Genomic DNA, 57,547 nt, shown 5'->3' on the forward strand with positions numbered 1-57,547 from the left:
GGTGATCTTGCACGGTTGAGCTCTCAACCGTGCAAGATCACCGCGGGGATGGGGGCGAGCGAGGCGGGGGTGTTGACAGGCGGGGCGGGCGCAGGCCACTCTGAGGGCATTCCGTGAGAGCGCTCTCAGCGCAACGCGGCTCTTCTTGAGAGCGCTCTCACGCTGCGAGTGCCGATCACCGTCGATCTGCCGCCCCCGGCGGCCCCTCTCGAGGAGTTCCCATGCCCAGTGCCCGGAAGACGACCCTGGCCGCCGCGGCGGCGGCGGTCAGCGGCGCCCTGCTGCTCACCTCCTGCAGCACCACCGACGCGGGTTCCGCCGACGCGGCGGCTGCCGACGGCAAGACCCCGATCACCGTCAGCCTGTTCGGGACCTTCGGGTTCGAGGAGGCCGGTCTGTTCGAGGAGTACGAGCAGCTCAACCCCAACGTGACGATCCAGTACGAGTCCACCCAGGGCGAGAACAACTACTGGCCCGCGCTGCAGACCAAGCTCGCCTCCGGCAACGGTGCCGCGGACGTCCAGGGCATCGAGGTGGGCCGCATCGCCGACGTCGTCGCCAACCAGGCCGACAAGTGGACCGACCTGTCCACGACTCCGGCGGGGGAGCAGGTCGCGAACTACCCGGAGTGGAAGTCGGCCGCCGCCACCACCGAGGACGGCGAGGTCCTGGCGCTGGGCACCGACATCGGCCCCATGGGCCTGTGCTACCGCAGCGACCTCCTGCAGCAGGCCGGTCTGCCCACCGACCCCGCCGAACTCTCCGCCCGGCTGGGCTCCTGGGACGACTACGTGGCGCTGGGCCGGGAGTTCAAGGCGAAGGCGCCCGCGGGCACCGCCTGGATGGACTCCGCCGGCGGCTTCTACAACGCCATCATCTCCACCGAGGAGGAGATCTACTACGACTCCTCCGGCGAGCTGGTCTGGGACAGCAACCCCGCCGTCAAGGACGCCTTCGACACGGCTGCGGCCGCCGCGCAGGAGGACCTGACCGCCGACCTGGAGCAGTTCGAGGACCCCGCCTGGGACACCGGCTTCGGCAGCGGGTCCTTCGCCACCATCGCCTGCCCCGCCTGGATGGTCGGCTACATCAAGGGCAAGGCCGGTGACGCCGGCGCCGGCAAGTGGAACGTCACCTCCCTGCCCGGTGGTGCCGGGGGCAACTGGGGCGGCTCGTACCTGGGCATCCCCGCCTCCAGCGACAACAAGGACGAGGCCGCGAAGCTCGTGAAGTGGCTCACCGACCCGGAGCAGCAGGCGAAGGTCTTCGAGACCGGCGGGAACTTCCCCTCCAACACCGGCGCGTTCGACCTGGTCGCCGGCTCCACCGACGAGTACTTCCAGGGCGCACCCATCGGGAAGATCTTCTCCGACGCCGCCGAGGCAGCCCCCACCCAGATCCTCGGTGAGGAGGACGCGGTCGTGAAGTCGGCGCTGGTGCAGGCGCTGTTGTCCGTCGAGGTCAACGGCGTCGACCCCGCCGCCGCCTGGGAGAGCGCCTCCGGCGACCTCGCCAACCAGATCGGCTGATCTCCGCAGGACCCGGGGTGGCCGCCACGCACGGCGGCCACCCCGTTCCCGCAGACCCCGACCCCGACCCGCGAGGAGACGCCGTGAGCGCTCAGAGCACGACCGCACCACCGGCCCCGCCCGGCCCTGGCGCGAAGGCCACCGCACCGGAGCTGTCGCTGCGCTCGCGGCTGTTCCGGTTCGAGGGACTGGCCGCGCCGTACGCCTACATCGCCCCGTTCTTCCTGCTGTTCTTCGCCTTCGGGCTGTTCCCGCTCGTCTACACGATGTGGATCAGCTTCCAGTCCTACGAGCTCGGCTCGGAGCCGGAGTGGACCGGGTGGGAGAACTACACCTGGCTGTTCACCAACGAGAAGTTCTACAACGCGCTGTGGAACACGTTCACGCTGGGCGTGCTGTCCACCGTCCCGCAGCTGCTGATGGCCTTGGGGCTGGCCCACCTGCTGAACTACCGGATGCGCGGGCGGAACTTCTTCCGCGTGTCGATGATGATGCCGTACGCCACGTCGGTGGCCGCGTCCACCCTCGTCTTCGCGCAGATCTTCGGCCGGGACAACGGGCTGGCCAATTGGATGCTCTCCCTCGTCGGGATGGCCGGCCTGGACTGGCGCAACGGCGACCTCAGCGCGCAGATCGCCATCTCGATCATCGTCATCTGGCGCTGGACCGGCTACAACGCCCTCATCTACCTGGCCGGCATGCAGTCCATCCCGCAGGACCTCTACGAGGCGGCGGCCCTGGACGGCGCGAACCGCTGGCAGCAGTTCCTGCACGTCACGCTGCCGGGCCTGCGACCCACGATCCTGTTCACCGTGGTGGTCTCCACCATCGGCGCGACCCAGCTGTTCGGGGAGCCGCTGCTGTTCGGCGGCGTCGACGGCGGGGCGCTGAACCAGTACCAGACGCTCGGGCTGTTCATGTACCAGCAGGGGTGGGCGTTCGGCGCCCTGGGACGCGCGGCCACCATCGCCTGGGTGACGTTCCTGCTCATCATCGTCCTGGTCCTGATCAACACCGCGCTGGCCCGGTGGCGGGACCGCGACACGCAAGGAGCCCGGCGATGACCACGACCACCGTCCGTGAGGCCGCACTGGCCGCACCCACCCCGTCGCGCGAGGGGCGCAGGAAGCGCTACCGCGCCCCCGACGCCGCCGGCTGGCTCACCTACGTGCTGCTGGGCATCACCGCGTTCGTCTTCCTCGTGCCGTTCTACTACATGATCGTCGCGGCGAGCCGGCCGATGTCGGAGATGACCCAGTCGCCGCCGCCGTTCCTGCCGGGGCCGTACCTGTGGCAGAACATCAGCACCGCCCTGGAGCAGCAGGCCATCGGCCTGGCCATCGTGAACTCGCTGATCGTCTCCGGCGTCACGACCATCGGGACCCTGCTGTTCTGCACGCTGGCGGGTTTCGCCTTCGCCAAGCTGCGCTTCCGCGGCAAGAACGCGCTGTTCGCCGTGACGATCGGCACGCTGATGATTCCCCCGACGCTCGGGGTGGTGCCGCTCTACAAGATCATGTCCGACTGGAACCTGGCCGGACGGCTGGAATCGGTCATCCTGCCCTCCCTGGTGACCGCGTTCGGCGTGTTCTTCATGCGCCAGTACCTCGTGCAGACGCTGCCCGACGAACTGCTGGAGGCGGCCAAGATGGACGGCGCCTCGGCCACCCGGACCGTCGTGGCGATCGTGCTGCCCATCGCCCGCCCCGGCATGGCGGTGCTGGGGATGCTCACCTTCATGACGGCGTGGAACGACTTCTTCTGGCCCGTCATCGCGCTGAACTCCTCGATGCCCACCGTGCAGGTGGCGCTGAACAACCTCGGCAGCGGTTACGTGCCCGACACCTCGATCATCATGGCGGGCACCCTCGTCGGCACCCTGCCGGTCATCGTGGTGTTCGTGCTGCTCGGCAAGCAGATCGTCAGCGGCATCATGGCCGGCGCTGTCAAGGGCTGACCGCCACCCCCGCTCACCCCAGCCCGTCCCCGAAGACCCACCGAGAGGAGGCGGCGCCGCGCGCCCCGGCCGCGGCACCGACCCGCATGACCACCACCGAGGAACGCCCCACCACCGCCGACGCCGGCACCACCGCCGAGCGCGCCTTCCCGCCCGGTTTCGTCTGGGGGACCGCGACCGCGTCCTACCAGATCGAGGGCGCCGCGACCGAGGACGGCCGCACCCCCTCCATCTGGGACACCTTCGCCCGCACCCCGGGCAAGGTGGCCGGTGGCGACACCGGCGACGTCGCCGACGACCACTACCACCGCTTCCGCGAGGACATCGCCATCATGAAGCGGCTCGGGATGGCCTCCTACCGCTTCTCCGTGGCGTGGCCGCGCATCACCCCGCAGGTGAGCGCCGACTCGCTCGGTCCCGTCAACGAGGCCGGTCTGGCGTTCTACTCCACCCTCGTGGACGAGCTCATCGCCGCGGGCATCGAGCCCGCCGTGACCCTCTACCACTGGGACCTGCCGCAGGCCCTGGAGGACGCGGGCGGCTGGACCTCGCGGGCCACCGCGGAGCGCTTCGCCGAGTACGCCGAGGTCGTCGCCGGTGCGCTGGGCGACCGGGTGGGCACCTTCATCACCCTCAACGAGCCGTGGTGCTCGGCCTACCTGGGCTACGCCTCCGGCGTGCACGCCCCGGGGCGCACCGAGCCGGCGGCCGCGCTGGCCGCGGTGCACCACCTCAACCTCGCCCACGGCCTGGGTGCCGCGGCCGTGCGCCGCGCCGCGCCGGGCGCCCGCGTCGCCCTCACCCTGAACCTGGCGTGGGTGCGCACCGACGGCACCAGCGAGGCCGACGCCGACGCCGTGCGCCGCGTCGACGGGCTGCAGAACCGCGTCTTCCTCGACCCGGTGCTGCGCGGCTCCTACCCGGCGGACGTGCAGGCCGACACCGCCGGTGTCAGCGACTGGTCCTTCGTGCTCGACGGCGACCTGCAGCTGATCCACCAGCCCCTGGACGTGCTGGGCGTGAACTACTACAGCCCGACCGTCGTGCGCGCCTGGGACGGCTCGGGGCCGCGCGCCGAGGCCGACGGCCACGGCGCCAGCGAGCACAGCCCGTGGGTCGCCTGCGCCGACCTGGTCGAGTTCCCCGAGCAGCCCGGCCACAAGACGGCCATGGGCTGGAGCGTCGACGCCCGCGGCATGACGGAACTGCTGCTGCGGATCCACCGCGAGCACCCCGGCCTGGAGCTGCTCGTCACCGAGAACGGCGCCGCCTACCCGGACGTCGTGGTCGGCGGCCGGGTCCACGACGTCGAGCGCGTGCGCTACCTGCGCGACCACCTCGCCGCGGTGCTCGACGCGGTCGAGGCCGGTGCGCCGGTCACCGGCTACTTCCTGTGGTCCTTCCTGGACAACTTCGAGTGGGGCTACGGCTTCTCGAAGCGGTTCGGCATCGTCCACGTCGACTACGCCACCCAGGAGCGCACCCTCAAGGACAGCGCCCTGTGGTACTCCTCGGTGGTCTCGCGCAACGCGGTGCCCGCAGCGGTGGAGAGCTGAACCACCCCCTTGCGGTCGGCGCCCGGGACCTGTGGGATGGGGTCTCGGGCGCCGACACCGAGGTCGGCGCCTCCGTGAGAGGAGCTGCCTCCGTGACGACCACCGCGTCCAGCACCGGCAACCGCGCCGTCGCCTACCTCGAGCCGGGCAAGGTGGAGGTGCAGGACATCGACTACCCGACCTTCGAGCTGCGCGACGGGCCCGGCGTCCACCCCGACAACGTCGGCCGGCGCGTCGACCACGGGGTGATCCTCAAGCTCGTCGCCACGAACATCTGCGGCTCCGACCAGCACATGGTGCGCGGGCGCACCACCGCTCCGCCGAACCTCGTCCTGGGCCACGAGATCACCGGCGAGGTCGTGGAGAAGGGCCGGGACGTGGAGTTCCTCGAGGTCGGCGACCTCGTCTCCGTCCCCTTCAACATCGCCTGCGGCCGGTGCCGCAACTGCAAGGAGCGCAAGACCGGCATCTGCCTGAACGTCAACCCCGAACGCCCCGGCTCTGCCTACGGCTACGTGGACATGGGCGGCTGGGTGGGCGGCCAAGCCGAGTACGTCCTCGTCCCGTACGCGGACTTCAACTGCCTGAAGTTCCCCGACAAGGACCGGGCGATGGAGAAGATCCTCGACCTCACCATGCTGTCGGACATCTTCCCCACGGGTTTCCACGGCTGCGTCAGCGCCGGTGTCGGCGTCGGCTCCACCGTGTACGTGGCCGGGGCGGGGCCGGTGGGCCTGGCCGCGGCCGTGGGCGCGCAGCTGCTCGGTGCCGCCGTCGTCATCGTCGGCGACCTGAACCCCGAGCGGCTGGCGCGGGCGCGCGAGAACGGCTGCGAGACCGTCGACGTGTCCAAGGGCGACCCGAAGGACCAGATCGAGCAGATCCTCGGCGTGCCGGAGGTGGACTGCGGCGTCGACGCCGTCGGGTTCGAGGCCCGCGGGCACGGCGCCGGCTCGGGGACCGAGGCCCCGGCCACGGTCCTGAACTCCCTCATGCAGATCACCACCGCCGGCGGTGCGCTGGGCATCCCCGGCCTGTACGTCACCGGCGACCCCGGCGGCATCGACGAGGCCGCGAAGAAGGGCTCGCTGTCCCTGGACCTGGGCACCGGCTGGGCGAAGTCGCTGTCGTTCACCACCGGCCAGTGCCCCGTGATGAAGTACCACCGCGGCCTGATGATGGCGATCCTGCACGACAAGGTGCAGATCGCGAAGGCCGTGGGCGCCACCCCCATCTCGCTGGACGAGGCGCCCGACGCCTACGCGAAGTTCGACGCCGGCGCCCCGCAGAAGTTCGTCATCGACCCGCACGGGGTGATCCCGCGCTGAGGCGGACGCTCCCACCGGCACCCGGGGTGGTGCCGGCGGGAGCGGCTCTCGCCGCTCAGGTCCGGCGCCGGCGCCCGCGCGCGGTCCAGCCCAGGTAGGCGGTCAGCGAGCCGACCGCCGCGGCGCCCAGCGCGGCCACCTTCGTCTCGTGCGGCTTCAGCCGCTCCGGGTCCGAGGAGGCCAGCAGCGCCAGCGCCTCGATGCCCGCCGCGGTCACCAGGGCCACCACCAGCCGGTTGCCGATGCGCTCCACGCGCTCCACCAGGGGGTCCAGCTCGTCGGTGCGCACCGACACCGAGATCCCGTCGCGGTCCAGGACGTCCAGCACGCGGCCCAGCTGACCGGGCAGCTCCACGCCCAGCGCGGCGGCGTCCAGGCCCGCCTGCCGCAGCCGCCGTGCGATCGTCACCGGGTCCAGGTGCCCGGTCACCAGGCGCCGCGCGTAGGGGCCCAGGACCGTGCCGATCTGGAAGCCGGGGTCCAGGGTGGAGCCCAGCCCCTCGGTCATCACGATCATCTTCACGACCAGGGCCAGGTTGCGCGGCAGCGCCAGGTGGTGCCGGCGCAGCACCTCCAGCACGTCGCGGACGATGTCGCCGATGCGGACCTTGCCCAGCGGCAGGCCCTCGTAGCGGCTGAGCAGGTACGCGGCGTCGGCGGTGAGCCGGACGCGGTCCACCCGGTGCTTGGTGACGCCGATGTCGGCGAAGGCGGCCGCGATCCGCGCGGGGTCGCGGCGCTCGAAGGCCGCCAGCAGCGCCGCCAGGTGCCGGCGGGTGCGCTCGTCGACCTCCCCGACCATCCCGTAGTCCAGCAGGCCGATGCGCCCGCTCGGCTCGATGAGGAAGTTGCCCGGGTGCGGGTCGGCGTGGAAGAAGCCGTGCTCGAAGACCATGTCCGCCAGCAGCCGGGTGGCGCGCTCCGCCAGGGCCCGGCGGTCGATGCCCGCCTCGTCCAGCGTGTGCACGTCGCTGATCTTCGTGCCGTGCAGCCGCTCCAGGGTGATGACGCGCGAGGTCGTGGTGTCCCAGTGGACCTCCGGCACGTGGATGTCGGGGTCGCCGCGGAAGTTGCGGGCGAACCGCTCGGCGTTCTGCCCCTCCTGCAGGTAGTCCAGCTCCGCGCGCAGGGTGTCCGCGAAGTCGCCGGTCAGCCCCACCAGGTCGTAGTCGGCGGCCGCCGACCAGCGGTGTGAGGCCCGCGCGGCCAGCGCCCGCAGGATCTCCAGGTCGGCCTCGACCTCTTCCACGACACCGGGCCGGCGCACCTTGACCACCACCTCGCTGCCGTCGGCGAGGGTCGCCGCGTGCGCCTGGCCGATGGAGGCGCTGGCCAGCGGGACGGGGTCGAAGCGCGCGAAGACCCGCTCGGGGTCGGCGCCCAGCTCCTCGCGCACCGCCGCGCGCACCGTCTCCACCGGCACGGCGGAGGCGCGGTCCTGCAGCTTCTCCAGCTCCCGCTGGAACGCCGGGCTCAGCAGGTCCGGGCGGGTCGACAGGATCTGCCCCAGCTTCACCGCCGTGGGGCCCAGCTCCTCCAGGACGAGGCGCACGTGCACCGCCACGGAGTGCGGCTCGTCCGGGCGGGACCGCGCCACCACCCGCTCGGCGCGCACCCAGCGCTCCAGCCCGAGGGCGTGGACGAAGTAGCCCAGCCCGTGCCGGTACAGGACACGGCTGATCTGCAGGTAACGGTCCTGGTGGCGCACGTGCCCCATCCTCACCCCTTCAGGGCGAACGCGCGAAGGCCCGCCCCGCTGCACCAGCGGGACGGGCCTTCACGACGGGGGCGCCGGGCGGGCGCCCGCCTCAGAGCTTGCGGGAGATGAGGGCCTGCTTGACCTCGGCGATCGCCTTGGTCACCTGGATGCCGCGCGGGCACGCCTCGGAGCAGTTGAAGGTCGTGCGGCAGCGCCACACGCCCTCCTTGTCGTTGAGGATCTCCAGGCGCAGGTCGGAGCCGGCGTCGCGGCTGTCGAAGATGAACCGGTGCGCGTTGACGATGGCGGCCGGGCCGAAGTACTGCCCGTCGTTCCAGAACACCGGGCAGCTGGAGGTGCAGGCCGCGCACAGGATGCACTTGGTGGTGTCGTCGAAGCGCTCGCGGTCGGCCTGGGACTGCAGGCGCTCACGGGTCGGCTCAGCGCCCTTGGCGATGAGGAAGGGCATCACCTCGCGGTAGGAGGCGAAGAACGGCTCCATGTCGACGATGAGGTCCTTCTCCACCGGCAGGCCCTTGATGGGCTCGACGGTGATGGGCTTGTCGAGGTTGAGGTCCTTGAGCAGGACCTTGCACGCGAGCCGGTTGACGCCGTTGATGCGCATGGCGTCGGAGCCGCAGACGCCGTGCGCGCACGAGCGGCGGAACGTCAGGGAGCCGTCCTTCTCCCACTTCACCTTGTGCAGGGCGTCCAGCACGCGGTCCGTGCCGTACATGGTGAGGCGGTGCTCCTCCCACCGCGGCTCGGAGTCGCGCTCCGGGTCGTAGCGGCGGATCTTCAGCGTCACGTCGAAGCTGGGCACCTCGCCGGTGCCGCCGATGTTGCCGCCCTCGCGGGGCTTCGCGCCGCCGTCGCGCTCGGACGCCGCCTGGGCGGACTTGGCGGAACCGGCCTCGCCGCTGGTCTCGCGCGGGGTGGTCTCGAAGTCGGACATCAGTACTTGCGCTCCATCGGCTGGTAGCGCGTCTGGACGACGGGCTTGAAGTCCAGGCGCATCGTGGGCTGACCGTCGGCGCCGGCCTCGCGGTACACCATCGTGTGCCGCATGAAGTTGACGTCGTCGCGGTTGGGGTAGTCCTCGCGGAAGTGCCCGCCGCGGGACTCCTTGCGCTCCAGGGCGCCCAGGCACATGACCTCGGCGAGGTCCAGCAGGAACCCGAGCTCCAGCGCCTCGAGCAGGTCGAGGTTGAAGCGCTTGCCCTTGTCCTGGACCGCGGCGCGCGCGTAGCGCTCCCTGAGGCGCTCGATGTCGGTGAGGGCCTGCTTGAGGGTGGCCTCGGTCCGGAACACCTGGGCGTTGGCGTCCATCGTCTCCTGCAGCTCCGCGCGGATCGCGGCGACCCGCTCGCTGCCGGCCGGGCGGTCGCGCAGCTCGGTGAGCTGGGCCACGACCGCGGCCTCGGGAGCCTCGGGCAGGGCGACCCACTGGGCCTTCTTCGCGTACTCCGCGGCGGCGATGCCGGCGCGGCGGCCGAAGACGTTGATGTCCAGCAGGGAGTTGGTGCCCAGGCGGTTGGAGCCGTGCACGGACACGCACGCCACCTCGCCGGCGGCGTACAGGCCCGGCACGACGTGCGTGTTGTCGGAGAGGACCTCGGCCTCGACGTTGGTGGGCACGCCGCCCATCGCGTAGTGCGCGGTGGGGTAGACGGGCACCGGCTCGGTGTACGGCTCGACGCCGAGGTAGGTGCGCGCGAACTCCGTGATGTCCGGCAGCTTGGCGTCGATGTGCGCCGGTTCCAGGTGGGTCAGGTCGAGCAGGACGTAGTCCTTGTTCGGCCCGGCGCCGCGGCCCTCGCGCACCTCGTTGGCCATCGAGCGGGCGACGATGTCGCGCGGCGCGAGGTCCTTGATGGTGGGCGCGTAGCGCTCCATGAACCGCTCGCCGTCGGCGTTGCGCAGGATGCCGCCCTCGCCGCGGGCGGCCTCGGACAGCAGGATGCCCAGGCCCGCCAGGCCGGTCGGGTGGAACTGGAAGAACTCCATGTCCTCCAGCGGGATGCCGCGGCGGTAGGCGATGCCCATGCCGTCGCCGGTCAGGGTGTGGGCGTTGGAGGTCGTCTTGAAGACCTTGCCCGCCCCACCGGTGGCCAGCACCACGGACTTGGCCTGGAAGACGTGGATCTCACCCGTGGCGAGCTCGTACGCCACGACGCCGGCGACGCGCTTGTCACCGGGCACGCCGATGGACGGCGGCGTCTGCGCGGCGGGCTGCCCGACGGCGCCCTCGATCTCGTCCCCGGTGAGGGCCTCGCCGGCCGGCACCATCAGCAGGTCGAGCACGTAGAACTCGTTGAAGAACTCCACCTCGTGCTTGACGCACTGCTGGTAGAGGGTCTGCAGGATCATGTGGCCGGTGCGGTCCGCGGCGAAGCAGGAGCGGCGCACCGGTGCCTTGCCGTGGTCGCGGGTGTGCCCGCCGAAGCGGCGCTGGTCGATGCGGCCCTCGGGCGTGCGGTTGAACGGCAGGCCCATCTTCTCCAGGTCCAGGACCGCGTCGATGGCCTCCTTGCACATCACCTCGGCGGCGTCCTGGTCGACGAGGTAGTCACCGCCCTTGACGGTGTCGAAGGTGTGCCACTCCCAGTTGTCCTCCTCGACGTTCGCCAGCGCGGCGCACATGCCGCCCTGGGCCGCACCGGTGTGCGAGCGCGTCGGGTAGAGCTTGGTGAGCACGGCCGTGCGGGCCCGCTGGCCGGACTCGAGGGCCGCACGCATCCCCGCGCCGCCGGCGCCGACGATGACCACGTCGAACTGGTGCGTCTGCATGGTTCTCTCCTCGCTCGGTCGCCGGTCAGGTGCCGGGGCTGGTGACGGTCGGGACGTCCTGCACGGCCGGGCAGAAGTCGAAGCCCTGGCTGGGGTCCGCGCACGGGTCGAAGGTGAAGATGACGAGCGTGCCCACCACGATCACCACGAGGGTGGCCAGGTAGAGCGCCATCTTCAGCCAGAACCGGGTGCCGTCGCGCTCGGCGTAGTCGTTGATGACCGTGCGCACGCCGTTGGCGCCGTGCAGCATGGCCAGCCAGAGCATCAGCAGGTCCCAGGTCTGCCAGAACGGGCTGGCCCACTTGCCGGCGACGAAACCCCAGTCGACCTGGTGGATGCCGTCGCCGGTCATCAGGTTCACGAACAGGTGGCCGAACACCAGGACGATCAGGGCCAGGCCCGACATCCGCATGAACAGCCAGCCGTACAGCTCCCAGTTCGTGCGCGTGGCCCGGCTGCGCTTGTAGGGGGACCGGGGGGTCTCCAGCGCGGGCGCGTAGGCGCCGCCGGGGGTCTGCTCGGGTGCACTCATCAGCGGGCCCCTCAGTGGGAGAAGACGATGGAGAGGTGGCGCACGAGGAACGGCACCATCAGCGCGGTCCACAGGACGACCACGCCCCAGAAGAGCTTGCGCTGGTGCTGGGTGCCCTTGTGCCAGAAGTCGACGAGGATGATCCGCACGCCGTTGAGCGCGTGGAAGACCACCGCGCCCACCAGGCCCGACTCGCCCAGGCCCATGACGGGGTTCTTGTACTGCGCGATCACGCCGTCGTAGACCTCGGGGGAGATGCGCACCGTGGCCGTGTCGAGCACGTGCACCAGGAGGAAGAAGAAGATCAGCACCCCCGAGATGCGGTGCATCACCCACGACCACATGCCTTCGCGTCCGCGGTACAGCGTGCCTGCGGGCTTGAGCCCGCTCTTCTTCCCCTGCTGCGGCGGGGTGAGGCTCGTGGCCACCGGCGTCCTCCTCGAGTTCGTCCGACGCCGCCGCCCCCGGCTCCGGCGCACGGGTGGCGGCGTCCGGCCTCCATCGTAGGCGCGCGGGGTCGGACCACCGCGCCCCGGAGGCCGGTGCGGAGGTTTTGTGACGAAGGACTCACGGGGGCGGGACCTCTGACCCGATCGAGTGAGGTTCCCCTCACCTTACCCCTGCTCGGGGGCCGACCGGCGGCACGCCCGCCTCCCCGGCGCCCCCGCCGGTAGGTTCGCCGCACCGGTGCAGGACGAGGGGCAGGGGCGGGGCGTGCAGGAGCGGGACGGGTCGGGGGCGGACGTGGCGGTGCCGGGGGCACCGGGAGGGCAGGCGTGGTCGCCGGCGTGGTCGGTGGACGACCTCGAGGACGCGCAGATCGACCTGTCCGACTTCCACGCGGTCGTGCCCGCCGGCGGCGCCGGCACCCGGCTGTGGCCGCTCTCGCGCAGCCACCGGCCCAAGTTCCTGCTGGACCTCACCGGCCGGGGCCGCACCCTGCTGCAGTCCACCTGGGACCGGCTGCTGCCGCTGACCGAGGCGGAGCGGACCTGGGTGGTGACCGGCCGCTCGCACGCCGACGCCGTCGCCGCGCAGCTGCCCCGGCTGCCGGCGGAGAACATCCTGCGCGAGCCGTGCCAGCGCGACTCCGCCGCCGCGATCGGCCTGGCGGCGGCGGTCCTGGTGCGCCGCGACCCCGACGCCGTGCTGGGCTCGTTCGCCGCCGACCACAACATCTCCGGCCGCGACGACTTCGAGTCCTCCGTGGAGGAGGCGGTCGTCACCGCCCGCCGCGGCTTCGTGGTGACCATCGGCATCGCCCCCTCCCACCCGGCCACCGGCTTCGGCTACATCCGCCTGGGCAGGCGGCTGCGCCTGCAGGGCGCGCCCAACGCCCGCCGCGTGCTGCAGTTCAAGGAGAAGCCGGACGCGCGCACCGCCTCGGCGTACCTGTCCACCGGCGACTACCGCTGGAACGGCGGCATGTTCGTCGCGCGCGCCGACGTGCTGCTCGAGCTGCTGGCCGAGAACGTCCCCGCCCTGCACGCGGGCCTGCAGCGCATCGCCGACGCCTGGGACACCCCGCAGCGGGAGGCGGTGCTGGCCGAGCAGTGGCCCGCGCTGCCGTCCATCGCCATCGACCACGCGGTGGCCGAGCCGGCCGCCGAGGCCGGGCGCGTGGCCGTCGTGCCGGCCACCTTCGGCTGGGACGACGTCGGCGACTTCTCCTCCCTGGCCGAGCTGCTGCCCGCCGAGGTCGACGAGCCGCGCGTGCTGGGCGACGCCGGGCTGGTCATCACCGAGCAGGTCGCCGGCGGGCTGGTGGTGCCGGCCAACGGCCGCGTCGTGGCCCTGCTGGGCGTGGACGACCTGGTCGTCGTGGACACCCCCGACGCGCTGCTGGTCACCACCCGCGCCCGAGCCCAGGAGGTCAAGAAGCTCGTGGCCCGCGCCAAGGAGGCCGGGCTGGACTCGGTGCTCTGACCGGGCGCCCGCCGGGGGTGGCGGCCGGGCGGCGGCGGTAGCGTCACGGGTCCATGAGCAGCGACACGGGGGACCGCACCGCCACCGCGCACCCGGCGGCGGCCGGCGGGCCCTCCCCGCAGCTCGTCGCGCCCCTCGCCGCGGCGCACCTGCCGGCCGTGGTGGCGCTGCGCCGCGACGTGCACGCCCACCCGGAGCTGGCGCGCGCCGAGCACCGCACGACCGCGGCCGTGGCCGAGCTGCTCACGGGGGCCGGCCTGTCGGTGCGGCTGCTGCCGGGCACCGGGCTGGTCGCCGAGGTCGGCCCGCAGGGTGGCCCGGCGGTGGCCGTGCGCGCCGACCTGGACGCGCTGCCGCTGGAGGAGACCACCGGCCTGCCCTTCGCCTCCACCGCCCCCGGCGCCGCGCACGCCTGCGGCCACGACGTGCACACCGCCGTCGTCGCCGGCGCCGGTCTGGTGCTGGCCGACCTGCACCGGGCGGGCGCCCTGGCGCACCGGGTGCGGCTGCTGTTCCAGCCCGCCGAGGAGGTCATGCCCGGCGGGGCGCTGGACCTGGTCGGCGCCGGGGTGCTGGAGGGCGTCGCAGCCCTCTACGGACTGCACTGCGACCCGAGCCTGGACGCGGGCACCGTGGGGCTGAAGGCCGGGCCGATCACCTCCGCCTCCGACCACGTCACCGTGCGGCTGTCCGGCACCGGCGGGCACACCTCCCGCCCGCACCTGGCCGGCGACCTGGTCTTCGCCCTCGGGCAGGTGGTGACCCAGCTGCCGGCGGTGCTGACCCGGCGCGTGGACCCGCGCTCGGGCGTGAACCTCACCTGGGGCGCCGTCCACGCCGGGGACGCCGCCAACGCGGTGCCCTCGGAGGGGTACGCGCAGGGCACCCTGCGCTGCATGGAGACCGAGGCGTGGCAGCACGCCGGTGAGCTGGTGGAGGGCGTCGTGGCCGACCTGGTGCGCCCCTACGACGTGCGGGCGGAGGTCGTGCTGGTGCGCGGGGTGCCGCCGGTGGACAACGACGTGCGCGCCACCGCCGTGCTGGAGGAGGCCGCGCGCACCGCGCTGGGTGCCGAGGCGGTGCTGCCCACCCGGCAGTCGCTGGGCGGGGAGGACTTCGCCTGGTACCTGCACCACGTGCCCGGGGCGATGGTCCGGCTGGGCACCCACACCCCGGGCGGGGACCGCCACGACCTGCACCGGGGTGACTACGCCCCCGACGAGGCGGCGCTGGGGGTGGGGGTGCGGGTGCTCGCGGCCGCCGCCGCCGCTCCGCGCGCACTGCTCCGTTGAGGTGCGGCCCGGGTCACGATCGGGCAGGTTGCCCGCCGAACGGGCCGGGGAGGGTCAGGTTGCGCACTACGATGACCGCGCGCTCGTCGAACTGGCTTCGGCGTCCCGCGCCCGCACTGCCGGACGAACCGCCGGACGATCTGCCGGACGACCTGGAGGACCACCCGTGAAGACCCTCTCCCGCCTCGCCCCGGCCGCGGCCGTCGGTGCCGCCGTCCTCATGCTCGCCTCCTGCGGCGAGCGTCCCGCCGACACCGCCGCCGAGGGCGGCACCTCCGGCGGCGAGGCGTTCAAGGCCTGCATGGTCCTGGACACCGGCGGTGTGGACGACCGCTCCTTCAACCAGTCCTCCTGGGCCGGCATGGAGGCCGCCGCGGCCGAGAACCCGGACATCGAGGTCTCCTACGTGCCGTCGGCCGACGACACGCAGTACGTGCCGAACCTCCAGGCGCAGGTGCAGCAGGGCTGCGACACGATCATCGGCGTCGGCGGCCTGATGGCCGACGCGATGAAGGAGGTCGCCTCGGCCAACCCCGAGCAGGCGTTCGCGGAGATCGACTCCGCCTCGGAGCTGGAGAACGTCTACGGCCTGCAGTACAACACCGCCGAGGCCGCGTTCCTGGGCGGGTACCTGGCCGCCGGCATGACGAAGACGGGTGTCGTCGGCACCTGGGGCGGCCTGCCCATCCCGCCGGTCACCATCTTCATGGACGGCTTCTGGGAGGGCGTGCAGCACTACAACCAGCAGAACGGCACGAACGTGCGCGTGATCGGCTGGGACGAGAACAACCCCGACGGCGGCACCTTCGCCAACAGCTTCACCGACCAGGCCGCGGGCCGCTCGATCACCGAGACCCTCGCCGCCCAGGGCGCCGACATCGTCATGCCGGTGGCCGGCCAGGCCGGCCTGGGCGCCGGCGCCGCCGCCGAGGCCGCCGGCGGGAACCTCAACCTCGTCTGGGTGGACACCGACGGCTGCGAGAGCGCGGCGCAGTACTGCGACTACTTCATCTCCTCGGTGACGAAGAACCTCACCGACTCGGTGAAGGAGTACGTGCTGGCCGCCGCCGACGGCGAGGCGCCCACCGGTTCCTACGTCGGCACCCTGGAGAACGAGGGCGTCGGCCTGGCGCCCTTCAACCGGTTCGAGGACCAGGTGCCGCAGGAGCTGAAGGACCAGCTGGAGACGGTGCGCGAGGGCATCGTGGACGGCAGCATCGAGATCACCTCCCCGAACGCCATCACCGCCGGCTGAGCGCCGGCACGGCAGCGGGTTCGACGGCGACGAGAGGGACGACGCGCACGTGGAGCTGGAACTCCGAGGGATCACCAAGCGCTTCGGGCCTCTCGTCGCCAACGACGGGATCGACCTGACGATCCGCGAGGGTGAGATCCACGCCCTCCTGGGGGAGAACGGCGCCGGCAAGAGCACGCTGATGAACGTGCTGTACGGGCTGTACACGCCCGACGAGGGGCAGATCCTCGTCGACGGCCGGCCGGTGGAGTTCTCCTCCCCGGGCGACGCGATGGCCGCGGGCATCGGCATGGTGCACCAGCACTTCATGCTGGTCCCCGGCTTCACCGCCGCGGAGAACATCGTGCTGGGCGCGGAGCTGACCCGCGGCGGTGGCCTGCTGGACCGCCGCCGGGCGCGCGAGCGCGTGGTGGAGACCTCCGAGCGCTTCGGCCTGGCCGTGCCGCCGGACGCCCTGGTGGGCGACCTCGCCGTCGGTGTGCAGCAGCGCGTGGAGATCCTCAAGGCGCTGCTGCGCGAGGCGAAGGTCCTCGTCCTGGACGAGCCCACCGCGGTGCTCACGCCCGCCGAGACCGACGACCTCATGCGGGTCATGCGCGAGCTGGCCGACTCCGGCACTTCCATCGTCTTCATCACCCACAAGCTGCGGGAGGTGAAGGCGGTCGCCGACCGCATCACCGTCATCCGCCGCGGCCGCGTCGTGGGCTCGGCCGAGCCGAGCGCCTCCCAGGAGGAGCTGGCCGCCCTCATGGTCGGCCGCGACGTGCGCCTGGTCGTCGACAAGGCCCCGGCCGCCCCGGGCGAGCCGGTCCTGGAGGTGAGCGGCCTGCGCGTGGCCGCCCCGGGCGGCGCGGTCCTGCTGGACGGCGTCAGCCTCACGGTGCGCGCCGGGGAGGTGCTGGCCGTCGCCGGCGTCGACGGCAACGGCCAGAGCGAGCTGACGCGCAGCGTCGTCGGCCTGCAGGCCGTGGACGCCGGCAGCGTGCGCCTGGCCGGCGAGGACGTCACCGGCCTGGACGTGCGCCGGCTGCTGCAGCGCGGGGTGGGCTACGTGCCCGAGGACCGCCTGCACGACGGGCTCGTCGCCTCCTTCAGCATCGCCGAGAACCTCGTCCTGGACCTGGTCGACACCCCCACCTTCTCCGCCGGCCCGGCCGTGGACCGCGCGGCGGTGGAGCGCAACGCCGCCGAGCGGGTGGCGGAGTTCGACATCCGCACCCCCAGCGCGCAGGCGCCCGTGGCCACCCTCTCCGGCGGCAACCAGCAGAAGGTCGTGCTGGCCCGGGAGATGTCCCGGCCGCTGCGGCTGCTCGTGGTCGCCCAGCCGACCCGCGGCGTCGACGTCGGCAGCCAGGAGTTCGTGCACCAGCGGATCGTCGCCGAGCGCGACCGCGGCGCCGCCGTCCTGCTCGTGTCCACCGAACTGGACGAGGTGCGCGCCCTCGCGGACCGCATCGTCGTCATGTACCGCGGGCGCATCGCCGGGGAGGTCGGCCCGGACGCCGACCCCGAGCAGCTGGGGCTGCTCATGGCCGGTGCGCAGCCGCAGGGAGGAACCGCGTGAGCACCCAAGCCCCGGCCCGGCCGGGTCCGTCCCCGGCGTCGGGCCCCGTCGGCCGCCGGCGGGCCGTCGCCGGTGGCGAGTGGCTCGTCACCGTCTTCGCCGTCGTCGGCGCGCTGCTGGTGGGGGCGGTGCTCATCGCCGTCGGCGACGCCGGCACCCGCGCCGCCGCGAGCTACTTCTTCACCTACCCGTGGGACACGTTCTCCAACGCCTGGTACGCGGTGCGCGACGCCTACCTCGCGCTGCTGGAGGGCGCGCTCTACAGCCCGGACCTGTCCGGCAAGGGTGCCCTGGGCCCGATCTCCGAGACCCTCGTCAACGCCACCCCGCTGATCCTCGGCGGCCTCGCTGTCGCCCTGGCGTTCCGGGTCGGGTTGTTCAACATCGGCGCGCAGGGCCAGGTGATCCTCGGTGCGATCACCGCCGCCTGGCTCGGGTTCACCTGGGACCTGCCCGTGGTGCTGCACCTGCTCGTCGCCCTGGCCGGCGGCCTGCTCGGCGGCGCCCTGTGGGGCGGGATCGTCGGCTGGCTGAAGGCCCGCACCGGCGCCCACGAGGTCATCACCACGATCATGCTCAACTACGTGGCGATCAACCTGCTGAACTTCCTGCTCACCACCCGCGGGTTCCAGCGCCCCCCGTACGGGCAGGCCATCTCCGAGCAGGTCGACGCCGACGCCACCCTGCCGCTGCTGCTGGGCAGCCCGCTGCGCGTGCACGCCGGACTGCTGCTGGCGGTGCTCGCCGCGGTCGCGGTGCACTGGCTGTTCACCCGCTCCCGGCTCGGTTTCCGGCTGCGCGCCGTGGGCGCCAACGCCGACGCCGCCCGCACCGCGGGCATGTCCGTGGGACGGCTGCAGGTCGTGGCCATGGGCCTGTCGGGGGGGCTGGCCGGGCTGGCCGGCGCCTCGCAGGTCCTCGGCGTCAGCAGCAGCGTCACCGGCAGCGTCGCCGGCAGCATCGGCTTCGACGCCATCACCGTGGCGCTGCTGGGCCGCAACAACCCCTACGGCGTCATCGCCGCCGGCCTGCTGTTCGGCGGCCTGCGCGCCGGCGGGGTCCAGATGCAGTCGGCCACCGGCGTGCCCGTCGACCTCGTCGGGGTGCTGCAGGCCCTCATCGTCCTGTTCATCGCCGCGCCCGCCCTCGTGCGGGCCGTGTTCCGGCTGCGCGCCGGCGGTCGCGGCGTCGGCACCGAGCTGGCCGGGGGGTGGAGCCGGTGAGCGCGCCGACGCGACCGGAGGCCGTCGTGACGCACGAGGCCGTCGAGCCCCGCGCCGGGCGCCGCGCCCGCGGCGTCAGCGGGGTCCTGCTGCTCCTCGTGGGCCTGGTGACCGTCGTGGGCTGGGGCCTGGGCTCCGGTCCGGGCGACGCCACGTTCAGCTTCGGCGAGGGCACCGCCGTGACGCTGCCCGACCTCACCCTGCCCGGCACCGCCACGCCGGTCGTCCTCGGCGGCCTGGTGGCGCTGCTGGGGCTGTACCAGCTCGCCCGCGGGTTCCGCTCCCGCCGCACCCCCGTGGTGGCGGGCATCGCGGTCGTCGCCTTCGTCCTGGCCTTCCTGGCGTGGGCGATGAGCGGCGGCGAGGGTTCCTCCATCGACGTGGTGCGCCTGCTGCGCTCGACGGTGTTCCTGGCCACCCCGCTGATCCTCGGCGCGCTGGCCGGCGTCCTCGGCGAGCGCAGCGGCGTCGTCAACGTCGCCATCGAGGGCCAGCTGCTCACCGGGGCGTTCACCGCCGCCCTCGTCGCCAGCCTGGCCGGCAGCCTCGGCGCCGGCGTCGTCGGCGCGGTGCTGGCCGGGGCGCTCGTCGGCTGGCTGCTGGCGGTGTTCGCGATCCGCTACCGCGTCAACCAGGTCATCCTCGGCGTGGTCCTCAACGCCGCCGCCCTGGGGTTCACCGGCTGGGCGTACAAGGCGCTCATGCAGTCCGACACCGCCCGGTTCAACTCGCCCGGCGTCCTGCAGCCGGTGGCGATCCCGGTGCTGTCGGAGATCCCGGTGCTGGGGCCGCTGCTCTTCGACGCGAACGTCGTCGTCTACCTCATGTACGTGCTCATCGTGGCGCTGCAGGTCGTGCTGTTCCGCACCCGCTGGGGCCTGCGCACCCGGGCCGTGGGCGAGCACCCCAAGGCCGCCGACACCCTCGGGGTGCCGGTGCTGCGGATGCGCTACGTCAACGTGGTCGTCGCCGGCGGCATGGCGGGCCTGGGCGGGGCGTTCCTGTCGGTCGGCACCATCGGGCCGTTCACCGAGAACATGTCGGCGGGCAAGGGCTTCATCGCCCTGGCCGCGGTCATCTTCGGGCGCTGGACCCCCAAGGGCGCCGTGGCGGCCTCGCTGCTGTTCGGCTTCTTCGCCGCGCTGCAGACCCTCGTGGGCGTCCTGCCGTACGGCTCGGCGGTCCCGGCCAGCTTCCTGTCGGCGCTGCCGTACCTGGCGACGATCTTCGCGGTGGCCGGTTTCGTCGGTCGGGTGCGCCCCCCGGCGGCCAGCGGTGAGCCGTACCCGGCGTGAGGGAGGAACCCGTGACCCGTCCTGGACCCGACGTCCCCGACCCCGACTTCGGGGCCCTGCGCGCCGCGGCGCGCGCGGCCCTGGCCCACTCCTACTCGCCGTACTCGCGCTTCCCCGTGGGCGCCGCCGCGCTCGTCGACGACGGGCGCGTGGTGTCGGGGGCCAACATCGAGAACGCCTCCTACGGCGTGACGCTGTGCGCGGAGTGCACCCTGGTGGGGCAGCTGCGGATGAGCGGCGGCGGCCGGCTCGTGGCGTTCGCCTGCGTGGACGGCGCCGGGAACGTGCTCATGCCGTGCGGGCGCTGCCGCCAGCTGCTGTACGAGTTCGGCGGCCCCGCCCTGCTGGTGGACACCCCGCGCGGGGTGCTGCCCATGACCGAGGTGCTGCCCGACGCGTTCGGCCCGCACGACCTGGACGACCCCGCCCGCAGGACCCCCGCCCCCAGCGACCCCACCGAGGAGCCCCGCCCGTGAGCCAGCGGTTCGCCGCCGTCGACGTCATCCGCACCAAGCGCGACGGCGGCCGCCTGTCCGACGCCCAGATCGACTGGGTGATCGACGCCTACACCCGCGGCGAGGTCGCCGAGGAGCAGATGTCGGCGCTGGCCATGGCGGTGTTCCTCAACGGCATGTCCCGCGAGGAGGTCAGCCGCTGGACCGCCGCGATGATCGCCTCCGGCTCCCGGCTGGACTTCACCGACCTGCCCCGCCCCAGCGTGGACAAGCACTCCACCGGCGGCGTCGGCGACAAGGTGACGCTGCCGCTGGCTCCGCTGGTGGCCGCCTGCGGGGCGGCGGTGCCGCAGCTGTCCGGGCGGGGCCTCGGCCACACCGGCGGCACCCTGGACAAGCTGGAGTCCATCCCCGGCTGGCGCGCCTCGCTGGAGCTGCCCGAGATCCGGCAGCAGCTGATCGACGTCGGTGCCGTGATCTGCGCCGCCACCGGCGACCTCGCCCCGGCGGACAAGAAGCTCTACGCCCTGCGCGACGTCACCGGCACGGTGGAGGCGATCCCGCTGATCGCCAGCTCCATCATGAGCAAGAAGATCGCCGAGGGCACCAGCGCGCTCGTCCTCGACGTCAAGACCGGCTCCGGGGCGTTCATGAAGGAGCTGGCGCAGTCGGTGGCGCTGGCCGAGGCGATGGTGGCGCTGGGGACCGACGCGGGCGTGCGCACCACCGCCCTGGTCACCGACATGTCCACCCCGCTGGGTCGCACCGCCGGCAACGCGCTGGAGGTGCGCGAGTCCGTCGAGGTCCTCGCCGGCGGCGGCCCCGCCGACCTCGTGGAGATCACCCTGGTGCTGGCGCGCGAGATGCTCGCCGCGGTGGGGCTGGACGCGGTCGACCCGGTCGACGCCCTCGCCGACGGGCGCGCCATGGACGCCTGGCGCCGCATGGTCGCCGCGCAGGGCGGCGACCCGGACGCGCCCCTGCCGACCGCGGCGCACACCCACGACGTCCTCGCCACCGCCGACGGGTACCTCACCGAGGTCGACGCGATGGCCGTGGGGGTGGCCGCCTGGCGCCTGGGCGCCGGCCGCGCCCGCCGCGAGGAGACCGTGCAGGCCGGGGCCGGGGTGGAGCTGCACGCCGTGCGCGGCGACGCCGTGCGCGCCGGGCAGCGGATCGCCACCCTGCACACCGACACCCCCGAGCGCTTCGACTGGGCGATGCAGGCGCTGGAGCCCGGCCTCGCGGTCGGGGACGCGGCGCCCGCCGCGGTGCCGCTGCTGCACCGCCGCGTCACCGCCTGAACCCGGCGGGCCCGCGCGCCCCGCGTGCTGCGGCCCGCGGGAACTGACACGATCGGCGTCCGAACGACAGCCGCGACCGGACGGGAACGAGGGGACGACATGTCGACGCCGGGCAACGAGTACGGCAACCAGTACGGCAACGAGCACGGCAACCAGTACGGCGGGTACCAGGAGCAGCCCTACGGTGCGCAGCCCCGCAACGGCGCCGGCCTGGCGTCGCTGATCCTGGGCATCATCGGCCTGCTGCTGTGCTGGTTCTTCGGCGTCGGGCTCATCCCGGGCATCATCGGGCTGATCCTGGGCATCGTCGGGATGAAGCGCGCCAAGCGGGGGCAGGCCACCAACCGCGGCGTGGCGATCGCCGGCGTGGTCACCAGCGTCCTCGCCGTGATCGTCAGCGCGATCTTCCTGGCGATCACCATCGCCGTCGGCACGGCGTTCTGGAACAACGGCGGTGCCGACCTCACCGAGTGCCTGCAGAACGCCGGCGACGACCTGGCCGCGCAGCAGCAGTGCCAGCAGGACTTCAACGAGAACCTCGGTGTGACCGTCGAGTGACCACCACGGGCCCCGGCGCGCGCCGGGGCCCGTCGGCCGCTCAGGCGGCGTCGGTGAGGGCCTGGAACTCCTCGTCGGTCAGCTCCACGTCGGCCGCGGCGCAGTTCTCCTCCAGGTGCTCCACCGAGGAGGTGCCGGGGATCGGCACGATGACGGGGGAGCGGCGCAGCAGCCACGCCAGCGCGAGCTGACCGGTCGTGGTGCCGGGGTGGTTGCCGGCCACCGCGTCCAGCGGGCCGCCCGGGCGGGCGAGGGTGCCGGCGTCCACGGGCGCCCACGGGATGAACGCGATGCCCTGCTCGGTGCAGAAGTCCAGCAGCTCCTCCGCCCGGCGGTCGCCGAGGTTGTAGCGGTTCTGCACGGAGGCGACGGGGAGCCCGGCGGCCTGGGCGGCCTTCACGTCGTCCACGTCGACCTCCGACAGGCCGACCTGCTTCGCCAGGCCCTCGTCGAGGAACGACTTGATCTCGCCGAACTGCTCCTCGCGGGGCACCTTCGCGTCGATGCGGTGCAGCTGCCACAGGTCGATCCGCTCGACCCCGAGGCGGCGCAGCGACATCAGGATGCACTGGCGCAGGTACTCCGGGCGGCCCAGCGGCGGCCACACGTCCGGACCGTGGCGGGTCAGCCCGCCCTTGGTGGCGATGACGACGTCGCCGTAGCCGGTCCCGTCGTGCAGGGCCTCCTTGATGAGGTCCTCCGACACGAAGGGGCCGTAGGAGTCGGCGGTGTCGATGAACGTCACGCCGAGCTCGACGGAGCGGCGCAGGACGCGCACGGCCTCGTCGTGGTCCTTCGGCGGCCCCCAGATCCCGGGGCCGGTGATGCGCATCGCGCCGTAGCCGAGGCGGTGGACGGTCTTGCCGCCCAGGTCGATGGTGCCGCTGTTCGCGACGGTCATGGGGTTCCTCTCCCGTGGAGACGCTCGGGCGGCGCCCTGGGGCGCCGCGCCGACGCTACGTCCACCCCGCGCTACCCGCCCGCTCACCCGCCCCGCTGCCCCCTCCCTCCCCGCCCGTCGTGATCTTGCACGGTTGAGCCCTCAACCGCGCAAGATCACCGCGGGGAGAGGGAGGGAGTGGAGTCAGCGCGGCTCGGCCGGCGGCTCGCCCGCGGGGCCGTCCTCGCCGAGCGCGCGCTGCCACCAGGTCACGTCCCGCCAGGCGCCGTGCTTGAAGCCGACCCGCCGGTAGGTGCCGACGCGCTCGAAGCCCATCGCCGCGTGCAGCCCGGCGCTCGCCGCGTTCGGCTCGGCGACCCCGGCGAACAGGGAGCGGTACCCGCGCCGTCCCAGGCGTGCGAACAGCTCCCCGTACAGCAGGCGCCCCACCCCGCTGCGGCGGCGCCCGAGCTCGGCGTACACGCTCACCTCGCACGACCAGCGGTAGGCGGCCCGGCCGGAGAACGGCCCGGCGTACGCGTACGCCACCACCCGGGGGCCGTCGCCGCCGCTGTCCCCGGCGCCGGGCTCTTCGGCGACGATCCAGGCGTGCCGCTCCTGCGCCCGCGCGATGCGCCGGGCCACCTCCGCCGCGTCCGGCGCCTCCTCCTCGAAGGAGATCGTCGTCCCGCGCACGTAGGGGGCGTACAGGGCGGCGCAGGCGGCGGCATCGGCGGCGGTGGCGTCGCGCACGCTCAGCGCGACCGGCGTGGGGGAGGACACGCCCGCAGGCTAGGAGGGGCGCGGGGCTGTCAGGATCGGGGGGTGAGCACTCTCGACGACATGCGCGCCCTGCCCAAGGTGTCCCTGCACGACCACCTCGACGGCGGTCTGCGGCCGTCCACCATCGTGGAGATCGCCTCCGCCAACGGGCACACCCTGCCCACCACCGACCCCGAGCAGCTCGCGGAGTGGTTCCGCGAGTCCGCCGACTCCGGTTCCCTGGTCCGCTACCTGGAGACGTTCGACCACACCGTCGCCGTCATGCAGGACGCGGAGTCCCTGGCCCGGGTGGCCACCGAGGCGGTCCTGGACCTCGCCGAGGACGGCGTCGTCTACGGCGAGCTGCGCTACGCCCCCGAGCAGCACCTGCGCGGCGGCCTGAGCCTCGACGAGGTCGTGCTCGCCGTGGAGGAGGGGATGCGCCGCGGTGAGCAGCTGGCCGCCGAGTCCGGGCGCACGATCCGCGTGGGCACCCTGCTGACGGGCATGCGGCACGCCGACCGGTCCCTGGAGATCGCTGAGCTGACCCTGCGGCACCGCGACGACCCCGACGGCCGCGTCGTCGGCTACGACATCGCCGGTGCCGAGGACGGTTTCCCGCCCGGCCGGCACCGCGAGGCGTTCGACCTGCTGCACGCGGCGAACTTCCCCGTCACCATCCACGCGGGGGAGGCCGCCGGGGTGCAGAGCATCGCGGAGGCGCTGTTCCCGTGCGGCGCGCAGCGCATCGGCCACGGCGTGCGGATCGTGGAGGACATCGAGTTCTCCGACGGAACCGACCGGTTCGGGATGCCGAACGCCCGGCTGGGCCGGGTGGCGAGCTGGGTGCGCGACCGCGGCGTGGTGCTGGAGCTGGCGCCGTCGAGCAACGTGCAGACCGGTGCCGCCACCAGCGTCGCCGAGCACCCCGCCACCGCGCTGAAGGACCTCGGGTTCTCGGTGTCCGTCAACACCGACAACCGCCTGGTGTCCGCCACGACGCTCTCGCAGGAGTTCGCCCTGCTGGCCGACGGGGCCGGCTGGACGCTGGAGGACGTGGAGCGCGCCACCATCACCGCGCTGGCCGCCTCGTTCCTGCCGTTCCCCGACCGCCTGGCGCTGGCGTCCGACGTGATCCGCCCGGCGTATGACGCGGCTCGCGCGCAACTGCGCGGGAGCGAGCAGGGCTGACGTCAGGGGCGCGGGCGGTGCGCGCGCTGCTGCTTGTGGATCACCTTCCACCGCTGCGCGCGTTCCGCCCGCAACCGCGCGTCGGTGCGGGCCGCGAACCACTCCTGCTCGCGCTCGAGCTTGCGGTAGCTGTCCAGCCGCCGGCGGTCCACCACCCCCGCCTCGATCGCGGCCAGCACCGCGCACCCGGGTTCGCGGGTGTGCGAGCAGTCGGCGAACCGGCAGTCCACCGCGAGGTCCTCCACGTCGGCGAACGTGCGCTGCAGGCTCTCGGCGGAACCCTCCGCGCCCAGGCCGACGCTGCGCAGGCCGGGGGTGTCCACGAGCACCAGCCCACCGGGCAGCGGCACCAGTTCGCGGTGCACGGTGGTGTGCCGCCCCTTGCCGTCGCCCGAGCGCACCGCACCCGTGGCGAACCGGTCCTCCCCGAGCAGGGCGTTGGCGAGCGTGGACTTGCCCGCGCCGGACGGCCCGATGAGCGCCACGGTCCCGGACAGGGCGTCGCGCAGTTCCGTGATCCCCGCACCGCGCTCGGCGCTCACGGCCAGCACGGGTGCGCCGAGCGCGGAACCCTCCACCTCGGCCAGGGCCCGTGGGAGTTCCGGTCCCTCGAGCAGGTCGCTCTTGGTGAGCGCCACGACGGGCCGGGCGCCGGAGTTCCACGCCAGGGTGAGGAACCGTTCGACGCGGCCCAGCGGCGCCCGCCGGGCCGGCGCCACGGTGACCAGGACGGTGTCGACGTTCGCCGCCAGGACCTGTTCCGCTGAGCGCCCGGAGACCTCCGCGCGGGTCAGGGCGGTGCGCCGCGGCAGCACCGCGAGCAGTTCCGGTTCCGCCCCCGCCAGGCCCAGCACCACCCAGTCGCCGGTGGTGGGGGCGGGCAGCGCCGTGCGCGGGACGGTCACGCGCTGCGGCCCCAGCGGGGTCTGCACGTCCAGCGCGCCGCGGTGGGCGCGCTGGACGCGGGCGGGCACCAGGGGCCCGGGGTGCTCGTGGTGGTGCTGCGCCAGCGCGATCTCCCACCGCTCGTCCCAGCCGTACGGCTCGAGCGGGTGCGCGGCGCTCCTGCTCTGCGCGGAAGCGGTCACAGCTGCGACGGTAGGAACTCCCCGGCACCGCGGGCGAGGGGTTTTCCGCGGTGCCGGGTGCGGGTCAGTACCGGAAGCGCGCCACCAGGGCGCTCAGTTCCCGGGAGGTCCGGGCCAGGTCGGCGCTGGTCTGCTGCGACTCGGTGACCGCCTGGGCGGTGGAGGAGGCGGCGTCGGCCACCCCGGCGATGTTGGCGGCGATGTCGCCCGACGACGAAGCGGCGGCGGCGACGTTGCGGTTCATCTCCGCGGTCGTCGCGGTCTGCTCCTCCACCGCGGAGGAGATCGTCACCTGGAAGTCGTTGATGCGGCCGATGATGGAGGAGATCTCCTCGATCGCCCCCACGGCGCCGCCGGCGTCGGCCTGGATGGCCTGCACCCGGCGGGAGATGTCGTCGGTGGCGCGGGCGGTCTGCTGCGCCAGTTCCTTGACCTCCCCGGCGACGACGGCGAAGCCCTTGCCCATCTCGCCGGCGCGGGCGGCCTCGATGGTGGCGTTCAGCGCCAGCAGGTTCGTCTGCTCGGCGATGGCGGTGATGACCTTGACCACCGAGCCGATCTCCTGGGAGGACTCGCCCAGCGCCGTGATGGTGCGGCTGGTGGACTCCGCCACGCGCACGGCCTCGGAGGCCACCCGCGCGGCCTCGTCGGTGTTCGAGGAGATCTCGCGGATGGAGGCGCCCATCTCCTCCGAACCGGCCGCGACGGTCTGGACGTTGGAGGAGACCTCCTCGGCGGCGCCGGAGACGACACCGGCCTGCGCGGAGGTCTCCTCGGCGCCGGCGGCGATCTGGGTGGAGATCGCCGACAGCTGCTGCGCGGAGGCCGCGACGCCGGTGGAGGCGGTGTCGATGGTGGCGACCAGCTCGCGCAGCTGCGCGGTCGCGGTGTCCAGCGACTGCGCGGTGCGGCCCAGCTCGTCGGCGGAGGTCAGGCCCGCCGTGCGGGTCAGGTCGCCGTCCTTGAGGCCGTCGGCGACGGCCTGCACCTTGCCGAGCCCGGCGGCGATGGAGCGGGCGATCGCGGCACCGACGGCCAGCGCCAGGGTGATGCCCACCACCAGCAGGACCAGGACGGTGGTGCGGCTGGCCGCGTAGGTCGCATCGACGTCGGCGGCGAGCTCGTCGACGGCCGCGCTGTCGAGCTCGCGCAGCGTCGCGAGGGCCTCGTTCATGGCGGCGGTGTGCTCACCGAGCTGCTCCTGCACCTCGTTCACCCGCTCCAGGTCGCCGGCGAGGCTGGCGGGCAGACCCTCGGCGTCGCGCAGCTCGTTGTAGGCGGCCCAGCTCTCCTCGAAGGCCTGCACGTGCTCCTCGCGCCCGGTCTGGTCGGTGCTCTCGTAGACGGCCAGGGCCTCCTCCACCGCGGCGCGGTCGTCGGTGAGCTCCGTCTCCTTGGCGGCCTTGACCGCCGCGTCGGTGCTCAGGACGTGGCTGAGGAAGTCGACGCGGGCTTCGCGGAACTGGATCGCGACGTCGTCGACGGCGCTGATCGCGGTGACGCCCTCCTCGTTCATGAGCGCGGCGCTGTCCCGCACCGCGCCCAGGGAGCGCAGTCCCGTCACGCCGACGAGGACGCCGAGCAGCGCGGCCAGGGCGACGGCGGCGAGGACCTTGACGGCGATGCCGCGGTCCGACCACCACGCACCGGCGCTCGTGCGGCGGGTGTTGTTCGCGTTCACGGGTTCCTCCGAACAGGGGGTGATCACTTCCACTGCTTGCATCGTCAACCACCGTGGCGGACTGGAGGACCGGTGCCCGGGGCACCGACCACGAGCGCGAACCCGGGACGCGCCGGTGGCCGTGCGTCAGCCGGTGAGGGAGACGTCGCGCAGCAGGGGGCCCAGGAGGCCGGCGTCGGACGGCGGTCCCGCCTCGACCGGCCGCAGCACCCGGGTGCCGGCGGCCGCGGCGGCCCGGCGCACCGCGGCGGTGAACTCCGCCCCCGCCCAGCGCGCGTCCAGCACCTCCACCCCGCCGGCCAGCAGTGCGGTCGTGGCCGGGTCCTGCGGCAGCGCGGCCGCCGCCCCGTCGCCGAGCTCGGCGACCACGGCGTCGGCCAGCCGTTCCAGCACGCCGCCGCCGGTCAGGACGCAGGACCCACCGGCGGCCAGGACCGCCAGCGTCGTGCGCACGGTGGGCAGCAGCCGGCCGCCGCCCAGGACGCCCACCACCGACGGCGGCACGCTGCCGGGCAGCCGCGGCACCAGCAGGTCCAGCTTGTCCGCCCAGCCCGCCCAGCGCACCGCGGTGTCGATGCAGTAGTCCACCGCCGCCAGGGCCTCCGAGAGCCGGCAGCGCTCGGTGCGCCGCACCAGGTCCACCAGCTCCGCGCGGCGCGACTCCAGGTCCACCGCCACCGACAGCAGCGCCCGCCCCCGCGCCAGCGGCGCGGTCGCCGCCACCGCTGCCGCGCCGGGTGCGGCGGCGGCCAGCACCTTGCGCACCACGTCCTCGCCCACGCCCGGTCCCGCCGGGTCCCCGGGCGGCTCAGCCACGGCACGCCCGCAGCAGCAGCTGCGCGTCCAAGCGCGCGTCCGGGCCCGCGGGGGCGTCCAGGCCCAGGCGCTCGCGGTGCGCCTCGGCCAGCCAGCCGCGCCGCTCCGGGCCGGTGGGGCCCCACACCGTGACGGCGGTGGCCTCGGCCAGCAGCGTGCGGGGGTCGGTGCCGGAGCGCACGGTGCGCACGCCCAGCACGGGGCCGGGCGGCGGGGGCAGCGTGCGCCGGCCGGTGGCGACCACGGCGGGCGGTGCCCACCAGCCGCCGGCGGGCAGGCCGGCCAGCGCCCCGGCGGGGGCGTGGGCCACGGCGGCGGCGGCGTGCGCCACCTCCGGGGTCGGGCAGGGGCCGACGCGGGTGGTGCGCTCCAGGGGGTGCCCCGGGCGCAGGGCGGCCGCGCCGGCGTCCAGGCGGGCCACGAGCTCCTCGGCGAGCTCCTCCACCACGAGGACCCGCGAGCCGCCGGGGCGGGTGTGGGCGCCGTCGGTGAGACCGGTCAGCAGGGCCGGGACCGCGGCGTCGAGGTCGGCGCCGCGCAGGACGACGTCCACGGCGGTGGTGCCGGCGTCGGCCACCAGGGGGGTGCCGCGGTCGGCGAGGTCGAGGGCGAGCTCGCGCAGCTGCCCGGCGGTGCCGTCGGCGCGCACGGCGAGCAGCCCGTCGGCCTCCCACAGCACCGCGTCGGCGGTGGGGTCGCGGCCCGGTGCGCTGGCCACCAGGCCGGCGGGCAGGCCGGCGTCGGTGCACGCGCGCACGAGGCGATCGGCGACGGGGGCGGACTGCGCGTCGGGGCGCAGCAGGACGCCGGCTCCGGCGGCGAGCGCCGCGGTGAGCGCGGTGGCGACGGCCGCCGGGGTGCTGCGCCAGCTGGTCAGGACCGCGACGACGCCGCCGGGGGTGGCGTCCACCCCGAGGGCGTCGAGCTTGTCGGCCCACCCGGCGGTGGAGAACGCCGCGTCCAGCAGGCGGGGGCCGTCGGAGGTGATCCCGGCCGCCACGGGGCGCCCGGTCGTCAGGGCCGCGGTCACGGCGAGGGGGTGGACGTGGTCGGCCAGGACGTCGGCGAGGGTGAACAGGTGCCGGGCGCGGTCCTCGCCGCTGAGCCAGGCCCACTCGGTGCGGCTGGTGGTGAGCACGTCGGTCACCACGCGGGTCAGGACGTCGTGCGCGGTGTCGGCCACCGCGAGCAGCCGCTCGCCGGTGGCGGGGGCGGGGACGTCGGCGCGCGGGGAGGTGTCGTCCCCGCCGGTGGCGGTCAGCTCGTCGGGCAGCGCTGCGGCGGCGGCGTCCTCGGCCGGAGGGCCCTGTGCGCGCCCGGGTCGCGCGCGGAGGTGCCGGGGCACCCTCTCCGCGGCTTCCGGTAGTGGCGGCGTCACGGTGAGTGAGTCTACTGAGGTGCGGGTCGATCTCCGGGGTGAACGCCGCGGAGGGTGCCGTGCCGGCGGCGCGGCCGGGGGCTGGCAGGGTGGGGCCGTGCACTCCCACGGTCCCGCCGCACCGCCCCCGCCCGTCTGGGAGAGCGTCGCCGCCTCGGCCGGCGACGAGCGCGACTTCGCCTGGTACGCCGGCGACCACCACATCCACACGACGTTCTCGCGCGACGCGATGTACACCGTGGACGACCAGGTGCGGCGCGCGCGCGAGTGCGGGCTGGACTGGATGGTCATCACCGACCACGGCGGCCCGGACCACGCCAAGCAGTCCGTGGCGCTGCAGACCCCGCTCATCGCGCAGGCCCGCCGCGACCACCCCGTCCTGGTGTTCCAGGGCATGGAGTGGAACATCCCCGGCGCCGAGCACGCCACGTTCATCGCCCCGGACCACGAGGGCACCCCGGACCTGCTGGAGCGGTTCGAGCGGATGTTCGACGGCGACGTCGTGGCCGCCGCCTCGAACCCCGCCGGCCCCCGGCTCATCGAGCACTCCGTGCAGGGCGGCCCCGAGGCCGAGCGCCTGGGTCTGGACGCCCTGGTGTGGCTGGTCGAGGAGCTGCGCACCGGCGGCGTGGGGGAGGCGCTGGTCCTCTCGAACCACCCGATGCGCACCGGGCGGGTCTCCCCGTCGAAGGTCCGCGGCTGGCGCGACGCCGCACCCGGCGTCTTCGTCGGCTGGGAGGGGGCTCCGGGCCACCAGGCGGCGGCGCTGCCCGCGCCGCTGGGGCGCGGCCGCGGGCGCGGGCAGTACGACGAGTCGCCCGGCCGGTGGTCGTTCCCCGGCTACGACCTGGACCAGTACCGCACCTGGGGCGGTTTCGACGCCGCCACCGCGCGGGTGGGCGGGTTGTGGGACTCCCTGCTGGCCGAGGGGTTGCCGTGGTGGATCACCGCGAACTCCGACAACCACTTCGACCACGGCGACACCGTGGCCGTCCCGAACCCGGACCGCTCCTTCTACGTCGAGCACGGCCACCGCGGCACCCCCGTCGACACCGGTGTCCCCCAGCACGGGTACGTGGACTTCGCGCCGGGTTTCTACTCGCGCACCTGCGTGGGCTCCCCGCGCCGCGACTACCGCTCCGTCATGAGGGCCCTGCGCGCCGGGCGGGTGTTCGTCGTGCACGGCGGGCTGGTGCGGGCGGTGGAGGCGCGGGTCCGACCGGGCGGCGAGGGCCCCGGCGTCACCTTCGGCGCGCGCACCTCGGTGCGCCGCGGCGGGGACGTCGAGGTGGAACTCCTCGTCGACCCCGCCACCGAGCCCAACGGCAGCGGGGAAGTTCCCCGCTCGGCGCGCTGGGACGTCATCGTCGGCACCGTGACGGGACGCGTCGCCGACGCCGACCGCGACCTGTGGCAGGCGCCCGGCACCCGCGTGGTGGAGAGCTTCGAGGTGCCCGCGAACGCCCGCGGCCGCCAGCGGTTCACCGTGACGCTGCGCGGGGTGGAGGACTCCTTCTACGTGCGGTTCCGCGGCAGCGACGGCCGGCACGCCGCCGCCGACGGGCACCCGCTCGTGGACCGGATCGGCGACTCCGACCCGTGGGACGACCTGTGGTGCTACACGAACCCGGTGTTCGTCGACGTGGGCTGAGCGCACCCCGCCCAATCAGCGGGAGCCTCGACCGCGACGGCCGCGCTGCTCCCGCGCCCGCCGGACCAGGTCGGCCGCCGCCGCGTCCCAGGTGGGGTGCTCGAAGGTGAGACCGGCCTCGAGCAGCCGGCCGGGCACCACCCGGCGGCTCTTCAGCAGCAGTTCCGTGTCGGTGCGCAGGACGAACGCCCCCGCCTCGGCCATGAGGCGGGTGGCCGGCAGGGCGAGGCGACGGCCCCAGGCTGCGCGCAGCGAGCGCATGAACTCCGCCTGCGGCAGCGGGTCCGGGGCGGCGACGATGAACGGGCCCGCCAGGTCCGCGCGCTCCAGCAGGAACAGCACGGTGCGCACGAAGTCGTCGCCGTGGATCCAGGAGACGTGCTGGCCACCACCGGCCACGGGACCGCCGAGCCCCAGGCGGGCCATCCACGACAGGACGTCGAAGACCCCGCCGCGGTCGGGCGTCATCACCATCGCGGTGCGCAGCGCGACGCGCCGCGTGCCGGGGACGTCCGCGTCGGCCTGGGCCTGCTCCCAGCGGCGCGCGATGCGCACGCTGTACTCCCAGTACAGGGGCACGTCCGGTTCCTCACCGCCGAGGACGCCGTTCGCCTCGTCGTGGGGCAGGTCGTCGCCCCGGCTGCGGGCGTCGGCGTAGACGGTGGCCGTGCTCATCTGCACCCACACCGCGGGTGGACGCTGCGCCCGGGCGATCGCCTCGCCCACCACCCGGGTGGACTCGACGCGCGAGTCCATCATCTGGCGCAGGTTCGCGTCCGTGTAGCGGCAGTTCACCGTGCGGCCGGCCAGGTTGACGACCGCGTCGGCGCCGTCCAGCTCGGCGGCCCACGACCCCAGCGTGCGCCCGTCCCACAACACGTGCCGGACGCCGTCCTCCAGCCGCTCCGGGCGGCGGCTGAGGACCACCACCTCGTCGCCGCGCTGCGCCAGAGCCCGCCGCAGCACGCCACCGACCTGACCCGTCCCCCCCGGGGATGACGATCCTCACCGTCGCAGCGTAGGGGGCGGGGGCCTGCGGCTCGCCGTGCGCGCACCCCGGGCACACTGGGCGGCGACCACGACCCGCCGGGCTCACCGCCGAGCCCCGCACCCACCGGAGGCACCGTGACCAGCGACGCCGTCGTCGGCTCCTTCCCGTCCCCCGCGGACGGCCTGCTCCTGACCACCTACCGCTGGGCGGACGTGCCCGGCGACCCCCTGGGGGTGGTGCAGGTCGCGCACGGCCTGGCGGAGCACGGCCGCCGCTACGCGCGCCTGGCCGCTGCCCTGAACGCCGCCGGCTTCGTCGTCGCCGCGAACGACCACCGCGGGCACGGCTCCTCCACCGGGGACGGCGTCCCGCTCGGCGGTTTCGGCGAGGTGGGGTTCACCGGCTTTACCGCCGACATCGCCCGCCACGGCGAGCTGCTGCGCGAGGAGGCCGGGGACCTGCCGGTGTTCCTGCTCGCGCACTCCCTCGGCTCGATGGGTGCGCAGAACGTCCTGCTGGAGCGCTCGGACCTGTACGACGGCGTCGTGCTCAGCGGTTCCACCGCGCTGGACGGGCTCGTCGACGTGGTGCGCTCGCTGCCGGCGGAGCAGCCCGGCCTGGCCGCGTTCAACGCACCCTTCGAGCACCGCACCGGTTTCGAGTGGCTCAGCCGCGACCCCGCGGAGGTCGACGCCTACGTGGCCGACCCGCTGTGCGGGTTCGCCACCGACGAGGCGATCCTCGCCGGCGCCCTGGCCACCGCCGCCGCCACCGCCGACCCCGCGCGCCTGACCGGCATCCGGCCCGACCTGCCCGTGCTCGTCGTCAGCGGCGCGGACGACCCGGTCGGGGGTTCGGGCGGCGAGCTGCTCGAGCGCCTGGTGCAGCGCTACCGCGCCGCCGGGGTGCGCGACGTGACGCTGGAGCTGCTGCCCGGAGCGCGGCACGAGGTGTTCAACGAGACGAACCGCGAGGAGGTCACCGCGCTGGTGACGTCCTGGCTGCGCGAGCGCGCCGGCGCCCCGGCGGCGTGAGCGCACGGGTCGTGCCGGGGACGCCCGGCACGACCCGGCCTCGGCCCGGTCTCAGCCGATCCCGGTGGCGTCCCGCACGTCGCGGCGCACCGCCTCCAGCCGCCCGGCGGCCAGGGCCCGGGCGGCGGCGAGCTCGTGCTCGCCCGCGCCCTCCGGCACCTCGACGACGACCTCGCAGTAGCACTTCAGCTTCGGCTCGGTGCCCGAGGGCCGCACGACCACGCGAGCGTCCTCGGCGGTGCGCCAGCGCAGCCCGTCGGTGGGCGGCAGGCCGTCCACGCCGTCGCGCAGGTCCTCCACGCTCGTCACCTCCGCCCCGCCCAGCTCGGTGGGCGGTTGCTCGCGCAGCCGCGCCATCGCCGTGCCGATGAGGGACAGGTCCTCCACCCGGATCGAGACGGGGCCGGTGACGTGCACGCCGTCGCGGCGGGCGACGTCGTCCAGCACGTCGAGCAGGGTGCGCCCCTGCGCCAGCAGCCGCCGCGCCAGCCGTGCGGTGAGCACCGACGCGGAGATCCCGTCCTTGTCGCGCACCACCGCCGGGGCGACGCAGTAGCCGATGGCCTCCTCGTAGCCGAAGGAGATCCCCGGCACCCGCGCGATCCACTTGAAACCCGTCAGGGCGGGGGAGAACCGCGCGCCGTGCGCGGCGGCGATGCGGGCCAGGCCCTGCGAGCTGACCACCGAGCAGGCCAGCACCGCGCCGGGGGCGGCGAGGTGCTCACCGAGCACCCAGCCCAGCTCGTCGCCGGTCAGCGCCCGCCACGCCGCGCGGTCGCCGCGCTCGCCGGTGGGGACGGCCACGCAGGCGCGGTCCGCGTCCGGGTCCACGGCCAGCACGAGGTCCGCCCCGACCCGGGCGGCCAGCTCCAGCGCCAGGTCCAGCGCCCCGGGCTCCTCCGGGTTGGGGAACGCCACCGTCGGGAACGCCGGGTCCGGCTCGGCCTGCTCCGGCACCACGTGCACGTCGGTGAACCCGCTGCGCCGCAGCGCCTCGGCGAGCACCGCACCGCCGACGCCGTGCATCGGGGTGGTGACCACCCGCAGGTCGCGCGCCGGGGCCGGGTGGTCGGGCAGACCGGTGGCGGCCAGCACCGCACCGAGGTAGTCCTCCACGACGTCCTCGCCCAGGACCCGCCAGCCGTCCCGCGCGCGCGGCAGCTGCGCCAGCGGCCCGACCGCGGCGATGGCCGCGGCGATCTCGCCGTCCACCGGCGGCACGATCTGCACCCCGCGGCCGTCCTCGCCGCCGGCGCGCCCGCCCAGGTAGACCTTGTAGCCGTTGTCCTGCGGCGGGTTGTGGCTGGCGGTCACCATGACCCCGGCGTCGGCGTCCAGCGCGCGCACCGCGAACGCCAGCACCGGGGTGGGCAGCGGGCGCGGCAGCAGCAGCACCTCGCAGCCGGCGGCGGTCAGCACCGCGGCGGAGTCGTCGGCGAACTCGCGCGAGCCGTTGCGCGCGTCCAGGCCGATCACGACGCGGGGGCGCTCGAAGCGCTGCACCAGCCACGCCCCCAGACCGGCCGCGGCGCGCTGCACCACCGCCCGGTTCATCCGGTGCTCGCCCGCGCCGACCGCGCCGCGCAACCCCGCCGTGCCGAACTCCAGCGCCCCGGAGAACCGGTCGGCCAGGTCCGCGGCGGCGCCCGCGTCGCCGCCCTCGGCGGCGGCCAGCACCGCCCGCAGCTCGTCGCGGTCGCGCTCGTCGGGGTCGTCGGCGATCCAGGCCAGGGCGCGCTCGCGCAGGTCGTCGGGCAGGGCGGTCGGCTCGGTCGCGCTCACGGGCCCGACCCTACGACCCGGGGGCTGGCGCGGTGGGGGCCCGGCGCGCCAGGCTGGGGCGGTGAGCGACGAGGTGAGCACCCCGCCGGCCGCGGCCGCCCGGGGCGACGACGAGCTGCGGGTGCCGTTCTGGATCGTGCTGGCCGGGGTCGGCGTCGGCGCCGCCTGGGCGCTGGCCGGTGTCGCGCTCGGCGCGCGGCTGGCTCGCCGCCGATGACCGGTGCGGGAACAACCCGCGCCGGTGCCGGGTTCGGCGCCGGTGTGAAGGCGATCGTCTACAGCGAGACCGGTGGCACCGACGTCCTGCGGCTGGTGCAGCGCGAGGTGCCCGAGCCCGGACCCGGCGAGGTGCGCGTGCGCGTGGCCGTCTCCGGGGTGAACCCCACCGACTGGAAGTCGCGCAGCGGCGCCACGGCCGCCGCGCCGGACGGCGAGGTGGTGCCGAACCAGGACGGTTCCGGCACCGTCGACGCCGTCGGCGAGGGCGTCACCGGCCTCGCCGCCGGTGACCGGGTGTGGGTCTACATGGCCGCCCAGGGCCGGCCCACCGGCACCGCGCAGGAGTTCACCGTGCTGCCCGCCGAGCGGGTGCTGCCGCTGCCCGACGGAGTCGGCTTCGACGTGGGCGCCGCCCTGGGCGTACCGGCCGTCACCGCCCACCGGGCCCTCACCGTCGCCGAGGACGGCCCGCGCCGCCTGGCCCCCGGCGCCCTGGCCGGGCGCACCGTGCTCGTCGCCGGCGGCGCGGGCGCCGTCGGGCACGCCGCGATCCAGCTCGCCCGCTGGGCCGGGGCCACCGTGGTCGCCACCGTCAGCGGCCCGGAGAAGGCCCGCCTGGCGAGCGCCGCCGGTGCGCACCACGTGGTGAACTACCGCGACGCCGACGCCGCCGAGCAGGTCCGCCGCGTCGCTCCGGACGGCGTCGACCAGGTCGTGGAGCTGGCGCTGGGCGCGAACCTGCAGCTGGACCTGGCGGTGGTGCGCCCGGGCGCGAGCATCGCCGTGTACGCCAACGACGGCGGCGTGCCCGTCGAGCTGGACGTGCGCCCCAACATGGTGCTCAACACCCGGTTCCAGTTCGTCCTGATGTACACGATGGGGCAGCACAACCTGGACGCCGCCGCGCAGGACGTCACCGCGGCGCTGCGCGACGGTGCGCTGCCGGTGGGTGAGGAGCACGGCCTGCCGCTGACCCGCTTCCCGCTGGAGCGCACCGCCGAGGCGCACGCGGCCGTGGAGGCCGGCACCGTCGGCAAGGTGCTGATCGACGTGGCCGCGGGCGCGTGAGCACCGCGCCCGTGCTCGCGGACCTCGTCGCGCGGGCCCTGGCGCTGCCCGGGGAACGGGTGCTGCTGGGGCTGGCGGGGCCGCCCGGCGCGGGCAAGACCACGCTCGCGCGCGCCCTCGTCGCCGCGGTGCGCGCCGCGGCCGGGGACGAGGCCGCCGCCCAGCACGTGCCGATGGACGGTTTCCACCTGGCCGACGTCGAGCTGGACCGCCTGGGGCGGCGCGCGCGCAAGGGTGCGCCGGACACCTTCGACGCCGCCGGGTACGCCGCGCTGCTGCGCCGGCTGCGCGAGCAGCCGCCCGGGGAGGTCGTCTACGCCCCGGCGTTCGACCGCGACGTCGAGCAGCCGATCGCCGGCAGCGTGCCCGTGCACCCCGGCACCCGGCTCGTCGTCAGCGAGGGCAACTACCTGCTGCTGGACGACGGGGCGTGGGCGGACGTGCGGGGGCTCTTCGACGAGGTGTGGTTCGTCGCCGGCGACACCGCGCAGCGCACCGCGCGCCTGGTGCGCCGGCACGAGGAGTTCGGCAAGGGACCGGACGCCGCGCGGGCGTGGGTGGCGGCGGTCGACGCGCCGAACGCGGAGCTGGTGGACGTCACCGCCGCCCGTGCCGACCTCCTGCTCACCGGGGACCTCGACCTGCCCGCGACCGGACACCCGCCGGGGCCCGGGAGAGGATGGGGCGCGTGCCGCGCATCCCCGTCGTCGTCCTCGCCGGTTTCCTCGGCGCCGGCAAGACCACCGTCCTGAACCAGCTGCTGCGCTCGGCTGCCGAGGTGCGCCTCGGCGTGGTCGTCAACGACTTCGGCGCCATCGGCGTGGACGCCCTGATGGTGGCCGGGCTCGCCGACGACACCGTCTCGCTGGAGAACGGCTGCCTGTGCTGCAGCACCGAGGACGGCAGCGTGGAGGAGCTGCTGTCCCGGCTGGCGTCGCCGCGCGGCGGCGAGGTGCCCGACGCGATCGTCATCGAGGCCAGCGGCGTCGCCGAGCCCGCCGCGATGGTGCGGCGGGTGCTGCTCAGCGGCGTGGAGGGCATCGAGTACGGCGGTCTCGTGGTGGTCGTGGACGCCGTGGAGTTCGAGGCGACCCGGCTGCGCCACCCCGCCCTGGACCACCACGTCGCCATGGCCGACGTGGTGCTGCTGACCAAGACCGACCTCGTGGACGCCGCGGTGCTGGGCCGGGTCGCCGCCCGCTGCCGCGAGCTGAACCCGTGGGCGCCGGTGGTGCCCGCCGAGCACGGTCGCGTCGACGCCCGACTGCTGTTCGACGAGCGGCCCGCCGTGCAGCGCCAACTGTCCCTGGGGGAGGCGGTGGACGACCACGGCGGGCACCTGCACTCCGTGTACGAGGCGGTGGAGTTCACCAGCGACGATCCCCTCGACCCGCGCGCGTTCGTGCGGTTCCTGGAGCAGCGCCCCTCGGGCGTGTTCCGCGTCAAGGGTTTCACCCGGTTCGCCGCTCCCTCGCACCCGCAGCGGTTCGTGCTGCACACCGTCGGTGCGGCCGTGCGGTTCGAGCGCACGCCGTGGCCGCGGGGTTCGGCGCGCCGCACGGAACTCGTCCTCATCGGCGCCGGGATCGACGAGGCGGCGCTGCTGGAGGACCTGCGCGCGTGCGTCGCCGACGGGCCGGTGGCGGACGAGGAGATGGCCATGATGGGCGTGCTGCGCAACACCGAGGGCGTCGACACCGCCGGGCCCGAGGACGCCGGTGACCGGGCAGCGGGCGAGCCCCGCGAGGCCTGACCCGGGCGCGTCAGCCCAGCAGGTCCCGGCGCCGGTACCGGAGAGCGCCGACGACGGCGAGCAGCACCGCCACGACCGTCATCACCAGAGCGGCGGCGGCGTCGGCGGGTTCCAGCGGCACGGGCGCCAGGTGCGCGAACGGGGAGACCTCGCGCACCCACGCCGGGGCGCCGGTGCTGTCGGCCAGCACCAGCAGCAGGAAACCCCCTGCGGCCGGCAGCGACCCGATCAGCGCGGTGGCCGACGGCAGCCACCCGGCGGCGAGCACCGCGGCCCCCAGGCAGAGCAGCGCCACCGGCGCGGTGCTCCACGTGCCGCGCAGCGCCTCCGGCAGCGTCAGGCCGCCCCCGGAGACGGAGACCCCGGCCCAGGTGGCGAACCCCGCGACGGTCAGCAGGGCGAGGACCCCGGCGGCCGTCACCGCGGCCTCGGTCCCCAGCAGGCGCAGGCGCCCCACCGGCCCGGCGGTCAGGAGCGCCAGCCGCCGGTCCGACTCGGCGCTCACGAGGACGGCGATCCGCACCGCGGCGAACACGCCGACCGGGACGGGCAGCAGCGAGAACACGGTGGCGGTGAAACCCCGCACGCTGTCCAGGGCGGTGAAACCGGCCCGCCCGGCCAGGTCGCCCACGGCCGCGTCATGCGCCAGGAACTCCGTGACGGCGACCGCGGTGGTCCCGATGAGCAGGTAGTAGGCACCGATCCCCGCGGACCAGCCCACCAACGGGCGCAGGCAGCGGTGCACCGCGAAACCCTCCACCGACCCCAGCAGCGCCGTGCGGCTGCGCCGGTGCGAGGGGCCGGCGAGCAGGCCCTCACCCACGTCCCTCCGGTCCGCCAGGGCCAGTGCCGCTGCGGCGAGCACCACCGCGGCCGTGAGCAGGAGCAGCACCGGTGCCAGGCGGTCCTGCGCGTACGGGCGGCTGCGTTCCAGCAACCCGAACGGTGAGACCCAGCGCAACCCCTCCCACCCGGGCGCCCCGTTCGCGACGGCCCGGGTCAGCAGTCCCGCGCCGAGGACCGCGACGGCCGCGCCGGCGGCGGCCGGACGGGTGGCGAGGACCTGCGCCGCCAGCGCCGCCACGGCGGCGGAGAACAGCCCGAGGGTGGCGATCCCGGCGCCGTGGACGGCGGCACCGGCCGGTGGGGTCCCGGTGAGCACGAGGACCGCCGCGAGGGCCGCACCCGTGGCGACCACCACCGTCGCGACCGCGAGCAGGTGCCGGCCCACGGCCGTGCGCAGCCGCACGGGGCCGGCCAGCAGCAGGTTCCAGCGGCCGGCCTCCTCCTCCCCGCGGGTGGTGCGCGCGGTCGCCAGGGCGGCCCACGCGCCGAGCAGGACGGCGACGGGGGTGCCCGAGCGCCACACGGTGAAGCCGCCGGTGGTCTCCAGCGCGACGGGCTCGCCGAACAGGGTGCGGACGGCCGGGTTCTGCGCGATGGCGCGCAGGCCGGCCAGGGTCGCGGGGTCGGCGGCCAGGGCGTCGAAGCTCGCCGCGACGGTCGCCGTCAGGGCGACGGCGACGAGCAGCACGGCCAGGCCGCTGCGGCGCACCTGGCGCAGCGCCAGGCGCCCCACGGCACGCCCGGCGCCCGGTGCGGTGGCGGGCGGGGCCGGGACGTGCGCAGGGGCGTGGGGGGTGCGCGTGCTCACCGCACGGCTCCTTCCCCGTAGTGGTCCAGGAAGACCTCCTCCAGGCGGGGTTCGCGCACGCTGAGCGCGGTGACCCCCGCGGACGCCAGTTCCCGCAGCACGGGGGCGGGCGGCCCGGTGAGGGAGAACCGCAACCGCCCCTCGCCGGTCTCCTCCACCCCCTCCACACCGGGGAGCGCCGACAGGCGCGGTGCCGCCCCGGTGAACGTGACGGTCACCTCGCTGCGGTGCAGGTGCCGCAGTTCCGGCACCCCGGCGACCTGCACGAGCCGGCCGGCGCGCAGGATGCCGACGCGGTCGCACACCGCCTCCACCTCGGCGAGCTGGTGGGAGCACAGGAACACCGTCCGCCCGTGCTCGCGCGCCTCGACGACGGCGCGGCGGAACTCCCGTTCCACGAGCGGGTCCAGGCCGCTGGTGGGTTCGTCCAGCACCAGCAGCGGCGCCCGGCTCGCGAAGGCGGCCACCAGGGCGACCTTCTGCCGGTTACCGCTGGAGTAGGTGCGCGCGGGTTTCGAGGGGTCCAGGCCGAACCGCTCGACGAGCTCGTCGCGCACCGCGGTGTCGGTGCCGGGCCCGGTGGCGGCCAGCAGGTGCAGGACCTCCGCACCCGTCAGCCGCGGCCACAGCGCCACGTCGGCGGGGACGTGCGCCAGCAGCCGGTGCGCGCGGGCGACGTCGGCCGCGTCGACGCCGAACACCTCCGCGCGCCCGGCCGTGGGCCGGGCGAAACCCAGCAGCAGGCGGATGGTGGTGGACTTGCCCGCGCCGTTCGGGCCGAGGAAGCCGAACACCTCCCCGGCCGGCACGTCGAGGTCCAGGTCGTCCAGGGCCGTGGTGCGGCCGTAGCGCTTGGTGAGGTGGGTGGCGCGCACTGCGGGAGCGTCCATCGCCGGGTCCTTCCGGTCGTCGCGGATCTGACCGCCGACCAGGCTTCCCGGCACACCGAGGGGGAGCGTACGCCGATCGCGCGGCCCTGGACAGGGGGTTCCCGCGCGCCGCTGTGGCAGGGTCCGGGTGTGCAGCAGAACCCGCAGCAGGAGGACCCGCAGCGGGGCGTGGCCCGGTCCGCGACCCCCCGGCCGTTCACCGGCCTGGTCGCCTACCCGCCCACCCCCTTCGACGCCTCCGGGGCGGTGGACACCGCGACGCTGCGCGAGCTGGTGACCCGCCCGGCCGAGGGCGGCGCCGACGCCGTCGCCGTGCTCGGGACCTCCGGCTCGGGGGTGTACCTCGACGCGGGGGAGCGGCGCACCGTCGTGCAGCACGCCGTGCGGGCGCTGCGGGGCACGGGGGTCCCGCTGCACGCGGCCGTCAGCGCCCTGTCGACGCGGGACGCGGTGGCCGCCGCCCGCGACGCCGTGGACGCCGGCGCCGACGGGGTCCTCGTCTCACCGGTGGGGTACGTGCCCCTCACCGACGAGGAGGTGGTGCCGCACGTCGCGGCGGTGGCCGCCGCGGCGGGGGTTCCGGTGTGCTTCTACAACAACCCGACCACCACCCGGTACGACGTGACGCTGCCGGTGCTGCGGGAGCTGGCGGCTTCCGGCGCGATGGCCGCCGTGAAGGACACCGCCACCGGTCCGGAGCCGTGGCGCGAACGCCTGGCGGGCTACCGGGACGCCGGGTTGCCGTGCGCCGTGGGGCTGAGCCGGGACGTGCTGCTGCTGGGGGCCGGCAGCGCCGCGGACGCCTGGCACTCCGGCGTCGCGGCCCTGCTGCCCACCGCGTACGTGCGCCTGCGCGCGGCCGTGGTCGCCGGGGACGGGCCGGGGGCCGAGCGGTGGGCGGGGTTCCTGCGGCCCGTCGTCGAGGAGCTGGCGCGGCTGCGGCCGATCACGGGTCTGCACGCGCTCGCCGCCGCGGTGGGCGTGCCGGCAGGGGCTCCGCGCGAACCCCTGCGCCCGGCCCCGGACGAGGCGGTGCGCAGGCTCCGGGAGCTCGTGGCGGCCGTCCCGGCGCGCTGACCCCGCCGGCCGGCCCGCTCAGAAGCGGAAGGGGATGGGGATCGGCCCGCAGCAGCACACCCCGCGCCCACCGCCGGCCATGAGCAGCGACGCGGCCTGGTAGCAGGCCAGGAACCGCACCGCGCTGGGCACGGCGCCGCCCAGCAGCCCGCGGCTGCGCACGATGCTGCGCACCGCGCCGGAGCAGGAGTCGCCGCCGTGGGCGACGCGGTGGGCGCACGCGTAGCCCTTCCGGGGTGAGATCCGGCGCTGGTACACGTCGCACAGGGCGTCGAACGCTCGGGCTGCGGGGCTCGTCATGCCCCGACGCTAGCGCCGTCGCGCCAGTGGCGCCCGGCGTCGGGGCGATGAGTCCGGCGCTGCCCGCCGGTCACCCCCTCGACGGCTGGTCGACGGCAAAGGAGCGGCGTGGTGTCGGAGGTCTTCCCTAGGGTGCCGGTCATGGCAACGACGAGCACGGCGGCCGCGCAGGCGGTGTCCCCGGCGGTCGAAGCACGGGGACTGGTGAAGAGGTACGGCGACGTCACCGCGGTGGCGGGCGTCGATCTGACGGTGCCGGCGGGCACCGTCCTGGCCCTGCTGGGGCCCAACGGCGCGGGCAAGACGACGACGGTGCGGATGCTCACGACCCTGCTGGTCCCCGACGAGGGGACCGCGACGGTCGCGGGCGTGGACGTCGTGGCCGACCCGCGGGAGGTGCGCCGGCGCATCGGGCTGTCCGGCCAGTACGCGGCGGTGGACGAGAACCTCACCGGGTTCGAGAACCTCGACATGGTGGGGCGGCTGTACCACCTGGGCCGCAAGCGCTCGCGCGAGCGCGCGTGGGAGCTGCTGGAGCAGTTCGACCTCACGGACGCGGCCAAGCGGGTCGCCAAGACGTACTCCGGCGGGATGCGCCGCCGCCTGGACCTCGCGGGCGCGCTGGTGGCCGAGCCGCCGGTGCTGGTCCTGGACGAGCCGACCACGGGGCTGGACCCGCGCAGCCGCAACGACATGTGGGAGCTGCTGACGCGCATGGTCGGCGGCGGTACCACGCTGCTGCTGACCACGCAGTACCTGGAGGAGGCCGAGCGCCTCGCCGACGACATCGTCGTCATCGACCACGGCCGCGTCATCGCCCGCGGCACCGCCGACGAGCTGAAGACCCAGGTCGGCGGGCAGCGCGTGGAGGTCGTCGTGGCCGCCGACGGGGACGTGGACGCGGCGGTCGCGGTGCTGCACGAGGTGGCCGTCGGCGAGCTGCAGGTGGAGCGCCGCGCGCGCCGCGTCACCGCACCGGTGACCTCGGGCACGCAGGTGCTCGTGCAGGTGCTGCAGCGCCTCGGCGAGGTGGGCATCGTGCCGCTGGACGCCGGGCTGCGCCGCCCCACCATGGACGACGTCTTCCTCACCCTGACGGGCAAGCCGGCCGACGAGGTCGCCGGCCACGACGAGCCGGCGCGGCCGGCGGGGGAGGGGGTGCGGCCGTGAGCGCGGTCGGAACGGTGCTCGCCGACAGCTCGGTGATCGCCAAGCGGAACATGCTGAAGATCACGAGGATCCCCGACCTGCTGGTCGGCACCCTCATCTCGCCCATCATGTTCATCCTGCTGTTCGGGTACGTCTTCGGCGGCGCCATCGGGGTGAACGGGGCCAACTACCGCGAGTTCCTGGTGCCGGGGATCTTCGCGCAGACGGTCATCTTCGGGGCCACCATCACCGGTGCCGGGATCGCCGACGACATGCAGAAGGGCATCATCGAGCGGTTCCGCTCGCTGCCGATGGCGCAGTCCGCCGTGCTGGTGGGGCGCACGGCCTCGGACGTCGTCCTCAACGTCATCGTCACCGTCATCATGTCGCTGACGGGACTCGTCATCGGCTGGCGGATCCGCACGTCGTTCCTCGACGCGGTCGTCGGGTTCGCGCTGCTGCTGCTGTTCGCGTACTCGCTGTCGTGGGTGATGGGCCTGCTGGGCCTGCTCATCCGGACCCCGGAGGCGTTCAACAACCTCGTGTTCCTGACCGTCTTCCCGCTGACGTTCGTGACCAACGCCTTCGTGCCGCTGGAGACCTTCCCCGGCCCGCTGCGGACGATCGCGGAGTGGAACCCGGTGTCCACCCTCGTGCAGGCCGCGCGCGAGCGCTTCGGCAACGTGCCCCCGGGCACCGAGCTGGGCACCTGGTCGCTGCAGAACTCCGAGCTGTACACGCTGCTGTGGATCGTGCTGATCCTCGCGGTGTTCGTCCCGCTGGCGACCCGGCAGTACCGGCGGGCCGCGGCCCGCTGACGCCCGGCGCGCGACGGCCCCCGTCCCCGTGGTGCGGGGACGGGGCCGTCCTCGCGTCAGATGCCCAGCCCGGCGGTGCGCTCCGGGGGCGGGCCCACCAGCACCAGGTCCAGCTCGTCCTGCAGCTTCTGCAGGACCGCCACCGGCGGGGGCCCGACGAGGTCGGTGCTCTCGCTGCTCATCGTGCCCGGCTCCGGGTAGGAGCGGTCCTGCGTGGGCGAGCCCAGGACGCTGAAGAAGGGCTCGAACACGTCCGGGGTGAGGATCCCCAGCATCTCCGTGCGGTGCGCGTCGAACGCGAACGTGTGGATCGTCCCGGCGGGGGCGTGCACGAAGTCGCCGGGGGTGAGCAGCACCTCCGTGCCGTTGACCCACAACCACACCCGCCCCGAGAGGCACAGGAAGTTCTCGGTGTGCTCGCGGTGGAAGTGCCGGCCGAAGTAGCGGCCCGGCGCGCCGACGGTGTGGATCGCGAAGTAGCGGTGGTCGGTGTTCCGGCCCCGCGACAGGTACGTGTAGAGGGCGTCGGGGGTGCGCAGCCGGTCGCCCTCCCCGCCGCGCAGGAAGTACGGCTCCACGCCGGCCGGCAGGTCGGCGTCCCACTCCTGGCCCGCCTGCACCTCCGCCAGGGACGGGAAGGTCACGCCCAGCGGTGCACCGGCCTCCCGGCGGCGCTCCGGCGACGGCGGCCCCGACGGTCGGTCGCGGTGGGCGTGCACGTCCACGGGCGTGCCCAGCGCCTCGACGAGGGCGAGCGCCCCACCGGGCGCGGCCCACGTCAGCAGTCGCGTGCCGTGGGCCAGGAACCGCCAGGCCAGCGGCGTCCCCGCGGGGACGTTGAACGAGTCGCCCGGCACCAGCACCCGGCTGGCGCCGCCCAGCCAGACCTGCGCGCTGCCGCGGACCAGGACGAAGGAACGCTGCTGGTCGCGGTGGACGTGGTGGTCGGTGAACGCCCCGCGGGGGCCGTCGACCCACGCGGCGTCGAACAGCCCGCCGGTGTCGGCGGCCCGGGCGAACACCGTCCACAGCTGGCCGTCCAGCTCGTAGCGGTGCCCCTCGCCGTGGGCGACGTAGTACGGCACCGGCTCGCCCGGCAGCGCGCCGCGCACCGGCGCCAGCCGGTGCACGGTCTCCAGGTCGACGCTCACGCGGTCTCCTTCCCCAGCAGGTGGCGGGCGAGGAAGTCGCCCACCTCGTCGTACGAGAACGTCGCGGGGCCGCTGCGCTCGCCCCGGCCGGGCAGGAACTCCCGGACGGTGGAGGAGGCGCTGCCCTCGCGGTCCAGCCGCCCGTCGTCGAAGACGCGCGGCCCGGGCACCTCCACGGCGCCGGCGGGGTTGAGGAACCCGTGCCGGTACCCGTCGAGCAGGTGCAGGGTGCTCTCCACGCCGGCGGCGACGAGGGCCTCGTGCAGCAGGACGCTCTGGTCCGGGCGCACGAGGACGTCCGCGGTGCCGTGCGCGACGTGGAACGGCGGTGCGGCGGCGGTCACGTGCGTCAGGGGCGATGCCGCCCGCGCCGCCTCGCGCCGCTCGGCCGGCGGGCCGCCCAGCAGCCGCGCCTCGGGCGCGTTCGCCCCGCTCATCGCCGGCGGGGCCGAACCGGCGGAGTCGGCCACCACCCGCTCCAGGTCGACGGGCCCGTAGCCCTCGGCGACGGCCTGCACGTCGGCACCGGGCTCGTCGTCGCCGACGTCCTCACCGGGCAGCACCCGCACGTGACCGGTGACGCCGGCCAGCGCGGCCAGGTGACCGCCCGCGGAGGAACCCCACAGGCCGATCCGGGTGCCGTCCACGCCCAGCGCGGCGGCCTCGCGGCGCAGGTGCCGGACGGCGGCGCGCACGTCGTGCAGCTGCGCGGGGAAGAGGGCCTGGCCGCTGAGGCGGTACTCGATGCTCGCCATCGCGATGCCGCGGGCGGCGAAGAAGCGCGTCAGGTCGGGCGCGAGGTGCCGGTCGCCGGTGAACCACCCGCCGCCGTGCAGCCACACCACGACCGGCGGGGGCCCGGACGGGCCCCCGGCGGTCGCGGGGAGCACGAGGTCCACCAGCAGGGGGCTGCCGTCCCGCTCGGCGAACACCAGGCCGGTGCGGGTGGGGGCTTCGTCGCTCATCCGCAGCATCCTGCGCGACGGAGCGCGTCAGCACCAGGACGCGGTTCGCAACGACCGTGAGGGAGAACCTCACGGTGGCGGGGTGGCGCCGAAGCGCCCGGCCTGCTCGCGGGCGACCGCCAGCGCCACCCGCTCCAGGGTCCCCAGCGCCCGGCGGGGGTCACCGGCCCGGTGCACCAGCCCCACCGTCACCTCCGGGACGTCGCGGATCGGCACGAACCGCAGGTCCGAGCGCGCGTGGGAACGGGCCAGGGTGGCGCCGGCGATGTTGACGGCCAGGCCCGCCGCGCACAGGTCCAGCACCTCCTCCAGCGTCGCGGCCGCCGGGTCCACGCGCGGGCGGCGACCGTCGGGGCGGGGGCTGACGAACCAGGCGTCGAGCGTGGCGTCGTCGTCGGCGACCCCGACGAACCGCTCACCGGTCGTCTCCCCGATGCCGACGTCGCGGCGCCCGGCCAGCCGGTGCCCGGCGGGCACCACCAGCACGCGGCCCTCGCCCCACAGCGGCACGGCCCGCAGGTCCTGCGCCGCGGGCAGGGTCACCGCCGGCACCAGCGCGACGTCCACCCGCTCCGAGCGCAGCGCCCGCAGGGACTCGGCGAAACCCAGCCGGCGCAGTTCCCAGCGCACGTCCGGCAGCTCGCGCGCCGCCGCCGCCAGGACCGCCGAGCACAGCGGCCCACCGGCCACCAGGCCGACCACCACCCGCTCGCCCGCCTCCCGGCGCTGCCGCGCCCACGCCTGGACCTCGTCCACGGACCCCACGGCCCGGCGGGCCAGCGGCAGCAGCTCGACCCCGGCCGCGGTCAGCTCCACGTGCCGGGAGGTGCGGTGGAACAGGCGGGTCTGCAGCCGCTGCTCCAGGCCGGCGACCTGCTGGCTCAGCGAGGGCGGGGCGACGTGCAGGCGCTGGGCGGCGCGCGTGAAGTGCAGTTCCTCCGCCACGGCCAGGAAGCAGCGCAGCTGCTGGACGGTCAGGTCCACGACCGGCCCTCAGCGCCGCGGGGTGCGGCGCACCAGCAGGAACAGCGCGACGTTCACCGCGGCCAGGAGGTAGGCCGTGCCCAGGGTCAGGCCCAGGCCGGCCGGACCCGCGGGCAGGGCCGCGACCGCCACGCACCCGGCGGCCACCAGCGCGGCCACCGCCCACCCGCACACCAGCACCGGCCGCGAGCGCGAGCGGTGGCGCACCGCGGTGCGCACCGCCGGCGGGTACGTCGCCCACCGGGCCCGCCACCACCGCACGGCCAGCGCCGCGGCCACCGGCAGCACCACCCACCGCGCCGGGACGGCAGGGGCCAGCTCGTGCTGCAGCACCGAGGCCAGGGCCACCGCGAGCATGACCAGCACCGCCGTCCACCACACCCCCCGGCACAGCCGCAGCGCCAGCACGTCCACGTTGTGCCGGCTCACCGCCTGCTGCGGGTCGGCGGCCAGGGAGGAGTCCAGCAGCCACGCCGCCCCGCGCACGCCGCGGCCCCGGAACGCCAGCACGGCGAGGTTGTTCAGCGCCTCGGCGTGCTGCGGGTCGAGCCGGACGACCTCCTCGTAGCACTCGCGCGCCGTGCCGGGCGAGCGCCGGGAGTGGTGCGCCAGCCCCAGCGCGAACCACGCGTCCGCCTCGTCGGGCCCGGCCTCCACGGCGCGCTGCGCCACCGTCAGCGCCTCCGCGCGCCGGCGCACCGCCAGCAGCGCCTCGGCCAGCACCACCAGGGACGCCGGCTCGCCCGGGGCGCAGCGCACCGCCTCGCGGGCGGCCCGCACCGCCTCGCGCCGCCGGCCCAGCCCGCTCAGCGCCAGGCTCACCAGCCGGTGGCCGCGCTCATCACCCGGTTCGGCCGCCACCGCCGCGCCGGCCGCCTCCAGCGCCGCCGCCGGCCGGCCCAGCGCGAGCTCCGAGACCGCCACCACGCGCAGCGCGACGGCGTGGGCGGGCTCCACCGCCAGCACCCGGCGCGCGCCGGCCAGGGCCCGCTCGTGCTGCCGGGCCGTGGCCAGGGCCACCGCGCGCTGCGCCTCGAGCTCGACGGCGCCGGCCGCCGGAGCGCCCGGCCCCGGGTGGGCGTCCGGTGACGGGCCCGCGGGCGCACCCGTCACAGCATCCGCCGCTGCTTCAGGTGCGCCAGCAGCTCGTCGTAGGTGCCGTCGGAGTTCGCGTACAGCGCCACGTTGCGGGCGCCGTCGAACCAGGCGTGGGTGGAGGGGCGGACCTGGCGCAGCGCCGCCTTGAGGTCGCCGTCGCGGACCGGCCGGGCGGTGCCCGAGCGCAGCGAGTCCCGCAGCGCCTCCTCCACGGCCGTCTGCGCCAGGTGCGCCAGGTCCGCGCCCGAGAACCCCTCGGTGCGCGCGGCTGCGCGGCGCAGGTCCAGCCCCTCGGTGGGGCGGTCCCGGAACTCGCGCGCCAGGACGGCCTCCCGGGCCACCTCGTCCGGCGGCAGCACCAGCACGGTGCGGTCCAGGCGCCCGGGGCGGCGCAGCGCCGCGTCCACGTCCCACGGCGCGTTCGTGGCGGCCAGCACGAACACGCCCTCGTTGTCGGTGTCCACCCCGTCCAGCTCGGACAGCAGCTGCTGCACGGTGGTGCGCATCGCGGCGGTGGCGCGCGAGCGCGCCCCGCCCAGCCCGTCGACCTCGTCGAGGAACAGCACGCACGGGGTGTTGCGCCGGGCTCGCTGGAACAGGGCGTGCAGGTTCTTCTCGCTGTTGCCGATCCACATGTCCAGCACGTCCGACAGGCCCACCGAGATGAAGTGCGCGCCCAGCTCGCCGGCCAGGGCGCGCGCCAGGAAGGTCTTGCCGCACCCGGGCGGGCCGTACAGCAGCAACCCGCCGCGCAGGCTCTTGCCGTACATCTCCCGCAGGCGCGCGTCCCGCGCCGGCCCCAGGAACGCCACCTCCAGGCGGTCCTTGACGTGCTCCATGCCGGCGACGTCGGCGAGGGTCACGCGGGGCCGCTCCACCTCGGCGGCCGGCTCGCCGGGCTCGTCGCCGACGGGCACGGCGATGGGGCCCAGGTCCCGCTCGGCCCGGTCCCAGTCGTAGTCCGGTTGCCCGGCCTCCTCGGCTGCGGGAGGTGCCGGGTCCTCGGCTCGACCGGGAGCCGGAGCCGGAGCCGGCGGGTCGGGGACGGCGGGACCGCCCAGCGCGCGCTGCATCAGCGACCGCGCCGCGGCGGAGGACGGGTCGGCCAGCAGCGCCCTCGACAGGTGCGCCAGGGCCTCGTCCGCCCGGTCCGCCTCCAGCAGCAGCGAGGCCACGTGCACGCGCAGCGGCACGTCGTCCGGGGCGGCGTCCACCGCCGCCAGCAGGCTGCGGATCAGCGCGGGGTCGGCCACGGGACGCCCTCTCTCCTCGACGGGACCGGCACCACCGGCCCGGCCGGGAACCACGGTAGGGCAGCCGGCCGACACCGTCCGGCGTCCTGGCGCCGTCCCCGGCGGCGTTCGCCCGGACGGGTGAACCGCGCGCTCACCGCACGCACCCGTGGTGCCGCCCACCCTCAAGGACCCCGGTACGGCGCCCGAACCCGTCTCCAGGACACCCCGCACCGGGCGGGGCCGGTGCGGTGGAGGTGCGGGATCGTGCGACGGGACCACGCGGGAGCCGGGCGCGGTCTGCGCCGCGCGCTGAGCTGCCTGCTCGCCGCCGGGGCGCTGGCGGGAACCGCCGCGGGCACGGCGGTCGCCGCGCCCGCCGCCGTCCCCGCCACCGCGACCGCGACGCTGAACTCCGCGCTCGCCGCGCCCGACACCGACCTGGGCACCCAGAAGCGCCAGGTCGTCGCCGGCATCAACGCCGAGCGCGCAGCGCGCGGCCTCGCCCCGCTGACCGAGTTCGGGGACGTCTCGGCCGTCTCGCAGCGCTGGGCCGAGGCGCAGGCGGCCAGCGGTTCCTACCGGCACAACCCGGACTTCTCCGGTCAGCTCGCCGGGTACTCGGGCAAGGGCGAGATCATCCACCTGAGCTACCAGAACCGCACCGACGGGAACTGGGCCGTGAACGGGTGGATCGGTTCCCCCTCGCACCACGCCATCATGCTGGGCGACTTCACGGGGATGGGTGTCGGCATCGCCGTCGGGCCCGCGCGCGTGCCGAACGCGCAGACCGAGATCTACTACGTGGTGAACACCGTGAAGGGAACCCGGCCGGCCACCACCACGGTCTCCGCCCCGGCCACCGTGACCTTCTCGAACCGCGGCGTCACCCACCGCCTGCAGGGCGCGATCCTGTCCCGGTACCAGGGGACCGGCGGCCCCGGCAGCGCCCTCGGCCTGCCCACCACGTCCGAGCTCGCCGCCCCCGACCGCACCGGGCGCTTCGCCCACTTCGACGGCGGCTCGATCTACTGGACGCCGAGCACCGGCGCCCAGGTCGTGCGCGGCGCCATCCGCGGCGCCTGGTCGAGCCTCGGCTGGGAGAACTCCGCCGTGGGGTACCCCACCGGGGAGGAGTTCGCCATCCGCGACGGCGGCCGCGTGCAGCGGTTCGCCCGCGGGCTCGTCTACTGGACGCCGAAGCTGGGCGCGCACGAGGTGCACGGGGCGTTCGGCGGCACCTACGCCGCCCAGGGCTGGGAGAACGGTTCGCTCGGTTACCCCCGCACCGGTGAGTACGCGGTGAAGGGCGGTGTTCGCCAGGAGTTCCAGGGCGGCACCCTGACGTGGGACCGCGTCAGCGGCCGCGTCACCCGTTCCTGAACCCCGCACCGGGGGGTGACGCCCCCGGCGCGGTCCCGCACCCACCGGGCCCCGGGGCAGCGGCCCTCAGAGGAGCGGCACGACCCCCGCCAGCAGCGCGGCGCAGCGCGGCGCCGCCTCGCGCCCGGCCTCCAGCACCTCCTGGTGCGACAGCGGCTGGTCCGACACCCCGGCCGCGAGGTTCGTCACCAGGGAGAACCCCAGCACCTCCAGGCCCGCGTGCCGGGCCGCGATCGCCTCCAGCGCCGTGGACATGCCCACCAGCGTCGCGCCCAGCACCCCCGCCATGCGCACCTCGGCGGGAGTCTCGTACTGGGGGCCGTGGAACTGCGCGTACACGCCCTGCGGCAGGCCCGAGTCCACGGTGCGGGCCAGGGCGCGCAGCCGCGAGGAGTACAGGTCCGTCATGTCCACGAACGTCGCCCCCTCCAGCGGGGTGGCGCCGGTGAGGTTCAGGTGGTCGGCGATGAGCACCGGCGAACCGGGACCCACCGACGGGTCCAGGCCCCCGCAGCCGTTCGTCAGGACCACCGTGCGGCAGCCCGCCGCGGCGGCGGTGCGCACGCCGTGAGCGACGGCCCGCACCCCGCGGCCCTCGTAGAAGTGGGTGCGCGGCAGCACCAGCGCCGCCAGCGGCTCGTCGTCCTCGCGCGGCACCCGGATCGAGCGGATCGTGCCCGCGTGCCCCACCACCGCCGGCAGGGTGAACCCCGGCACCTCGCTGCCCGGCACCTCCGCGACGACCTCGCCCAGCCGGTCCGCCGCCGACGCCCACCCCGAACCCAGGCACAGCGCCACGTCGTGGTGGGGCACGCCCGTCAGCTCCGCCACGCGCGCGGCGGCGCGGGCGGCGAGGTCGAAGGGGTCGTCGGCGTGGCCGGTGGAGTGGCGGGCGGGAGGCGCGGCTTTCGTCACGACGTTCACCCTAGGTCGTCGTCGCGGCCGTGCCGGCGCTCGGGCGCGTCGTCGCCCCGCGCGTCGCCGTCCCCGTCGCCGTCCCCGTCCCCGTCCACCCGTGCGGCCAGGTCGTCCAGGACCAGCCCCTCGCGCGGCACCGACCCGGAGCGGTAGCCCGCGCGCGCCAGCACGTGCCCCGACACGGGCGCGGTCAGCACCTGGAACGCCGCCACGAGCAGCAGCGTCACGACGGCGGGCGCGCTGTCGGTGAACTGCAGCCCGACGCCCAGCAGCACCAGCAGCAGCCCCAGCACCTGCGGCTTGGTGCCGGCGTGCATGCGCAGCCACAGGTCCCCGAAGCGCGCCAGGCCCACCCCGGCGCTGACGGCGAACAGCGCGCCGAGGACCACCAGCACGCCCGAGACCACGTCCAGGACCCCCGCGACGCTCACCGGTCGTCCCGCCCGACGAAGCGCGCCACGGCGACGGACCCGGCGAAGCCCAGCAGCGACAGCACCAGCAGCACCGGCAGGTAGGCGGTGCTGCCGCGGTCGGCGGCGACGACGGCCACCCCGCACAGCAGGATCGCCACGAACACGTCGACCGCCGCGGCGCGGTCCAGCGTGGTCGGCCCGCGCACCAGCCGGACCGCCACGAGCACGGCGGCCAGCCCCAGCAGCGCCAGGGCGGACCACGTGAACACCCCCGTCACGGCGTCCTCCCCTCCCGCGGGCCGCCCCGCGCCGGCGGCAGGGCCCGCCGCACCCGTGCCTCCAGCTGCAGCACCTGGTCCCGGACGCCCCCGGCCAGGTCGTCGGGGGAACCCGTCACGGGCACGTGCACGTACAGGGTGGCGCTGGGGACGTCGATGTCCACCGTCAGCGTCCCGGGCACCAGCGTCAGCAGCTGCGCCGTGGTCACCACCACCGCGTCGGAGCCGTCGCGCAGCCGCACCGCGACGATCGCGCCGGCCGGCTGCGGCCCCGGCCGCACCGACAGCCACGCGATCTGGACGCTCGAGCGCGCGAGGTCCGCGGCGACGTGCGCGGCCAGCAGCAGCAGACCCACCGGTGAGGGGCGCCGCTCCGCCCGCACCGCCGGCAGCGGGAAGACCCTCGCCAGCACCAGCACCACGAGGACCCCGCCCAGCAGGTTCAGCGCGGTCACCGAACCCCACAGGGCCAGCCAGACCACCAGCATCGCGGCCCCCACCAGCCAGCGCGACCACCTCACGGCTCACCCCCGGCGTCGTCCACGCCGCCCACGACGCGCAGGAAGCGCTGCGCGTCGAGGGTGTCGGCGGCGGCGCCCTCGGCGATGCTCAGCAGCGGGCCGCCGGCCAGCGACAGCGCGGTCACGGCCACCACCGCGCCCGTCGTCGCGGCCACCATGGTGCGGCGCGGTCGCCGGTCGGCGACCGGTCCGCCGTCGCGCTCGCCCGTGTGCTCGCCCGTGTGCTGCCGGGCGTGCTGCTCGACGTCCTGCTCGGTGCCGTGGGCGAACCCCAGCCGCCCGGCCCAGAACACCGCGGACCAGGCCCGTGCGATCGCGTACAGCGTCAGCAGGCTGGTGACGACCGAGGCGACCACCAGCACCCACGCGTCCCAGCGGCCGTCGGCGACCCCGGCGCGCAGCAGCGCCAGCTTGCCCAGGAACCCCGAGAACGGCGGGATGCCCGCCAGGTTCAGCGCGGGCAGCAGGAACAGCACCGCCGTGCCCGGTGCGAGCGCCGCCAGCCCGCCGAGCCGCTGCAGCGAGGTGGTGCCCGTGCGGTGCTCCACCAGCCCCACCACGAGGAACAGGGCGGTCTGCACGAGGATGTGGTGCACGGCGTAGAACACCGCCGCCGCCACGCCCGCGGCGCTGCCCAGCCCGATGCCGAAGAGCATGTAGCCGATGTGGCTGACCAGGGTGAACGACATCATCCGGCGCAGGTCGTGCTGCACGACGGCGCCGCAGATCCCCACCACGAGCGTCGCCAGCGCCACCGCCAGCAGCAGCACCCGCAGCGTGCCCGGCCCGAACAGCAGGTCGTGCGTGCGCACGATCGCGTACACGCCCACCTTCGTCAGCAGGCCCGCGAACACCGCCGCCACGGGCGCGGCCGCCGCCGGGTAGCTGTCCGGCAGCCACCCCGACAGCGGGAACGCGGCCGCCTTGATGCCGAACGCCACCAGGAGCACCAGCTGCAGCGCCGTCGCCACCGCCGGCGGCAGCGCGGCGATCCGCCCGGCCAGGTCCGCCATCGCGACCGTCCCGGTGGCCGCGTACACCAGCCCCACCCCGGTGAGGAACACCAGCGACGAGACCAGCGAGACGACGACGTACGTGGACGCCGCACGGATCCTGGCCCCCGTGCCGCCCAGTGCCAGCAGGACGTAGCTGGAGGTCAGCAGCACCTCGAAACCCACGTACAGGTTGAACAGGTCGGCGGCCAGGAACGCGATGCAGACGCCGGCGGTCAGCGCCAGGTAGGTGGGGTGGTAGATCGACACCGGGGTCGAGCGCTCGTCCCCGGTGCGCCCCTGGCCGATGGAGAACACCATCACCACCAGGGTCACCACCGAGGACGTCAGCAGCACCAGCGCCGAGAGCCGGTCCGCGACCAGGCCGATGCCCACCCCGGCGGGCCAGCCGCCCACCGTCACGTGCTGCGGCCCCTCGGTGACGGCGAGCACCAGCAGCGCCGCGGAGGTCGCCACGACGCCGGACAGCACGGTCAGGGTCACCGCGCGCTGCGCGCGGGGGCGCCGGCCCAGCACGAACGTGACGGCGCACCCGAGCAGGCACAGCAGCACCGGCAGCGGCACCAGGACCCTCACGGCTCCCGCCCCCCCTCGGCCGCGTCCTCGTCCTCGCCGCGGACGCGCCGGTGCGGACCGGCGTCGCGCACCACGTCGTCGCCGTCCAGGCGGCTCAGGCGGTACGCCAGCGCCAGCCCGAACGCCGTCACGGCGAAGGTGATGACGATGGCGGTGAGCACGAACGCCTGCGGCAGCGGGTCGGCCGCCGAGGACAGGGTCGCCTCGGTGACCTCCCCGCCGACGCCGAGCACGGGGGCGGGCCCCGCCGGGCCGGCGGCGGCCACGATCAGCAGGTTGACCCCGTTGCTGGTGACCACGAAACCCAGCACCACCCGGCTCAGGTGCCGGGAGGTCATCAGGTAGACGCCGGTGGAGACCAGTGCGGCCACGGCGACGGTGAGGACGACGGTGGGGCTCACGCGGACACCCCCTCGGGGACGTCGTCGGGGTCCACGTCGCCGGGCCCGGCGTCGCGCTCGTGCTGCGCGTCCACGCCGGCGCCCAGGCTGCGCAGCACGTCCAGCACGGTGGCGACCACGACGAGGTACACCCCGACGTCGAAGCCCAGCGACGTCACCAGGTGCACGTCGCCCAGCACCGGCAGGTGCAGGTCCAGCACGGCGCTCTCGAACGCCCCGGCGCCCAGCGCCAGCGGGGCCAGGCCGGCGACGCCGGCGATGAGCAGCCCCAGGCCCAGCAGCACCCCGGCGTCCACGCGCGCGGCCTCCCCGAGCTCGTAGCGGCCGCCGGCCGCGTAGCGCAGGAACAGGGCCAGACCCGCGACCAGGCCGGCGGCGAACCCGCCGCCGGGGCGGTCGTGCCCCACCAGCAGCAGGTGCACCGACAGCACCATCACCACGCCGAACACCAGCCGCACCGCTGCCTCGACCACCGCCGATCGCCGACCCGGGGGCAGCGTGCCCGCCGCCGTCAGCCACGGCCGCTGCGGGGCGCTGTCCGGTCCCGGGTGCAGGTCCTCCTCCTCGCGCCAGCTGGAGGCGAGCGCCGCCTCGTCGGCCTCGTCGGCCTCGCGCAGCCCGGGGGCGCGCCCGGTGCGGTGCCGCAGGAAGACCATGCTCGCCACGCCCGTCGCCGCCGCCGTCAGCACGGTGATCTCCCCGAAGGTGTCCCAGGCGCGCACGTCCACGAGGATCACGTTCACCACGTTCTCCCCGCCGCCCTCCTCCACCGCCAGGCGCGCCACCAGGTCCGCGACCGGCTCGGCGGTGCGTGCGGACAGCGCCACCGCCGACAGCAGGGCGGCGACCACCCCGGCACCCGCGGCGGCGGCCACCCGCACCGCGCGCGAGGGACCGCGCCCGCCGCGTCCGGCCCCCGGCTCGAACCGCGGCGGCAGGCGGCGCAGCACCAGCAGCGCCACCGCCAGCGTCACCGTCTCCACCAGCGCCTGCGTCAGCGCCAGGTCCGGGGCGCCCGCCACGACGAACAACCCGGCCAGCGCGTACCCGGAGACCCCCACGACGAGGAACGCCGAACGCCGGCTGCGCACCGCCGCGGCCGCGACCGCGCCCGCCACGCACAGCGCCGCCAGCAGCGGTTGCGCCGGCGCGTCCCACGCCCGCCACTCGCTCGGCCAGGCGCCCGCGGCCAGCGCCAGCACCAGGCCCGTGCCCGGGCCGACCACCAGGACCGCCGCCACGACCAGCACGTACTGCGGCAGCGAGCCGCGCTGGTGGGCGCGCGTGGTGCTCGCCGCCACCGCGTCCAGGGCCCGCAGCGCCTCGTCCTGCACCCGCCCGGTCGTCAGCTCCCGCAGCGGGCGCACCGCCAGCCGTTCCTGGGCGCGCAGCACCGGCCCGCGGGCCGCGACCAGCAGCGCGCCGCCGCCCAGCGCGACGGCCGAGGCCGCCAGCGCGGGGGTGAGGCCGTGCCAGAGGGTCAGGTGGTACGGCTCGGCGCCCTCGGCGGGGCGGTCCGCCACCACCGCCGAGACCAGCGCGTCCACCGGGCCCGGCACCAGCCCGAGGACCAGGCCGCCCAGCGCCCCGGCGGCCGCCGGCAGCACCATCGCCGCACCGGGCCCGTGCAGCGGGGTGGGGTCGGCGCCGGGCCGGTCGCCGAAGGCGCCGAGCACGAACCGCGCGCTGTAGGCGGCGGTGAGGACCGACCCGGCCACCAGCACCACCAGGACGACCCGCTCGGCGGCGCCGCCGTGCGCGGCGAACGCCTCGAAACCCGCCTCGTGGGTGATGAACCCCAGCGTCGGCGGCACCCCCGCCATCGACGCGGCCGCCGCGATCGAGACGAGGAGCAGGGGACGGGCGCTGCGGTGCAGCCCGGACAGCTCCCGCACGTCGCGGGTGCCCGCCGCGTGGTCGATCGCCCCGGCGACCATGAACAGCGCGGACTTGAACATCGCGTGCGCCAGCAGCAGCCCGGCGCCGGCCAGGGCCGCCGTGCGCCCGCCGGCGCCCAGCAGCACCACCATGAACCCCAGTTCGCTGACGGTGCCGTGGGCCAGCAGCAGCTTGAGGTCGTGCTGGCGCAGGGCCCGCCAGGCGCCCACCAGCATCGTGGCGCCGCCGACCACGACGGTCGCGGTGCGCCACAGCGGGACCTGCTCGAAC

52 protein-coding genes and 1 pseudogene (1 of these 53 cut by a window edge) are annotated in these 57,547 nt (G+C 75.2%); 25 read left to right on the forward strand and 28 right to left on the reverse strand.

The window, feature by feature from the left end:
- The first annotated feature begins 221 nt into the window (after nt 1-221).
- The 5 genes from ACRYR9_RS05550 to fdhA all read left to right on the forward strand — a co-directional run bounded on the left by ACRYR9_RS05550 (nt 222) and on the right by fdhA (nt 6,370).
- Nucleotides 222-1,529: an extracellular solute-binding protein gene (locus ACRYR9_RS05550; RefSeq protein WP_432496670.1), complete on the forward strand. Its 1,308-nt coding sequence runs from the start codon at nt 222-224 to the stop codon at nt 1,527-1,529.
- An 83-nt stretch (nt 1,530-1,612) separates the two neighbouring features.
- Nucleotides 1,613-2,593 carry a carbohydrate ABC transporter permease gene (locus ACRYR9_RS05555; protein ID WP_432496673.1) on the forward strand — a complete coding sequence of 327 codons (981 nt, stop codon included), beginning with the start codon at nt 1,613-1,615 and terminating at the stop codon, nt 2,591-2,593.
- Nucleotides 2,590-3,486: a carbohydrate ABC transporter permease gene (locus ACRYR9_RS05560; RefSeq protein ID WP_432496675.1), complete on the forward strand. Its 897-nt coding sequence runs from the start codon at nt 2,590-2,592 to the stop codon at nt 3,484-3,486. Before ACRYR9_RS05555 ends, ACRYR9_RS05560 begins: the two co-directional genes overlap by 4 nt.
- 86 nt (nt 3,487-3,572) lie before the next feature.
- On the forward strand, nt 3,573-5,042 hold the full coding sequence (locus ACRYR9_RS05565; protein WP_432496678.1) for a GH1 family beta-glucosidase: 1,470 nt from the start codon (nt 3,573-3,575) through the stop codon (nt 5,040-5,042).
- 92 nt (nt 5,043-5,134) lie between these two features.
- A complete protein-coding gene (fdhA, locus tag ACRYR9_RS05570) occupies nt 5,135-6,370 on the forward strand; it encodes a formaldehyde dehydrogenase, glutathione-independent (protein WP_432496681.1) in 1,236 nt (411 codons plus the stop codon).
- A gap of 55 nt (nt 6,371-6,425) precedes the next feature.
- On the opposite strand, the gene ACRYR9_RS05575 is transcribed toward fdhA, so the two are convergent.
- From ACRYR9_RS05575 to sdhC, 5 genes are all read right to left on the reverse strand, one after another.
- Nucleotides 6,426-8,087, reverse strand: coding sequence for an ABC1 kinase family protein (locus tag ACRYR9_RS05575; RefSeq protein ID WP_432538151.1), 1,662 nt, complete (start codon nt 8,085-8,087; stop codon nt 6,426-6,428).
- A 91-nt stretch (nt 8,088-8,178) separates the two neighbouring features.
- The gene (locus ACRYR9_RS05580; protein ID WP_432496687.1) at nt 8,179-9,024 is read right to left on the reverse strand and encodes a succinate dehydrogenase iron-sulfur subunit; all 846 of its coding nucleotides are present in this window, start codon (nt 9,022-9,024) and stop codon (nt 8,179-8,181) included.
- The gene (locus tag ACRYR9_RS05585; RefSeq protein WP_432496689.1) at nt 9,024-10,859 is read right to left on the reverse strand and encodes an FAD-binding protein; all 1,836 of its coding nucleotides are present in this window, start codon (nt 10,857-10,859) and stop codon (nt 9,024-9,026) included. The genes ACRYR9_RS05580 and ACRYR9_RS05585 overlap by 1 nt, the downstream gene beginning before the upstream one ends.
- Before the next feature lie 25 nt (nt 10,860-10,884).
- Entirely contained in the window at nt 10,885-11,391 is a 507-nt protein-coding gene (locus ACRYR9_RS05590; RefSeq protein WP_432496691.1) for a succinate dehydrogenase hydrophobic membrane anchor subunit, read from the reverse strand.
- A gap of 11 nt (nt 11,392-11,402) precedes the next feature.
- The gene (gene sdhC / locus ACRYR9_RS05595) at nt 11,403-11,819 is read right to left on the reverse strand and encodes a succinate dehydrogenase, cytochrome b556 subunit (protein WP_432496694.1); all 417 of its coding nucleotides are present in this window, start codon (nt 11,817-11,819) and stop codon (nt 11,403-11,405) included.
- 367 nt (nt 11,820-12,186) lie between these two features.
- Here sdhC and ACRYR9_RS05600 point away from each other — a divergent pair, with 367 nt between their 5' ends.
- The 9 genes from ACRYR9_RS05600 (at nt 12,187) to ACRYR9_RS05640 (ending at nt 22,263) form a co-directional block, all read left to right on the forward strand.
- The gene (locus ACRYR9_RS05600; protein ID WP_432496728.1) at nt 12,187-13,317 is read left to right on the forward strand and encodes a mannose-1-phosphate guanylyltransferase; all 1,131 of its coding nucleotides are present in this window, start codon (nt 12,187-12,189) and stop codon (nt 13,315-13,317) included.
- A 53-nt stretch (nt 13,318-13,370) separates the two neighbouring features.
- On the forward strand, nt 13,371-14,609 hold the full coding sequence (locus tag ACRYR9_RS05605; RefSeq protein ID WP_432496696.1) for an amidohydrolase: 1,239 nt from the start codon (nt 13,371-13,373) through the stop codon (nt 14,607-14,609).
- A gap of 220 nt (nt 14,610-14,829) precedes the next feature.
- The gene (locus tag ACRYR9_RS05610; RefSeq protein WP_432496730.1) at nt 14,830-15,864 is read left to right on the forward strand and encodes a BMP family lipoprotein; all 1,035 of its coding nucleotides are present in this window, start codon (nt 14,830-14,832) and stop codon (nt 15,862-15,864) included.
- Nucleotides 15,865-15,913: 49 nt separating this feature from the next.
- Nucleotides 15,914-17,428 (forward strand): ABC transporter ATP-binding protein, encoded by a 1,515-nt coding sequence (locus tag ACRYR9_RS05615; protein ID WP_432496698.1) that lies wholly within the window; start codon nt 15,914-15,916, stop codon nt 17,426-17,428.
- Nucleotides 17,425-18,651, forward strand: a complete 1,227-nt coding sequence (locus ACRYR9_RS05620) for an ABC transporter permease (RefSeq protein WP_432496700.1) — start codon at nt 17,425-17,427, stop codon at nt 18,649-18,651. Before ACRYR9_RS05615 ends, ACRYR9_RS05620 begins: the two co-directional genes overlap by 4 nt.
- Nucleotides 18,648-19,946, forward strand: coding sequence for an ABC transporter permease (locus tag ACRYR9_RS05625; RefSeq protein ID WP_432496702.1), 1,299 nt, complete (start codon nt 18,648-18,650; stop codon nt 19,944-19,946). Before ACRYR9_RS05620 ends, ACRYR9_RS05625 begins: the two co-directional genes overlap by 4 nt.
- Before the next feature lie 11 nt (nt 19,947-19,957).
- A complete protein-coding gene (locus tag ACRYR9_RS05630) occupies nt 19,958-20,422 on the forward strand; it encodes a cytidine deaminase (protein WP_432496705.1) in 465 nt (154 codons plus the stop codon).
- Complete coding sequence (locus ACRYR9_RS05635) at nt 20,419-21,705, forward strand: thymidine phosphorylase (protein ID WP_432496707.1); 1,287 nt, start codon at nt 20,419-20,421, stop codon at nt 21,703-21,705. The genes ACRYR9_RS05630 and ACRYR9_RS05635 overlap by 4 nt, the downstream gene beginning before the upstream one ends.
- A 99-nt stretch (nt 21,706-21,804) precedes the next feature.
- A complete protein-coding gene (locus ACRYR9_RS05640) occupies nt 21,805-22,263 on the forward strand; it encodes a DUF4190 domain-containing protein (RefSeq protein ID WP_432496710.1) in 459 nt (152 codons plus the stop codon).
- 40 nt (nt 22,264-22,303) lie between these two features.
- Here the strand turns inward: ACRYR9_RS05640 and ACRYR9_RS05645 are convergent, their stop codons facing one another.
- Together ACRYR9_RS05645 and ACRYR9_RS05650 are read right to left on the reverse strand one after the other, a co-directional pair.
- Nucleotides 22,304-23,164, reverse strand: coding sequence for an aldo/keto reductase (locus tag ACRYR9_RS05645; RefSeq protein ID WP_432496713.1), 861 nt, complete (start codon nt 23,162-23,164; stop codon nt 22,304-22,306).
- Nucleotides 23,165-23,347: 183 nt separating this feature from the next.
- A complete protein-coding gene (locus ACRYR9_RS05650; RefSeq protein ID WP_432496716.1) occupies nt 23,348-23,926 on the reverse strand; it encodes a GNAT family N-acetyltransferase in 579 nt (192 codons plus the stop codon).
- A gap of 60 nt (nt 23,927-23,986) precedes the next feature.
- Here ACRYR9_RS05650 and ACRYR9_RS05655 point away from each other — a divergent pair, with 60 nt between their 5' ends.
- On the forward strand, nt 23,987-25,096 hold the full coding sequence (locus tag ACRYR9_RS05655) for an adenosine deaminase (protein ID WP_432496732.1): 1,110 nt from the start codon (nt 23,987-23,989) through the stop codon (nt 25,094-25,096).
- 2 nt (nt 25,097-25,098) lie between these two features.
- Here the strand turns inward: ACRYR9_RS05655 and rsgA are convergent, their stop codons facing one another.
- From rsgA to ACRYR9_RS05675, 4 genes are all read right to left on the reverse strand, one after another.
- Nucleotides 25,099-26,184: a ribosome small subunit-dependent GTPase A gene (rsgA, locus tag ACRYR9_RS05660; protein ID WP_432496719.1), complete on the reverse strand. Its 1,086-nt coding sequence runs from the start codon at nt 26,182-26,184 to the stop codon at nt 25,099-25,101.
- Between the two features lie 64 nt (nt 26,185-26,248).
- Nucleotides 26,249-27,865: a methyl-accepting chemotaxis protein gene (locus ACRYR9_RS05665; protein WP_432496722.1), complete on the reverse strand. Its 1,617-nt coding sequence runs from the start codon at nt 27,863-27,865 to the stop codon at nt 26,249-26,251.
- Between the two features lie 126 nt (nt 27,866-27,991).
- Entirely contained in the window at nt 27,992-28,681 is a 690-nt protein-coding gene (locus tag ACRYR9_RS05670; RefSeq protein WP_432525992.1) for an aldehyde dehydrogenase family protein, read from the reverse strand.
- Nucleotides 28,674-30,026: an aldehyde dehydrogenase family protein gene (locus tag ACRYR9_RS05675; RefSeq protein ID WP_432494079.1), complete on the reverse strand. Its 1,353-nt coding sequence runs from the start codon at nt 30,024-30,026 to the stop codon at nt 28,674-28,676. Before ACRYR9_RS05675 ends, ACRYR9_RS05670 begins: the two co-directional genes overlap by 8 nt.
- A 130-nt stretch (nt 30,027-30,156) precedes the next feature.
- Here ACRYR9_RS05675 and ACRYR9_RS05680 point away from each other — a divergent pair, with 130 nt between their 5' ends.
- The gene (locus ACRYR9_RS05680; protein ID WP_432494077.1) at nt 30,157-31,710 is read left to right on the forward strand and encodes a PHP domain-containing protein; all 1,554 of its coding nucleotides are present in this window, start codon (nt 30,157-30,159) and stop codon (nt 31,708-31,710) included.
- 15 nt (nt 31,711-31,725) lie between these two features.
- Here ACRYR9_RS05680 and ACRYR9_RS05685 read toward each other — a convergent pair.
- Nucleotides 31,726-32,703 (reverse strand): annotated as a pseudogene (locus ACRYR9_RS05685) (epimerase); the annotation flags it as partial.
- Between the two features lie 132 nt (nt 32,704-32,835).
- Between ACRYR9_RS05685 and ACRYR9_RS05690 the strand changes: the two are divergent.
- Nucleotides 32,836-33,735, forward strand: coding sequence for an alpha/beta fold hydrolase (locus ACRYR9_RS05690; RefSeq protein WP_432494075.1), 900 nt, complete (start codon nt 32,836-32,838; stop codon nt 33,733-33,735).
- Nucleotides 33,736-33,786: 51 nt separating this feature from the next.
- Here the strand turns inward: ACRYR9_RS05690 and ACRYR9_RS05695 are convergent, their stop codons facing one another.
- Nucleotides 33,787-35,517 carry a phospho-sugar mutase gene (locus ACRYR9_RS05695; protein WP_432494073.1) on the reverse strand — a complete coding sequence of 577 codons (1,731 nt, stop codon included), beginning with the start codon at nt 35,515-35,517 and terminating at the stop codon, nt 33,787-33,789.
- 61 nt (nt 35,518-35,578) lie between these two features.
- On the opposite strand from ACRYR9_RS05695, the gene ACRYR9_RS05700 reads away from it, so the two are divergent.
- From ACRYR9_RS05700 to ACRYR9_RS05715, 4 genes are read left to right on the forward strand one after another with little or no spacing between them, the layout of a single operon-like run.
- Complete coding sequence (locus tag ACRYR9_RS05700) at nt 35,579-35,734, forward strand: hypothetical protein (protein WP_432494071.1); 156 nt, start codon at nt 35,579-35,581, stop codon at nt 35,732-35,734.
- 44 nt (nt 35,735-35,778) lie between these two features.
- Nucleotides 35,779-36,804, forward strand: coding sequence for an NADPH:quinone reductase (locus tag ACRYR9_RS05705; protein ID WP_432494091.1), 1,026 nt, complete (start codon nt 35,779-35,781; stop codon nt 36,802-36,804).
- Nucleotides 36,801-37,556, forward strand: a complete 756-nt coding sequence (locus ACRYR9_RS05710; protein ID WP_432494069.1) for a nucleoside/nucleotide kinase family protein — start codon at nt 36,801-36,803, stop codon at nt 37,554-37,556. Before ACRYR9_RS05705 ends, ACRYR9_RS05710 begins: the two co-directional genes overlap by 4 nt.
- The gene (locus tag ACRYR9_RS05715; RefSeq protein WP_432494067.1) at nt 37,484-38,557 is read left to right on the forward strand and encodes a CobW family GTP-binding protein; all 1,074 of its coding nucleotides are present in this window, start codon (nt 37,484-37,486) and stop codon (nt 38,555-38,557) included. The genes ACRYR9_RS05710 and ACRYR9_RS05715 overlap by 73 nt, the downstream gene beginning before the upstream one ends.
- Before the next feature lie 10 nt (nt 38,558-38,567).
- On the opposite strand, the gene ACRYR9_RS05720 is transcribed toward ACRYR9_RS05715, so the two are convergent.
- Both ACRYR9_RS05720 and ACRYR9_RS05725 read right to left on the reverse strand, forming a co-directional pair.
- On the reverse strand, nt 38,568-40,211 hold the full coding sequence (locus ACRYR9_RS05720) for a polyketide antibiotic transporter (protein WP_432494066.1): 1,644 nt from the start codon (nt 40,209-40,211) through the stop codon (nt 38,568-38,570).
- Nucleotides 40,208-41,101 (reverse strand): ABC transporter ATP-binding protein, encoded by an 894-nt coding sequence (locus ACRYR9_RS05725; RefSeq protein WP_432494064.1) that lies wholly within the window; start codon nt 41,099-41,101, stop codon nt 40,208-40,210. Before ACRYR9_RS05725 ends, ACRYR9_RS05720 begins: the two co-directional genes overlap by 4 nt.
- 129 nt (nt 41,102-41,230) lie before the next feature.
- Between ACRYR9_RS05725 and ACRYR9_RS05730 the strand changes: the two genes are divergently transcribed.
- Nucleotides 41,231-42,178 (forward strand): dihydrodipicolinate synthase family protein, encoded by a 948-nt coding sequence (locus ACRYR9_RS05730; protein WP_432494062.1) that lies wholly within the window; start codon nt 41,231-41,233, stop codon nt 42,176-42,178.
- 18 nt (nt 42,179-42,196) lie between these two features.
- Here the strand turns inward: ACRYR9_RS05730 and yidD are convergent, their stop codons facing one another.
- On the reverse strand, nt 42,197-42,478 hold the full coding sequence (gene yidD, locus ACRYR9_RS05735; protein WP_242125804.1) for a membrane protein insertion efficiency factor YidD: 282 nt from the start codon (nt 42,476-42,478) through the stop codon (nt 42,197-42,199).
- A 141-nt stretch (nt 42,479-42,619) separates the two neighbouring features.
- Between yidD and ACRYR9_RS05740 the strand changes: the two genes are divergently transcribed.
- Nucleotides 42,620-43,648 carry an ATP-binding cassette domain-containing protein gene (locus tag ACRYR9_RS05740; protein WP_432494060.1) on the forward strand — a complete coding sequence of 343 codons (1,029 nt, stop codon included), beginning with the start codon at nt 42,620-42,622 and terminating at the stop codon, nt 43,646-43,648.
- Nucleotides 43,645-44,445 carry an ABC transporter permease gene (locus tag ACRYR9_RS05745; protein ID WP_432494058.1) on the forward strand — a complete coding sequence of 267 codons (801 nt, stop codon included), beginning with the start codon at nt 43,645-43,647 and terminating at the stop codon, nt 44,443-44,445. The genes ACRYR9_RS05740 and ACRYR9_RS05745 overlap by 4 nt, the downstream gene beginning before the upstream one ends.
- Before the next feature lie 56 nt (nt 44,446-44,501).
- On the opposite strand, the gene ACRYR9_RS05750 is transcribed toward ACRYR9_RS05745, so the two are convergent.
- The 5 genes from ACRYR9_RS05750 to ACRYR9_RS05770 form a co-directional block, all read right to left on the reverse strand.
- Nucleotides 44,502-45,596: a quercetin 2,3-dioxygenase gene (locus tag ACRYR9_RS05750; protein ID WP_432494056.1), complete on the reverse strand. Its 1,095-nt coding sequence runs from the start codon at nt 45,594-45,596 to the stop codon at nt 44,502-44,504.
- Nucleotides 45,593-46,561 carry an alpha/beta hydrolase fold domain-containing protein gene (locus tag ACRYR9_RS05755; protein WP_432494054.1) on the reverse strand — a complete coding sequence of 323 codons (969 nt, stop codon included), beginning with the start codon at nt 46,559-46,561 and terminating at the stop codon, nt 45,593-45,595. The genes ACRYR9_RS05750 and ACRYR9_RS05755 overlap by 4 nt, the downstream gene beginning before the upstream one ends.
- 69 nt (nt 46,562-46,630) lie before the next feature.
- Complete coding sequence (locus ACRYR9_RS05760) at nt 46,631-47,545, reverse strand: LysR family transcriptional regulator (protein ID WP_432494052.1); 915 nt, start codon at nt 47,543-47,545, stop codon at nt 46,631-46,633.
- A gap of 9 nt (nt 47,546-47,554) precedes the next feature.
- Nucleotides 47,555-48,658, reverse strand: a complete 1,104-nt coding sequence (locus ACRYR9_RS05765; protein WP_432494050.1) for a tetratricopeptide repeat protein — start codon at nt 48,656-48,658, stop codon at nt 47,555-47,557.
- Complete coding sequence (locus ACRYR9_RS05770; RefSeq protein ID WP_432494048.1) at nt 48,655-49,896, reverse strand: ATP-binding protein; 1,242 nt, start codon at nt 49,894-49,896, stop codon at nt 48,655-48,657. Before ACRYR9_RS05770 ends, ACRYR9_RS05765 begins: the two co-directional genes overlap by 4 nt.
- Before the next feature lie 246 nt (nt 49,897-50,142).
- Between ACRYR9_RS05770 and ACRYR9_RS05775 the strand changes: the two genes are divergently transcribed.
- Nucleotides 50,143-51,258, forward strand: coding sequence for a CAP domain-containing protein (locus ACRYR9_RS05775; RefSeq protein WP_432494046.1), 1,116 nt, complete (start codon nt 50,143-50,145; stop codon nt 51,256-51,258).
- 66 nt (nt 51,259-51,324) lie between these two features.
- Here the strand turns inward: ACRYR9_RS05775 and ACRYR9_RS05780 are convergent, their stop codons facing one another.
- The 7 genes in view from ACRYR9_RS05780 to ACRYR9_RS05810 are tightly spaced (each overlapping or abutting the next) and all read right to left on the reverse strand, a layout consistent with a single transcriptional unit that may run on beyond the window.
- Complete coding sequence (locus ACRYR9_RS05780; protein ID WP_432494044.1) at nt 51,325-52,182, reverse strand: purine-nucleoside phosphorylase; 858 nt, start codon at nt 52,180-52,182, stop codon at nt 51,325-51,327.
- A complete protein-coding gene (gene mnhG, locus ACRYR9_RS05785) occupies nt 52,179-52,607 on the reverse strand; it encodes a monovalent cation/H(+) antiporter subunit G (protein WP_432494042.1) in 429 nt (142 codons plus the stop codon). Before mnhG ends, ACRYR9_RS05780 begins: the two co-directional genes overlap by 4 nt.
- A complete protein-coding gene (locus ACRYR9_RS05790; RefSeq protein WP_432494040.1) occupies nt 52,604-52,867 on the reverse strand; it encodes a monovalent cation/H+ antiporter complex subunit F in 264 nt (87 codons plus the stop codon). Before ACRYR9_RS05790 ends, mnhG begins: the two co-directional genes overlap by 4 nt.
- Nucleotides 52,864-53,388 carry a Na+/H+ antiporter subunit E gene (locus tag ACRYR9_RS05795; RefSeq protein WP_432494039.1) on the reverse strand — a complete coding sequence of 175 codons (525 nt, stop codon included), beginning with the start codon at nt 53,386-53,388 and terminating at the stop codon, nt 52,864-52,866. Before ACRYR9_RS05795 ends, ACRYR9_RS05790 begins: the two co-directional genes overlap by 4 nt.
- Entirely contained in the window at nt 53,385-54,977 is a 1,593-nt protein-coding gene (locus ACRYR9_RS05800; RefSeq protein ID WP_432494038.1) for a Na+/H+ antiporter subunit D, read from the reverse strand. Before ACRYR9_RS05800 ends, ACRYR9_RS05795 begins: the two co-directional genes overlap by 4 nt.
- Nucleotides 54,974-55,378, reverse strand: coding sequence for an NADH-quinone oxidoreductase subunit K (locus tag ACRYR9_RS05805; RefSeq protein ID WP_432494036.1), 405 nt, complete (start codon nt 55,376-55,378; stop codon nt 54,974-54,976). The genes ACRYR9_RS05800 and ACRYR9_RS05805 overlap by 4 nt, the downstream gene beginning before the upstream one ends.
- Nucleotides 55,375-57,547 carry the 3' portion of a Na+/H+ antiporter subunit A gene (locus ACRYR9_RS05810; protein ID WP_432494034.1) on the reverse strand. Its footprint extends 785 nt past the window's final position, so 2,173 of the gene's 2,958 nt are visible here — the last part of the coding sequence; its start codon lies off the right edge, out of view; the stop codon is at nt 55,375-55,377. The genes ACRYR9_RS05805 and ACRYR9_RS05810 overlap by 4 nt, the downstream gene beginning before the upstream one ends.

It is taken from the genome of Kineococcus auxinigenes (genome assembly GCF_050871525.1).
Lineage (GTDB): Bacteria > Actinomycetota > Actinomycetes > Actinomycetales > Kineococcaceae > Kineococcus.

Bases quoted from the DNA above. Each gene is read 5' to 3' on its own strand.
- ACRYR9_RS05550 (WP_432496670.1), top strand. From the start codon at position 222: ATGCCCAGTGCCCGGAAGACGACCCTGGCCGCCGCGGCGGCGGCGGTC.
- ACRYR9_RS05585 (WP_432496689.1), bottom strand. From the start codon at position 10,859: ATGCAGACGCACCAGTTCGACGTGGTCATCGTCGGCGCCGGCGGCGCG.
- ACRYR9_RS05575 (WP_432538151.1), bottom strand. From the start codon at position 8,087: ATGGGGCACGTGCGCCACCAGGACCGTTACCTGCAGATCAGCCGTGTC.
- ACRYR9_RS05610 (WP_432496730.1), top strand. From the start codon at position 14,830: ATGCTCGCCTCCTGCGGCGAGCGTCCCGCCGACACCGCCGCCGAGGGC.
- ACRYR9_RS05560 (WP_432496675.1), top strand. From the start codon at position 2,590: ATGACCACGACCACCGTCCGTGAGGCCGCACTGGCCGCACCCACCCCG.
- ACRYR9_RS05655 (WP_432496732.1), top strand. From the start codon at position 23,987: ATGCGCGCCCTGCCCAAGGTGTCCCTGCACGACCACCTCGACGGCGGT.
- ACRYR9_RS05580 (WP_432496687.1), bottom strand. From the start codon at position 9,024: ATGTCCGACTTCGAGACCACCCCGCGCGAGACCAGCGGCGAGGCCGGT.
- ACRYR9_RS05640 (WP_432496710.1), top strand. From the start codon at position 21,805: ATGTCGACGCCGGGCAACGAGTACGGCAACCAGTACGGCAACGAGCAC.
- ACRYR9_RS05605 (WP_432496696.1), top strand. From the start codon at position 13,371: ATGAGCAGCGACACGGGGGACCGCACCGCCACCGCGCACCCGGCGGCG.
- ACRYR9_RS05590 (WP_432496691.1), bottom strand. From the start codon at position 11,391: ATGAGTGCACCCGAGCAGACCCCCGGCGGCGCCTACGCGCCCGCGCTG.
- ACRYR9_RS05755 (WP_432494054.1), bottom strand. From the start codon at position 46,561: ATGAGCGACGAAGCCCCCACCCGCACCGGCCTGGTGTTCGCCGAGCGG.
- ACRYR9_RS05725 (WP_432494064.1), bottom strand. From the start codon at position 41,101: ATGGACGCTCCCGCAGTGCGCGCCACCCACCTCACCAAGCGCTACGGC.
- ACRYR9_RS05740 (WP_432494060.1), top strand. From the start codon at position 42,620: ATGGCAACGACGAGCACGGCGGCCGCGCAGGCGGTGTCCCCGGCGGTC.
- ACRYR9_RS05565 (WP_432496678.1), top strand. From the start codon at position 3,573: ATGACCACCACCGAGGAACGCCCCACCACCGCCGACGCCGGCACCACC.
- yidD (WP_242125804.1), bottom strand. From the start codon at position 42,478: ATGACGAGCCCCGCAGCCCGAGCGTTCGACGCCCTGTGCGACGTGTAC.
- ACRYR9_RS05645 (WP_432496713.1), bottom strand. From the start codon at position 23,164: ATGACCGTCGCGAACAGCGGCACCATCGACCTGGGCGGCAAGACCGTC.
- ACRYR9_RS05715 (WP_432494067.1), top strand. From the start codon at position 37,484: ATGGGGCGCGTGCCGCGCATCCCCGTCGTCGTCCTCGCCGGTTTCCTC.